45 protein-coding genes (2 of these 45 running past the window's edge) are annotated in these 57671 nt (G+C 46.3%); 15 read left to right on the forward strand and 30 right to left on the reverse strand.

Annotated elements, in window-relative coordinates:
* Positions 1 to 109, forward strand: partial view of a helix-turn-helix domain-containing protein gene (locus SK066_RS12410; protein ID WP_320541729.1) — the final stretch only. It extends 803 nt beyond the left edge of the window; only the last 109 of its 912 coding nucleotides appear in the window; its start codon lies beyond the left edge, outside the window; it ends in the stop codon at positions 107 to 109.
* Positions 110 to 419: 310 nt separating this feature from the next.
* On the opposite strand, the gene SK066_RS12415 is transcribed toward SK066_RS12410, so the two are convergent.
* The 7 genes from SK066_RS12415 to SK066_RS12445 form a co-directional block, all read right to left on the reverse strand.
* Entirely contained in the window at positions 420 to 1496 is a 1077-nt protein-coding gene (locus tag SK066_RS12415) for an SDR family oxidoreductase (RefSeq protein WP_320541730.1), read from the reverse strand.
* A 102-nt stretch (positions 1497 to 1598) separates the two neighbouring features.
* The gene (locus SK066_RS12420) at positions 1599 to 2339 is read right to left on the reverse strand and encodes a DL-endopeptidase inhibitor IseA family protein (protein WP_320541731.1); all 741 of its coding nucleotides are present in this window, start codon (positions 2337 to 2339) and stop codon (positions 1599 to 1601) included.
* Between the two features lie 241 nt (positions 2340 to 2580).
* Entirely contained in the window at positions 2581 to 4548 is a 1968-nt protein-coding gene (locus SK066_RS12425; protein ID WP_320541732.1) for an ATP-dependent DNA helicase, read from the reverse strand.
* A gap of 148 nt (positions 4549 to 4696) precedes the next feature.
* Positions 4697 to 6214 carry an ABC transporter permease/substrate-binding protein gene (locus SK066_RS12430; RefSeq protein ID WP_320544871.1) on the reverse strand — a complete coding sequence of 506 codons (1518 nt, stop codon included), beginning with the start codon at positions 6212 to 6214 and terminating at the stop codon, positions 4697 to 4699.
* Positions 6215 to 6216: 2 nt separating this feature from the next.
* Positions 6217 to 7089: an ABC transporter ATP-binding protein gene (locus tag SK066_RS12435; RefSeq protein WP_320541733.1), complete on the reverse strand. Its 873-nt coding sequence runs from the start codon at positions 7087 to 7089 to the stop codon at positions 6217 to 6219.
* A gap of 422 nt (positions 7090 to 7511) precedes the next feature.
* Positions 7512 to 8498: a YflT domain-containing protein gene (locus SK066_RS23150; protein WP_407673667.1), complete on the reverse strand. Its 987-nt coding sequence runs from the start codon at positions 8496 to 8498 to the stop codon at positions 7512 to 7514.
* Between the two features lie 258 nt (positions 8499 to 8756).
* Positions 8757 to 9299, reverse strand: coding sequence for a general stress protein (locus SK066_RS12445; protein ID WP_320541734.1), 543 nt, complete (start codon positions 9297 to 9299; stop codon positions 8757 to 8759).
* A gap of 652 nt (positions 9300 to 9951) precedes the next feature.
* On the opposite strand from SK066_RS12445, the gene SK066_RS12450 reads away from it, so the two are divergent.
* From SK066_RS12450 to SK066_RS12465, 4 genes are all read left to right on the forward strand, one after another.
* On the forward strand, positions 9952 to 10911 hold the full coding sequence (locus SK066_RS12450; protein WP_320544872.1) for an ABC transporter permease: 960 nt from the start codon (positions 9952 to 9954) through the stop codon (positions 10909 to 10911).
* A 254-nt stretch (positions 10912 to 11165) separates the two neighbouring features.
* A complete protein-coding gene (locus SK066_RS12455; protein ID WP_250343138.1) occupies positions 11166 to 12077 on the forward strand; it encodes a carbohydrate ABC transporter permease in 912 nt (303 codons plus the stop codon).
* A 33-nt stretch (positions 12078 to 12110) separates the two neighbouring features.
* Positions 12111 to 13772 (forward strand): type 2 periplasmic-binding domain-containing protein, encoded by a 1662-nt coding sequence (locus SK066_RS12460; RefSeq protein WP_188774793.1) that lies wholly within the window; start codon positions 12111 to 12113, stop codon positions 13770 to 13772.
* 402 nt (positions 13773 to 14174) lie between these two features.
* A complete protein-coding gene (locus tag SK066_RS12465) occupies positions 14175 to 17978 on the forward strand; it encodes an S-layer homology domain-containing protein (RefSeq protein WP_320541735.1) in 3804 nt (1267 codons plus the stop codon).
* Between the two features lie 116 nt (positions 17979 to 18094).
* Here SK066_RS12465 and SK066_RS12470 read toward each other — a convergent pair whose 3' ends face one another.
* A complete protein-coding gene (locus SK066_RS12470; protein WP_320541736.1) occupies positions 18095 to 20464 on the reverse strand; it encodes an AraC family transcriptional regulator in 2370 nt (789 codons plus the stop codon).
* 777 nt (positions 20465 to 21241) lie between these two features.
* On the opposite strand from SK066_RS12470, the gene rsgA reads away from it, so the two are divergent.
* The 3 genes from rsgA (at position 21242) to SK066_RS12485 (ending at position 24805) form a co-directional block, all read left to right on the forward strand.
* On the forward strand, positions 21242 to 22312 hold the full coding sequence (gene rsgA / locus SK066_RS12475) for a ribosome small subunit-dependent GTPase A (RefSeq protein ID WP_320541737.1): 1071 nt from the start codon (positions 21242 to 21244) through the stop codon (positions 22310 to 22312).
* 394 nt (positions 22313 to 22706) lie between these two features.
* Entirely contained in the window at positions 22707 to 23180 is a 474-nt protein-coding gene (locus SK066_RS12480; RefSeq protein ID WP_250343143.1) for a MarR family transcriptional regulator, read from the forward strand.
* A 389-nt stretch (positions 23181 to 23569) separates the two neighbouring features.
* Positions 23570 to 24805, forward strand: a complete 1236-nt coding sequence (locus SK066_RS12485; protein WP_320541738.1) for an MFS transporter — start codon at positions 23570 to 23572, stop codon at positions 24803 to 24805.
* Between the two features lie 548 nt (positions 24806 to 25353).
* Here SK066_RS12485 and SK066_RS12490 read toward each other — a convergent pair.
* On the reverse strand, positions 25354 to 26376 hold the full coding sequence (locus SK066_RS12490) for a UDP-N-acetylmuramate dehydrogenase (protein WP_320541739.1): 1023 nt from the start codon (positions 26374 to 26376) through the stop codon (positions 25354 to 25356).
* 37 nt (positions 26377 to 26413) lie between these two features.
* Between SK066_RS12490 and SK066_RS23155 the strand changes: the two genes are divergently transcribed.
* The 4 genes from SK066_RS23155 to SK066_RS12505 all read left to right on the forward strand — a co-directional run bounded on the left by SK066_RS23155 (position 26414) and on the right by SK066_RS12505 (position 31557).
* Positions 26414 to 26653 carry a hypothetical protein gene (locus tag SK066_RS23155; RefSeq protein ID WP_407673823.1) on the forward strand — a complete coding sequence of 80 codons (240 nt, stop codon included), beginning with the start codon at positions 26414 to 26416 and terminating at the stop codon, positions 26651 to 26653.
* A gap of 263 nt (positions 26654 to 26916) precedes the next feature.
* Positions 26917 to 27801, forward strand: coding sequence for an oxygen-dependent tRNA uridine(34) hydroxylase TrhO (gene trhO / locus SK066_RS12495; protein ID WP_188774799.1), 885 nt, complete (start codon positions 26917 to 26919; stop codon positions 27799 to 27801).
* Positions 27802 to 28312: 511 nt separating this feature from the next.
* On the forward strand, positions 28313 to 29116 hold the full coding sequence (locus SK066_RS12500; RefSeq protein WP_320541740.1) for an AraC family transcriptional regulator: 804 nt from the start codon (positions 28313 to 28315) through the stop codon (positions 29114 to 29116).
* Between the two features lie 317 nt (positions 29117 to 29433).
* Complete coding sequence (locus tag SK066_RS12505; RefSeq protein WP_320541741.1) at positions 29434 to 31557, forward strand: glycoside hydrolase family 36 protein; 2124 nt, start codon at positions 29434 to 29436, stop codon at positions 31555 to 31557.
* A gap of 135 nt (positions 31558 to 31692) precedes the next feature.
* Here the strand turns inward: SK066_RS12505 and arsC are convergent, their stop codons facing one another.
* The gene (gene arsC / locus SK066_RS12510; RefSeq protein ID WP_188774802.1) at positions 31693 to 32112 is read right to left on the reverse strand and encodes an arsenate reductase (thioredoxin); all 420 of its coding nucleotides are present in this window, start codon (positions 32110 to 32112) and stop codon (positions 31693 to 31695) included.
* Positions 32113 to 32385: 273 nt separating this feature from the next.
* Here arsC and SK066_RS12515 point away from each other — a divergent pair, with 273 nt between their 5' ends.
* From SK066_RS12515 to SK066_RS12525, 3 genes are all read left to right on the forward strand, one after another.
* On the forward strand, positions 32386 to 32838 hold the full coding sequence (locus tag SK066_RS12515) for a MarR family winged helix-turn-helix transcriptional regulator (RefSeq protein WP_320541742.1): 453 nt from the start codon (positions 32386 to 32388) through the stop codon (positions 32836 to 32838).
* Positions 32839 to 32909: 71 nt separating this feature from the next.
* Positions 32910 to 33710 (forward strand): arsenite methyltransferase, encoded by an 801-nt coding sequence (locus tag SK066_RS12520; RefSeq protein ID WP_320541743.1) that lies wholly within the window; start codon positions 32910 to 32912, stop codon positions 33708 to 33710.
* A 19-nt stretch (positions 33711 to 33729) separates the two neighbouring features.
* Positions 33730 to 34242: an arsinothricin resistance N-acetyltransferase ArsN1 family A gene (locus SK066_RS12525; RefSeq protein ID WP_188774805.1), complete on the forward strand. Its 513-nt coding sequence runs from the start codon at positions 33730 to 33732 to the stop codon at positions 34240 to 34242.
* Positions 34243 to 34319: 77 nt separating this feature from the next.
* Here SK066_RS12525 and SK066_RS12530 read toward each other — a convergent pair whose 3' ends face one another.
* From SK066_RS12530 to SK066_RS12625, 20 genes are all read right to left on the reverse strand, one after another.
* Positions 34320 to 35159 carry a carbohydrate ABC transporter permease gene (locus SK066_RS12530; RefSeq protein ID WP_320541744.1) on the reverse strand — a complete coding sequence of 280 codons (840 nt, stop codon included), beginning with the start codon at positions 35157 to 35159 and terminating at the stop codon, positions 34320 to 34322.
* A 26-nt stretch (positions 35160 to 35185) separates the two neighbouring features.
* The gene (locus SK066_RS12535; RefSeq protein WP_320541745.1) at positions 35186 to 36073 is read right to left on the reverse strand and encodes a carbohydrate ABC transporter permease; all 888 of its coding nucleotides are present in this window, start codon (positions 36071 to 36073) and stop codon (positions 35186 to 35188) included.
* A 267-nt stretch (positions 36074 to 36340) separates the two neighbouring features.
* The gene (locus SK066_RS12540; RefSeq protein ID WP_320541746.1) at positions 36341 to 37642 is read right to left on the reverse strand and encodes an ABC transporter substrate-binding protein; all 1302 of its coding nucleotides are present in this window, start codon (positions 37640 to 37642) and stop codon (positions 36341 to 36343) included.
* 114 nt (positions 37643 to 37756) lie between these two features.
* Positions 37757 to 39406: a response regulator transcription factor gene (locus SK066_RS12545; RefSeq protein WP_320541747.1), complete on the reverse strand. Its 1650-nt coding sequence runs from the start codon at positions 39404 to 39406 to the stop codon at positions 37757 to 37759.
* Positions 39403 to 41103, reverse strand: a complete 1701-nt coding sequence (locus SK066_RS12550; protein ID WP_188774809.1) for a sensor histidine kinase — start codon at positions 41101 to 41103, stop codon at positions 39403 to 39405. The genes SK066_RS12545 and SK066_RS12550 overlap by 4 nt, the downstream gene beginning before the upstream one ends.
* A 142-nt stretch (positions 41104 to 41245) precedes the next feature.
* Complete coding sequence (locus tag SK066_RS12555; RefSeq protein ID WP_320541748.1) at positions 41246 to 43450, reverse strand: CBM35 domain-containing protein; 2205 nt, start codon at positions 43448 to 43450, stop codon at positions 41246 to 41248.
* A 294-nt stretch (positions 43451 to 43744) separates the two neighbouring features.
* Positions 43745 to 44995: an aminotransferase-like domain-containing protein gene (locus SK066_RS12560; RefSeq protein WP_320541749.1), complete on the reverse strand. Its 1251-nt coding sequence runs from the start codon at positions 44993 to 44995 to the stop codon at positions 43745 to 43747.
* Between the two features lie 168 nt (positions 44996 to 45163).
* Positions 45164 to 46339, reverse strand: a complete 1176-nt coding sequence (locus tag SK066_RS12565) for an amidohydrolase (protein ID WP_320541750.1) — start codon at positions 46337 to 46339, stop codon at positions 45164 to 45166.
* A gap of 57 nt (positions 46340 to 46396) precedes the next feature.
* Positions 46397 to 47461 (reverse strand): LLM class flavin-dependent oxidoreductase, encoded by a 1065-nt coding sequence (locus tag SK066_RS12570; protein ID WP_320541751.1) that lies wholly within the window; start codon positions 47459 to 47461, stop codon positions 46397 to 46399.
* A gap of 83 nt (positions 47462 to 47544) precedes the next feature.
* Positions 47545 to 48297, reverse strand: coding sequence for an amino acid ABC transporter ATP-binding protein (locus SK066_RS12575; protein ID WP_320541752.1), 753 nt, complete (start codon positions 48295 to 48297; stop codon positions 47545 to 47547).
* Entirely contained in the window at positions 48294 to 49004 is a 711-nt protein-coding gene (locus SK066_RS12580; RefSeq protein ID WP_320541753.1) for an amino acid ABC transporter permease, read from the reverse strand. Before SK066_RS12580 ends, SK066_RS12575 begins: the two co-directional genes overlap by 4 nt.
* Positions 49001 to 49774, reverse strand: a complete 774-nt coding sequence (locus tag SK066_RS12585; protein ID WP_188774816.1) for an amino acid ABC transporter permease — start codon at positions 49772 to 49774, stop codon at positions 49001 to 49003. The genes SK066_RS12580 and SK066_RS12585 overlap by 4 nt, the downstream gene beginning before the upstream one ends.
* A 20-nt stretch (positions 49775 to 49794) precedes the next feature.
* Entirely contained in the window at positions 49795 to 50655 is an 861-nt protein-coding gene (locus tag SK066_RS12590; RefSeq protein WP_320544873.1) for a transporter substrate-binding domain-containing protein, read from the reverse strand.
* A gap of 280 nt (positions 50656 to 50935) precedes the next feature.
* Positions 50936 to 51871, reverse strand: a complete 936-nt coding sequence (locus SK066_RS12595) for a LysR family transcriptional regulator (RefSeq protein WP_320541754.1) — start codon at positions 51869 to 51871, stop codon at positions 50936 to 50938.
* Positions 51872 to 52177: 306 nt separating this feature from the next.
* Positions 52178 to 53503 (reverse strand): LLM class flavin-dependent oxidoreductase, encoded by a 1326-nt coding sequence (locus SK066_RS12600; RefSeq protein WP_407673668.1) that lies wholly within the window; start codon positions 53501 to 53503, stop codon positions 52178 to 52180.
* A gap of 110 nt (positions 53504 to 53613) precedes the next feature.
* The gene (locus SK066_RS12605; protein WP_250343160.1) at positions 53614 to 53925 is read right to left on the reverse strand and encodes a glutaredoxin family protein; all 312 of its coding nucleotides are present in this window, start codon (positions 53923 to 53925) and stop codon (positions 53614 to 53616) included.
* A gap of 340 nt (positions 53926 to 54265) precedes the next feature.
* The gene (locus tag SK066_RS12610) at positions 54266 to 55117 is read right to left on the reverse strand and encodes an ATP-binding cassette domain-containing protein (protein ID WP_320541755.1); all 852 of its coding nucleotides are present in this window, start codon (positions 55115 to 55117) and stop codon (positions 54266 to 54268) included.
* A gap of 42 nt (positions 55118 to 55159) precedes the next feature.
* Positions 55160 to 56050, reverse strand: a complete 891-nt coding sequence (gene ssuC / locus SK066_RS12615; protein WP_320541756.1) for an aliphatic sulfonate ABC transporter permease SsuC — start codon at positions 56048 to 56050, stop codon at positions 55160 to 55162.
* 31 nt (positions 56051 to 56081) lie between these two features.
* Entirely contained in the window at positions 56082 to 57122 is a 1041-nt protein-coding gene (locus tag SK066_RS12620; protein ID WP_320541757.1) for an ABC transporter substrate-binding protein, read from the reverse strand.
* 74 nt (positions 57123 to 57196) lie between these two features.
* Positions 57197 to 57671, reverse strand: the end of a protein-coding gene (locus SK066_RS12625; protein WP_320541758.1) for an iron-containing alcohol dehydrogenase family protein. The gene runs 665 nt beyond the window's last position; 475 of the gene's 1140 nt are visible here — the last part of the coding sequence; its start codon lies beyond the right edge, outside the window; its stop codon occupies positions 57197 to 57199.

Here is a 57671-nt window from a genome sequence, read left to right on the forward strand (position 1 = left end):
GGTGGGGGTACATGATATGAAATACTTTTACCGTATATTCAAGGAACGCTGTCATGTGACACCGTCTCGCTTTCGTGTACAGCATCGGCAAAATGTAGATCAGGACTGATGAATGGTAATTATACGAGAATACGTATAACTTATGATTCGTAATACAAAATGAATTGTGGTTTAACGACAAATAGACCCGACCTCTGCTTGATCGCAGAAGTCGAGTCTATTCAAAGTGTAAGGTCCATTTAAATGTTATACCGCTGATCCAGTTGCTCTAAAGCATCCGCTCATGCGGTATATCGATCAGCCAGCTATCCGCAATCGCGATACTGTAATCTACTAACATCTATATTATCGCTATTGCAGGATGACTCGCTCATGCGGATGCAGACAATAGAATAAGTATCCCCTACACCCTGATTGATTTATTGCGGTGCATCGTGATCAATCGTTTCCAGTGGCAAACGTACTGTCGTTTCGGTATGATGATCACATTTATTTTTGGCAACCGCGAAAGCGAGTGTCGCCAGTCCTGCCAGTGCAAGTGTCGTAATAATCGGATGACGACTTGCCTCTACGTACAGGCTTCCTTTGCGAATATGCCCTTCCTGACTACCACGCTCATGGAGGCCATAGCCCGGATTATAGAGTGCGCTCTTTTCCTGTGGAATAGATGGACGATCCTTGGACTGCTGACCGCGGAACATGAGTGATTCGAACAATACATCAGTCAGGCGAGGTGCCGCATTGCCGAACATGGCACCCAGACGTGCCTGCGAGCCAACAAACATATCACGCTTCGGATGCTCTGCTGCATATAGAATGGCACGAGCTACCGATTCTGGTGGATAGATCATGCCGCGATGAGCTGGCTGCTTATCCAGATAGCTGTGAGCATGCTCATTATATGGTGTATCGATGCGGCCTGGATGCACAAGTGTAACCGACACAGGCGCTTTATCCTTCTCCAGCTCCATCCGCAGATTCTCTGTCCAACCATGCACTGCATATTTGGCAGAGGAGTACGTAGATTGAAGTACAACGCCACGATCTCCGAATACGCTACCTACATTAATCAGTGAACCCGGCACACCACGCTCGGTAAAATGCTGTACCGCTACGCGGGAGCCGTAGACGACGCCCCAGTATACGGTATCAAACATCCGTTTCATATCATCAATGCTGACTTCGGTAGATTTGCCGAAAATCGATACACCGGCATTGTTTACCCATGTATCAAAGCGACCAAATGTACGAATCGCTGTCTCAGCTACTCGCTTCACATCCTCTTCCTTGCCCACATCGGCAGTTACCCATGTTGCAGGGTAGCCTTTGCCACGAAGCTCGGCAGCCAGTTGAATAATAGCTTCTTCATTGCGCGCAGCCAGTACGACCTTTGCACCTTTGGCTGCTGCCATTCTTGCTGTCACCAGACCGATACCGCTTGATGCACCGGTAATTACGATAACCTGGTCCTTAAGTTTTTTGAGTGTTATTGCCATGTTGGTGACCCTCCTCGAAATAGTCTCTACCACAATTTACCCTCATCGCATTCATGCCAATCCATCGAACGACCAGATGCCACTCGAAAAGACTGTTAATTGTTAAAAGATCAGATGCGGAGCGGTATTAATTTTCCATAGTCCATCGACCAGACTGAACTTCACGACGATCCGTTCTACAGGATGTGCATTGTTCGCATACGGTACAGTTAGACGATAGACGCGCGCTGTATCGGTCATGCTCAGCATCTTCGCTGTGGAACGCGTCCAGTCTAGCATACTTCCACCGTCTGACTCTAATTGTGCCATACGTCCATTATATTGGATAAAATATTTTCCAATCAGCGCATCACTTGCCTGACGCGTGAAGGTCTGCTGTAAATAGCTGCTCAACTTAACACTGGTGCCGATATCCTGTGACAGATAGCGATAAGTCTGTCCATTCAGCTGAAATGTTCCTGCATTGGCTCCTACTTCTCCACCTGCCAGCACATACGCATAGCGCTTCTGCGCTTCGACCATTAATGGAATCGCATTGGTGCTATTGAGCTTGGTCACACCGCCCCATTCCTCAGTAATCGTCACCGATGGAGTCGTGGAAGGCGTTGCTGCCGATGGTGCTGTTGATGGCGCATTCGTAGATGGTGCAGCCTGAGATGGTGTTGCAGCATTGCTCGCACCCTGAGACGGCGCAGGTGTCGAGGCCTGGGAAGCTGGCTTCCCTGCCGGAAGCAGTACGGGAGTGATCGCTTGCGCAGATGCAGCGCCCGTATGTCCGTATAAAGTAATGGTAAACATAGCACCAAGCAGGCAAGCATTTGTTAAAATTTTAGTTAAACGCATAGGTTTATTCGTTCCCTTCAATTATGCATGGATTGGAATAATGCACAGCTATAGAATAGCTGAAAATAAGCGATGACGCTATGATTCCACTATACTACAATCCATGAAGATAGACCAAGTTCGGATGAATGCTGAATAGCCTGTAGGGCAATACGTGGATCAGCTACGATTGGATTCAAATAAAAATTCCGGCTCCTCAACGTAAGGAAGCCGGAATAGATTAGAATGACACAGTATTATATTAAGGGAGCAAATGCGTAACCGCTTCGCGTACTTCCTCGCGAGCTAGCTCATGTCCGAAGATCGATACATGCCCAGCATCCTCGCGCGAACGAATCAAGCGACCGATGCCCTGACGTAAGCGTAGCAGCATATACGGCATATCCACATCATGGAACGCATCCTCGGATTCGGCACGACGAGAGGCAAAGACAGGATCATTCGGTGGAAATGGTAACGACCAGACAATCACTCGGGACAGCGATGGGCCTGGTATATCCAGTCCTTCCCACAACGTTACCGCACAGAGCACACTCGTCTCCTCCTGCTGGAAGGCAGAGATTAGATGGCTAATCTCCGCTGTTCCTTCATATAGCATCCGATACGGCAATGGATCAGCATCAGCCAGCAGCGATTCTGCTGTCTGGCGAAATGCTGTCAGCTCCTGCATGGAAGAGAATAAAAGGAGTGAACGTCCTCCACTTTGCCCGATGAGCGACAGCACCTGCTCGGTCTGAACAAGCTGGTATGCTGGAGTTCCTACCGTTGCTGTAGTAGCTGTTCTAGTCGCTGTGAGCGGTACCTGGAATAGCTCTGCCTTCATCTGCTGCTCATAATCATAAGGTGAAGCAACGGAGAAGGACAGATACTTTTCAATACCAAGACTATCTGCAATATAAGCAAATGATCCGTCCACTGATAACGTAGCTGAGGAGAAAATAACGGGCATCTGCTTATCAAATACCATTTCGCCCAGTACTTCTTTTACCTTTTTCGGCATAATGACAAGCGTTAGATCATCACCTTCGCCTTCTACCCACGAGATCAGCTGATCCTGCTGACGGCATAGACCAAGAGCGAGCTGAATCATCTCCAGATGCTCCTCGACGATTTTGAGCTGATAATCATCAAGCGTGAACAGACCGCTCTCAAATACAAGCTCCTCCTCGATCAGATCGATATGTTGCTTCACATCTGCAATCTGCTTCAGCAGTTCATCGCTCCATTCGATATCACGACGATCCGAGCCTGGCACCGGACGGCTATACTGACCAAGCATATGGAACAGCCGATCACTTTGCACAATAACTTCCTCTACAGCCAGCGCCAGCGTTTCGCGCACTTCTCCATCCAGTAGACGGGTCACGATGCTTTCGAATAACGCTTGCTTTAGCTTGTAGGTCAGTGCATTTTGCGCTGCTGTTTCCAGTAGATGACCTTCGTCAAATACGACCGAGCTATGCTCAGGTAGCAATGGAAGCTGACCTTCGCGCTTACGTCCTTCATATGTCCACACATGCTCCATATAAAAGTCATGGGAACAGATAATCAGATCGGTCGCCTTGCGATAATAATCTCGCGATAAGGTCTGTCCACAACGATGTCGCTGTGAGCAAACGAGACAATCCTGAAAGACGTCCCAGCCAATTTTATTCCATTGCTCATCATTTAATTCTGGATAATCCTTACGATTACCGTATGGGTAGAAACGTTGAAGGGTATCCGAGTAATGCACGAACTCTGGCAGATCGCTATAAATCTCTCGATACAGATTATCCTCCAGCGGCTCCGCACGGACAGCATCCAGCTTATTCAGACAGATGTATTGATCCGGTGATTTTCCGAGTCTAGCATCGACCTGCAAATCCAGATACTGTGCTAGCTTGCTAATATCGCCTTCTGGCTTCACCAGCTGCTCGATCAGCGACTCGTCTGCACAGGCGATAATCGCTGGCTTGCGTGTATACCGTGCATAGGCGATTGCATATAACAAATAAACGAGTGTCTTTCCCGTTCCGACACCTGCTTCGGCAAAAATCGTCTTCTTCTCGGCATAAGCCTTTTCAAGCTGGAATGCCATATAAATCTGTTCATCCCGTAGCTCCAAGCCCGCCTCAGGTAAAATGTCATAAAACACATCAGCAATCCATTCGCCAGCCTGCTGAACAAATGGACGCGATGGATCAAATGTAAATGGATATGTGCTCAAGCCTGTAATTCCCCCACCCGCTAAATAATATCGTCATCCAAGCTATACACACGGACCTGCTTTTCGTACGATTGGCATCATTATATTATAACGGATAGAGGACAGGTAAGGAAATAGATTTTAAAAGAAATGATTTATCATAACTAGCTTATTTCAGCAAGCCCTTTTGCTGTAGGAAGCTACGTGCGACCTCGGCTGCCGATTCACCGCCCACATTGACGCGATAATTCATTTGTCGCATCTCATCATCCGTAATTTGACCGGTGAGCTTATCCAGTGCCTGTACGACCTCGGGATGCTTTTGATACGTTTCTTCCCGCATGAGAGGTGCTCCCTGATAAGGTGGGAATAGACCGCGATCATCCTCCAGCACACGCAGCTTATACTGTGCCAGCTCACTATCGGTAGAATAGGCATCGATCAGTTGAATATCACCTGCTTCGATTGCACTGTAGCGTAGCTTGGGCTCCATTGTAGTCAGATTAGGCAGCTGCAAGCCGTATAACTTTTGCATACCTATATAGCCGTCATTACGATCCGCAAATTCACGTGTAAAGCCAACCTTAATCGTAGAGGCGACCTTTTGCAGATCAGAGATCGTTTTTAGCCCATTTTGCTCGGCATAGGCTTCTGGTACAGCGAGTGCATACGTATTGTTGTATTTCATCGGTGGCAATAGCTCCATCTGGAACTTCTGCTTCATACCGTCTCGTGCTTGTTCATACACCTTGCCGCTATTGGTACTACTCGCATCTTCGCGCAGAAATTCAGCAATCGCCGTGCCTGTAAATTCAGGATAGATGTCGATGCTGTTATTTTGCAGGGCATTGAATAGGAACGAGGTTTTACCCAGTCCCGGCTTGAGCGAGACATGCAGATTCGTATCCTGCTCGATCAGCTCTTTATACATATTAATGAGAATTTCAGGTTCTGCACCCAGCTTACCTGCGATGACCAGATCCTTTTGCGATTGATTAATTAGTGGTAGCACGGTTGCCGACACCACCACAACAGCGGCAAGCGCCAGCATCCATAGGGCACGCTTGAAGCTAGCGCGCTCAATCACACGCAGTAGCAAGTCGAATACAATCGCCAGCAGGGCCGCAGGAATTGCACCCAATAGAATCAAAGCACTATCGTTACGGTCAATCCCGAGCAAAATAATATCTCCGAGCCCGCCTGCACCGATAAGTGCTGCCAGCGTTGTCGTTCCGATAATAAGCACCATTGCAGTCCGAATACCTGCCATAATTACAGGTAATGCAAGTGGCAGCTCTACCTTGAACAAGCGCTGTCCGCGCGTCATTCCCATCGCATCTGCTGCCTCCAGCAGGGATGGATCAACACGGCGAATCCCGGTATACGTATTTCGTAAAATAGGCAGCAGTGCGTAAATTACAATGGCTACGATAGCCGGTATAATCCCAATACCAAGCAAGGGAATCAGTAAGCCCAGTAGTGCCAGTGACGGAATCGTCTGGAGCACTGCTGCAACGCCGAGCACACCCTCTGATATTTTCAGATGTCGGGAAATATAAATGCCGAGTGGAATCGCAATAATGAGCGCACAGATGAGCGCGATAAAGGAGATTAAAATGTGCTGTGTGAGCGCCTCGACCCATTGATCCTGACGCTGTACCCATACATTGACCAGATTGTTCCACATATTCACTCGCCCCGTCTCCCTTCACGATCCGACTGCGGATGGACAGAAGGAGACTTGTCTAATGAGTCAACTGATTGATCGGATACAACGGGATTGTGTGGAGATGGATCATCGCTATTCATATTCGAGTGAACAGCTGAATGAACTACAGGTGCAGCCGCTTGAAAAAATTCACGCACAAAATCATTGGCTGGACGATTCATCAGCATATCCGGTGTATCCACCTGAAGCATACGTCCTTCCTGCATTAATCCGATGCGATCCCCAAGCTTGATCGCCTCCTGAATATCATGCGTAACAAAAACGATCGTCTTGCGAATCGTCGCCTGCAATTCGAGCAGATCATTTTGCAATCGCTCACGGGCGATCGGGTCCAATGCGCTAAATGGCTCATCCATTAAAATAACAGGCGGATCGGCTGCGAGCGCGCGTAGCACACCGATACGCTGCTGCTGTCCGCCAGATAGTTCGGATGGCTTGCGTGTACGGAATACCGCAGGATCAAGCCCTACCATATGCAGCAGCTCATCAATACGCTTATCAATGCGCGCCCGCTCCCATCCACTTAATTCAGGTGTGATCGCAATGTTTTGCTCTACCGTCATATGAGGAAACAGGGCGATCTGTTGCAGCACATAGCCAATACCACGCCGTAGCTCATGAGGCTGCATATCCTGAACGATATTGTCGTTCACTTCAATCGTTCCACTGCTCGGCTCAATCAGGCGATTAATCATTTTGAGTGTGGTCGTTTTGCCACATCCACTTGGTCCAACGAGTACAAAAAATTCACCCTGTTCAATATGTAAATCCATCGGCTGTACAGCCATGGTGCCGTCTTCATATTGCTTTGACACACCTGTAAAAGTTATCATAGTTCGCCCCCCGGCTCATTGTTGACTGCTAATCTGCTATTACCCAACCTTTTATCCACTTACCCAGCAGATACGAAATATGGGGATGACCCGCTTTATTTCCCTTATATTCCCTCTAACTCCTCCATTCATCTATAATCGACATGTGCAGAGTAGACAAACGACAACTCCAATTAAAAAGGCAAGCCATCTGCGGACGATTGGAACATTCCGCTTGTGGCTTGCCTTTATATCCTGCATGGACGATATATTATTCGATCAATATATGCTTGCAATGAACGACAAGCATATATCGAGTTGACTCCCGTTTTCTTACCTTATCTACACTGTAGTTAGCCAGAATAGTGATGATATATTAACGCTACCACCTATCATCAGCTCTAATTCATCCTGCTATCAACCGTGTACAAGTTGGAAGAAGTTTAGCGACGCATGCGCTCGATCTGCTCGCGTCCTTTATCGACTAAATCCTTGCCTTTATCCTTTAACGACTCATCGTGCGTATCGTCCGTACGTCTGCGATCACGATCCATTGGATCCATCGAACCGGTATTTGCCATATTATTGCCCATAGCGCCAGTCGTTCCCATGCTCGCACGCTGTATCGAATCGTCCCCCATCGTTGGCTGACCCGTGCGATCCAGACGTTGCTCATCATTGGTAACGCCAAGCTCTTGCTCTGTGCGTACATCGCGCTCTGGCAAGGTTGCATCCGTACGAGTTGTACCGAGTGCACCAGCATCCTCATCAGCGACCATACGTTCTTCACGATTCACCATACGCTGCTGAGATTCCTCTGTTGTGATCACACCATTTACACGCTCCGTGCCCTGTTGTGGAATGTCATTATTCACCGTCGTATTCAGTGGTGCATCGTAGTAACGGCTATTCGTTGCCCCATTAGCGCGGAATACATCATAGATGCGCTGGCGATTACCAGCGGCACTATCCACCATGACAAGAATATGGCCTTCATTCACATTAGCTTCATATTCCTTGGCTTCTTCCTCTGGAATGCCCATACCGATCAGACCGCCGACTAAGCCGCCTGCACCAGCACCTGCTGCGGCACCAGCCAGCGTTACTGCGATTGGACCCGCTGCCATAATGGGACCAAAGACAGGAATCGCTGCAATCCCCAGCCCTGCGAGTAATCCAGCTACACCGCCGATAACGCCGCCCGTGGTTGCGCCTGTCGCTACACCTTCGGGTGCTTTGGTGCCTGTCTCATCGCCGAGATGACGCATTTCCGCTTTGTTATTTCCTACAATGGAGATGTCGTCTGAAGCAAAGCCTGCATCTTTCAGATCGCGTATTGCCTTACTCGCTTCCTGCTCAGTTGTGAATACCCCTACGATTTTACGTGTCTCATTATCCAGTTCATTACGATTGTGCCCGTTGTTCAACATGATGTTTCCTCCTTCGCATAATCTAATAATGTTCTGCACTTTCTTGTTACATTATTAACCTCAGCTGTAAAATCCAAACATCATACATTATTATTTTGCTATATAAGTCACTCAAAAAAGTATTTTTCAAGATGCTCATTCCTACAAATGGATATGCCTATTGAAGTGTGGGATAAGTGTTTAATATAAGAGCATTTTAAAGCTTTATCCATTACGCATAAAAGATTTCGATGTTCACAATCTAATATCCACATCCTACTAATTCCGCTCTGCGCCCTCGCTCCACGGATTATTCACATTAACCGCCTCATTGCGACGAAGAATATCGTAAATTTCTTCCGTGCGTCCGCTCGCCTCTGACACAAGAATCAGGATGTTACCTTTGCCAAGCTGCTCCTCATAATGTCCGGCTTCTTCTTCAGACAAACCATATCCGATTAAAGCACCGATCAGACCACCTGCACCGGCTCCGACTAAGGCTCCTGTAAACATACTGGCGATTGAGCCAATCGCTAGCATAGGGCCTACACCTGGAATAGCAAATGTCGCAACCCCGGCTAACATTCCTGCCAATCCACCGAATACGGTCGTTTCTGACATGCCTGCCTGACGCTGTGCCTGAATGTCTACTCCTGTCTCTCGTTCAATCGCTTCTGCATCGCCTGGATTTTGCGCCAGTACCGAGATATCTCGATCTTCAAAACCTGCCTGTCGCAAATCACGAACGGCTTGCAATGCCTGCTCTTCGTTCACAAACACACCAATAATCTTTTCCATCACTTTATTATATGGATCGTTCATAGGATATACTCACCTTTTCTGTCATGTCATCGTTGTACCTGCTTTTACTCGTTGCATGTGTAACATGGATATATAGACTATACTTAGACGTAATGCCTACTTGCTTAAACGGAAGCGTAAATATTTTTAAAATCAGCTATAGACAATCACTAAACCTCACATATGTAAACGCATACAACTTACACGGATATAAATATGCCAATTATGATAGCGTTATCATTTCATTATTACCTATCATCTACCTACATAAGCTGTTCATAATAAGCCAATTATGACCTCATATTTGACATATTCCAGTTGAAATAAGGCAAAAGCTGACGATTTCTATGCCTGTAAGCTCACATCTACCACGATTTAGACGGAGTAGCTATATAGCTGTTATTTTTCTACTCACATTCATGAAGCACATTCGACATATTTACGCGCAGGTCATCCCTTTTTACAATACAGACATCGCGATAAGACGATCTCTTGCAGCGAAGAGTCCATCGCTTCTTCTTTTTCACTCCTTATCCATTGATCTTAGATGATCATCACTGCAAGCAAGCGTACAGGTATAACGAATGAATCCCCATCCTTATCTAAGCGACTCTTCATGAAGGGGAGTGGATGATAAGAGGAACACTGAAGGAGGAATAGGATGCAAAAGAATATGTCCGATACCGTGCAAGTGAAAGGGCGATCACAAGCATCAGCCCAGGATAAACGACATACGTTTTGGAAACGAATCTCACGTAACTGGGAACTGTATCTGCTGATCGCTCCCGCATTCCTGTACTTCTTAATCTTCCATTATGGACCTATGTATGGCATTCAAATCGCGTTTAAAAACTTCCTACCCGCTCGTGGTATCACCGACAGCCCCTGGGTCGGCTTCGATCACTTTATTCGATTTTTTAATTCTTATTATTTCTGGGATCTCATACGTAATACACTGACAATCTCTCTCTATCAGCTTATCGTCGGCTTTCCATTACCGATTCTGCTAGCACTTGCTTTTAATGAAATTCGCAATGGCTGGTTTAAGCGCACCGTACAGACGGTTACGTATGCACCTCATTTTATCTCGGTTGTCGTTATGGCAGGGATTATCGTGACCTTCCTGTCACCCTCTACTGGTATTATCGTTAAAATGATTGAATGGATGGGCTTTAGCTCGCCTGCCTTTTTGACTGACCCGGCATGGTTCAAAACGATGTATGTACTATCCGGCGTCTGGCAGAGCACAGGCTGGGGAACAATCATCTATCTTGCCGCCTTATCGGCTGTCGATCCGCAGCTACATGAAGCGGCGATTGTAGACGGTGCCAGTCGCTGGCGGCGCATCTGGAGCATCAATATCCCGACGATCATTCCGACGATTACGATTCTGCTTATTTTGAATGTGGGCAGCATTCTAGGCGTTGGCTTTGAAAAGATATTACTGCTGCAAAATCCGCTCAATATGAGCTCTTCGGATGTTATTGATACCTTTGTCTATCGAACAGGTCTACTCAATGTACAGTACAGCTTCTCCACTGCTGTTGGTCTATTTAACTCGGTTGTGAATGCTTTGCTGCTCATTGCGGTCAATCAGATCGCACGTAAAACGAGTGAGCATAGTCTATGGTAGAGCGTCGAATACGTTTGCCGAAGATAAAGGGATAAAGACTCCGTTTATTAAGTTATAACGAACACAATAACACCATTAGATTTGCATTACTGGCATGGATATCAGATGGATAGGTCTATGCCTCCAGCATTATGGATCTCAGACTCGATCGGATTGCCCATGATCTCAATCTGATTCCTGGATCGTCATAATCTGGATCATCATAATATTGTATGTATTTTCGTCATAATACATGTTAGGAAGGAGATGGATGTATGGCTGCTGTGATTAAGGAAAGTCGATCGGATCGCATCTTTTTACTACTAAATTATGTGTATCTGGCCATTGCGCTTATCTGTGTACTCTATCCGCTTGTCTATATCGTAAGTGCCTCGATCAGTTCACCAACGTATGTGAACTCCGGTGAAATGTGGCTTTTCCCCAAGGGCATTACTTTTGAAGGCTATCAGCGTGTATTTGAAAATCAGTCCATATGGCAGGGGTATGCCAATACGATCCTGTATACGGTTGTCGGTACGCTTGTGAATCTGCTCGTGACGATTCCAGCGGCCTATGCGCTAAGTCGATCGGACTTTGTAGGACGTGGATTTTTCATGGCGATGTTTTTGGTCACGATGTTCTTCAGTGGTGGCTTGATTCCAACATATTTACTTGTGAAAAACCTCGGCCTGGTCAATACGATGTGGGCATTAATTTTACCAGGTGCGGCTTCGGTCTGGAACATTATCGTAGCACGTACCTTCTTCCAATCCACAATTCCAAAAGAACTACAGGAAGCCGCTCATATTGATGGCTGTACGAATCTGCGTCTGTTCTGGAAAATCGTCATTCCGCTGTCGGCTCCGATCATTGCCGTGATGGCACTCTTTTACGGTGTCGGACACTGGAACAGCTATTTTAACGCATTAGTCTACTTAAATGATGAATCCAAATATCCACTACAAATGGTATTACGTCAGATTCTCGTCTTGCAGGAGATGACGGGTAGCGGTATTGGCGCCGCCACCAGCGGCGAAGCAGCGATGGCGATGAATGCACGTGCTGATTCGGCGGCACTGCTGAAATACGCGGTTATTATCGTATCGACGCTGCCAATTATTGCGGTCTATCCATTTTTACAGCGCTATTTTGTACAGGGTGTCATGATTGGCTCGGTAAAAGGTTAATTTCCTATTTCCCTAATTTGAAGGAGGCATACTATGAAAGGTTCATTTCGTACCCATTCTGGCTCGTCCACTTCATTTTTCCAGCGCTTTAAGGCGCCGCGTACAGCAACGCTCGTCCTATCTATTGTACTGGGTACCTCGCTGTTAGCAGGCTGTTCCTCCGGCTCCAGTGAGCCACAGGTAGGCAGTGCGGAGTCAGCTGCCAATGTGAATAAGGAAGGCTTCCCGATCGTCAAGGAAAAGATCACACTCAGTATGATGGGCCCTGATGTGGGGATGCAAAACTGGAAGGACATGCCTGCTTTTCAGGAAATGGAAAAGCTAAGCAATATCTCATTCAAATTCGAGAATCCACCACTGGATAGCTTTGAAACGAAAAAGAATCTAGTGTTCGCAAGCGGCGAATATCCCGACATCTTCTACGCCTCCTCTTTAACACAGGCAGATGAGGTCAATTACGGCAGTCAGGGCATTCTACTGCCGCTGGAGGATCTGATCGATAACGGCTATGCTCCTAATCTGAAAAAGGTGCTTGATGAAAATCCAGCCATTCGCAAATCAATCACCACACCGGATGGACATATCTATTCACTGCCTGTTATTAATCAGCAAAGCATCTGGTATCGCAGTCCAATGTGGTATAACGGCGACTTCCTTGAAGCGTTGAATGTCAAAGAAGCCGATCTACCAAAGACGACAGAGGAGCTGTATGATCTGCTCGTGCGCTTCCGTGACGAAGATCCAAATGGCAACGGGAAAAAGGATGAAATTCCACTCGCCTCCGTCAAGTTGGACGACGTTCGCTCCTGGCTGCTCGGTGCGTGGGGCATCTATGGCGAGGATATCTATAATGATGCTAACGGCAAAGTCCATTTCGCTCGTACCGAGGATGGCTATCGTGAATTCCTGACCTATATGAATCGCCTGTGGAGCGAGAAGCTATTAGATCATGAAACCTTCTCCCAAACCCCGGATCAGAAAAAGGCAAAAGGCGCGAGCAATCAGCTTGGTCTATTCCAGGATTGGCATGCTTACTTTACCCATGGCGGCAAGCCGACAACCAAAGACCCGATGTTCATTCCTGTTAAAAGCGATGCTGTCGACAAGCCTGCTGTAGCGATTCACCCGGGTCTATCTACCGGTGCCTTCGCCATTACAGAGAGCAATCCAGCACCGGAAGCCTCCCTGCGCTGGGTCGATTATATGTACAGCTATGATGGTGCAATGCTATTCGACAAAGGGCCGGAGGGTCTGATCTATGAGACGGTTAACAAAGAGGATCATACGAAGAAATGGAAGCCGCTACCAAGCGAATACAATAGCCGTGAGGACTACCGCGGTACATTGACACCGAACTATGGTACGCCTGCCCCTACTCTGCTCAGCCCTGATCTACAAAAAGGGCTAAAGGAAGACTTCGATCTATGGGTGGACAAGCAGAATGAAGAAAAGATTCTTGCCTATGATCCACAGCCTCCATTCCCGATCCTCTATCTGACACCAGAGGAGCAGTCGGAGATTTCCAGTCTGCGTGCGGATATGGATACGTACATTCAACAGATGGAAGCCAAATTCGTTACCGGACAGGAGCCACTAAGCGGCTGGGATAATTATCTCGCTACCGTTAAGCAAATGGGCAGTGATCGGATTATCGAAATTTATCAGGCAGCGTATGATCGTTGGAAAAACAGCTGATTTATCGTAATCGAACATTTTATACATTTGAATAAAAATACAAGTTCACTTTATGAATGATCAACGATATTTTTTATAGTATTTCGTGAAGCTATCTGTAGCATTCTCCGTGCATAGCGAGCAAAAGGCAGTCCTTAAAGGGCTGCCTTTTGTATTATTGATTACTTGTTACTAACTACTTATTACTATTGATTGATCATTAAACTATCGCTGTAATTACATCAGCAAAATAACAGCAAAATAACAGCAAAATAACAGCAAAATAACAGATTTACACCCTTATCAGCGAAATGAAACACCTATTTTGCAAAAAACAGTTTATTTGGTTAATTAAAAGCCGGCTAGCTACCGATAATAATATTGCGGAAAGAAGATTAAATATACAATAAAAGGGGACATCACATGAAAAAATGGATGATCTGGTGCTTGGCGATTATGATTGCTTTGCCAAGCGCAGCGGCTACACCTGTCTATGCCGATGATAATACGGCAAGTACGACAAGCAGCAATACAAGCAATACTGAACCATCCAACAGTAATAGTACAGTTTCATCTGATACGTACTCTACGGGCAATTCTTCAACATCCAATACGACCAATACCTCTACTTCTACTTCAGGAGGCGGCGGTACTGCCACTATCACCTCTACAACTAGCAAACCAGTCATTAACCTTATTGGTGATAGCAGTGTTCGTATGAAAATTGGTACACCCTTTGCTGATCCAGGCACAACGGTACAGGACGATGTATACAATGACCTTTCCGCAACGGTGACGTATACACTGAATGACCAGCCAGTTAATTCGATTAACACCAATGCAACTGGCACTTACGTTATTCATTACAATGTGACCACATCAGACAACCGTGTCGCCGATGAAGCTACACGTACCGTAACTATTGTCAATGTTGGCGACTATGTTAACCTGTCCGGTATCCATGTAGACAATGCCTATGGAATGGCGTATCACGGAGATTATGTGTATGTTGCACAACGTGACAAAGGACTAGCACGTGTTAATCTCTATAGCGGCAAGGTCGAACAGATCGTCAGCTCCAACCAATCCTTTATGGCAGTCGCGCTTGATTCTGCTGGTAATCTTTTCTTCACGATAGACAGCGATTCGACGATCTACAAGTTGGATCATAACGAGCTGAACAATCTTCCAATGAGCCAAAGTAATTTCAACTCCAAAAAGAGTGTGTATTTCTCTTCTAACCAGTATAACTTCTTTTATGGTTTAGCGTTCGACAGTCAGGATAACATCTACTTCTCGGATTTCAGCTCCAAGGGTATTTTGAAACTGCCTGCCAATTCGCTCACGCCACAAGTTGTACTGAGTGGTTTCACGACTTACTTTAGCAGCTTCACCATTGATCCGCTAGGAAATTTATATACGAGCGGCAGAGATGGGAATGTGTACCGAATTGATTCTAGTTCACTTCAATCCCTCCCTCTAAGTACAAATAGTCTCGTAAATATTAGCAACGGTCAATTCAGTGGCGGTTATGGCATGTTCTTTACGCCAGATGGTACATCGTATATGGGTTCCTCTTTTGGAAAGAATCAACAATCGACGTTGACTCCAGTCATTACGCTGAATGGAGTTTCACCAATTACGATAACTCAATATGATTCCTTCTATGATCCAGGTGTAATCGTTACGCCGAGTAAATACGACGGTCTTCAACAGACGACCACGTATACATTGAATGGGGCTTCTGTTCCAAGTATCGACACAAGTGTAGTTGGTACGTATACCATTCATTATAATGCTTCGATCACATCACAATATGTAGCCAAAGAAGTGACTCGTAGCGTTATCGTTAAGCCTGGCCCAACACAAGTGAGCGATGTGCAATTGAATCGTCCATTCGGACTGGCTTATTATAATGGCGACGTCTATTATGCTGATTATAGTTACGGTCTTTCTAGAATTTCGACGAAAACATTTAAAATCACACGTATTATTAAAAGCTATGATACGAATATAGTCGCAGTTGCGCTTAATAAAAATGGCGATCTATTCTACGTGATTAGCGGTCAAAGCAAAATTTACAAGCTGGATCATTCCTATTTGAACGATCCCGAAAACTTCCCGTATTATGACGAAGACCTTGCAGATTACAGCAAATTGTATTATCAGGCACCGTTAGACACGTCCAATAATTCGTATGACATGGCCATTGCGGGCTTAGCTTTTGATGGAAATGATCGTCTATATTTCACTTTGCAAATGGATAATGAAATGCAGGCTATCTCCAACATCATGCGTTTCCCTGCTGACTCTGCAACGACTCCTGATGTAGTAGCTACGTATCCAACACGAGCATACGGTCTGACGATTAGTCCTCTGGGCAACCTGTATGTGAATGTAGGATTGAATGGTCTGTATAAAGCGGATGCGTCTTTACTGAATAATGTTCCGATCGCGTACACTCAATTCAAATTAATGAGCAATGTTAGCATGGGATATGGTGTCGTATTCCTGCCCGATCGTACAGGCTATACCAGCTCTGTACAATCTACAACCAATACACTGAACAAGCTTAGCTTCCTCGACTCCCTTGCGGCAACGAGTGTTAAGCTGGACAAATCAACACTGACACTCACTGAAGGCGATGCTCCTGCTCTGCTCACCGCCAGCATTTTGCCAGATAATGCTACAGATACACAGCTGGTTTGGAAAAGCAGCAATGAGCAGGTTGCTACGGTTCAAAATGGTGTCGTAACTCCAGTTGGCAAAGGAACGGCATCAATCACCGTCTATGTAGCTAACCAGCAGGATGCATCCGATACCGCGACGATTACTGTGAATGCTAAACCTGTTATCGTGGACCCTGTTATTGTAAAAGACGACAAAAAGAAAACCGATAGCTCTCTAACACTGGGTGTAGATGGTGGCGCAGGTAAAACGTACGTGCCTTCTACAGCTAGCGAATCCCGCTCCACTCAATTCGATGGCAGTGTACTGCGCACCATTACGTTTGATCCAAGCAAAATGTCAGGTGCCATCAATTTGCTTAAGAGCATGAAAGAATCTACGGTTCGCTTAAACGTTCCGGCAATCGACAATGTAACTTCGAATACTGATATTAACCTGCCGCTGAGTGTATCTAATTCCATCAGCAGCAATGACATGAACTTGAACATCAATACCAGCAAGATTCAGCTTGCCATCCCAAACAGTTCAATGCTTAATGTCAATCAAGATATCAATTTCAAAATCAATGTACTCGATAAGTATCAGGACATGTTAAAAGAGAAAGTACGCGCCTCCAACATGTCGATTGTAAAACAAATTGTTGGTAATGCTGATCTTTCTGTTGTTAGCAATCCGATCGACATCATTACAAATTTCCAGAACAAGCCTGTTGATGTGTTAATCCCACTGGATACGGTTAAAATACCGAGCCTTTCCGTCGTGAAAGATCTGTATGTATATGTGAATCATAGTGACGGTAGCGAGGAATTTATCAAGCCTACTTTGATTACAGACGATTCCGGCAATCAAGTTTTGCAAATCAACACAAGCAAATTCAGTACGTTTACCGTTATGCAAGTGAGTGGTACTACAACCAATGCAGGTACAACACCTGTAACGGGTACGAACCCTGCTAACACAGGTGGTATCGTCAAACCTGCTTATATCGAAGGCTATCCAGATGGAACCTTCCGTCCAAACAACAGCCTGACTCGTGCTGAGCTCGCTTCCCTGCTCTATCGTCTGCAAGCAACAAGCAGCAATGCAGGCACAGTAAAAAGCTTCAAGGATGTATCTTCTAGCTTCTGGGCGAATCAAGCGATTCAATCGATGCAGTCTGCTGGACTGATGAGTGGTTTGCCAAACGGTACCTTCGCTCCATCCAAGCCGATCACGCGCGCTGAAATGGCGATCATTTTGAGCCGCTGGCAAGGTCTTAGCGGTCAGGGTGGTACAACATTCGCAACGGATATCAACGGTCACTGGGCAGAGCGTGAAATCAAGCTTGTGCTGACAGCAGGTCTGATGCAGGGCATTAGCCCATCCAGCTTCCAGCCGAATGCACCACTGACTCGTGCTCAAGCCGTAACGATCCTCAACAAGATTTTGGAGAAAACAGCTGTCCTGTCTGCTCGTCCAACACCGTGGAAGGATGTACCATCCAGCCACTGGGCGTATGCCGACATTATGGAAGCTTCGAACTCCTACTCACTGAAATAAAGTAACATCGTATAAGCGAAAAGCACGCTAACAAAAACCACCTTCGAGACACTCCAGCATATTCGCTGCTGACGTTGATCTCTTGAAGGTGGTTTTTGTATTTATTCTGTTCATTGTTATGAGATCGAATCTCGAATCTCCAGTGCTGACTGCTCCTCTTCCCCATGATGAAGCTTGCGATACTGCCCTGGTGTACAGCCCATTTCCTTTTTAAACTTGCGAATAAAATTAGCTGTATCCAGATAACCGACTCGCACAATAATATCCTTGAGTGGATGATCGGTTTCTGTAATCTGCCGAATCACCTCGTCTCGCCGTAGCTGCCAGATATACTGGGAGAAGGTTACGCCTGTTTTCTCCTTAAATGTACGACTCAAATACGAGCTGGAAATGGAAAATTGCTGTGCCATTCCTTCCAGACTGAGTGCATAATCAGCATACTGCTCCTCTACATACGCAACAATCTGATCCATTAGTGATACTTGCTCGGTCTCCTGCTTATGCTCCGCACATTCGCAAATCCGAATAGCCAGCATTTGCAGCTGTCCTTCCAGCTCTTCTGCCGTCTCGAAAGCAGATACCTGTGGCATATCGCGTAGACTGCCCAGCAAGCCTGCATCAGACGCTGCACGGAGTACCGTATTCAGCAGATCGAACAAAATACATCGCATCAGTGGTAAAGGCAGGGACTGTGCATGCACGCCTGCGGTAATCGTATGAATCATATGGCTTGCAACCTGAATATTGCCCTGCTTGAGACTCTGAGACAGCTTCAGCAGCGATTCATTGCTAATCCAGAACTGACTGCTGCCTGAGCGCTCCTCTTCCTGATGAAGCTGATTAAAGTACGTTACACTGGATGTCTCTCCGATCACACGATATTCCATCGCCGTAGCGGCTTCAATAAATGATTGGTTGATCATCTCCAGCTGAGTATAGCTTGTGCCTACACCAACAGTAGGTACAGTGCCATAATGCTGGCGTACCAGCTCTCGTACTGCCTCTACAATGCTACACATGCTCGTCTCCTGCTCCCGATCCTTTTGAGGTTGCCAGCATACTGCAAGTGCGAGTCGGTTACTTGAGGAATATTCCACCCCATATAGATGCGCACCAAGCTCTGGCAATGCCACCTCGCTTAATACATCCGGTAAGCTAAGATAGGGGCTTACGGTCTCATCTAATAGCTCTACATTGCTGGCAGCTGTCGTATTCGCAGCACGAGTCGCCAAGGCATCGCCAGATACGATCATGACAAAATATTGTAGCCCTTCACCTCGAAGTCCAAGTCCATCGATCAGACGAACGGTTTCTGGATCATCTGGCTGTCCATGCTTCATGAGCATCAATAAACATTGATGCCGTACATAGGGCTGCTGCAAGCCCACCTGATCCCGATAATGCAGCAACGTTTCTCGAATCCATGCCCATTCATTGTGCATAGACGAATCGGCTACAGGGTGACGTACAGGCGACGAGCCTGCTCCTGTACTACGAGATTGTGCAAATTCGACCAGATCACGCAATGGCCCATATTGACGACGCGCCAGCATTAGCGCCACCGGAATACCTGCCAGTGCAACGAGTGCAAAGATTAACACAATAAGCGTCTGCACATGGAAGATACGACTGAAAAATTGATCGCTTGGCATCGTCGTCACATATGTCCAGCCATTTTCCTGCGATTCGACCGCCACAACCGATTGCTGCTTGCCACCAAGCTCCATATTGTGAATGCCTGATTTGAGCTCTGCCAGCGTACTCAGCTCCAGCGGTGTAGGCGGTGCATCATGACTATTGGCTGTTAACACATGACCATTATTATCGAAAATATAACTATTGCCTGTAAAGTCACTCAGTACCGAATCCATCATTCCTGTTAGTCTGGATTCATTAATCAAATAAACGACGGTTGCATAGGGATACGCATCAGTCGGCTTGATCGGCACCATATGTACCAGCATCGACGACTGACGCGAGTTCACGGTCACCCCATCCGCCGGTCTTGTAAGCGGATACTTAATTTCATTCAGGTCACGCTTAATTTGCTGTTGATCCCAGCTATTAAATTTGTACGTTTTACCGAACACAACATTCAGACCACTTAATCCTTCCGACGAATAAATGACCGAATCATTATGAAAATATAATAGCAGATCGTCGATAATCGCACTATTCGCCCGATATTGATCCAAACGGCGGATCGCTTCGCTGCTGTAATACGGATGCTTCACCATATAGCGAGTCAGGCTATTGTCATAGCTCATACGAATCGCAATATCACGTAACTCCGTCATACGTCCATCGATCGTCATACGCACCTGATTGAGCTGGTTTACATTGGATTGCTCAATCTCAGTACGCAGACTTTTTACCGCACTCTGATAAATAAAGATCGTAATCACGATCAGCGGAATAAGGAAAATTAACAAATAGGACACCATATAGCTTCGCTGTAATCTTGAGCCCCTACGCTTGAATATCATCCGTTTCCTCCTCACGCATAACGATAATCGCCAGCCAGGTCGTACCTAAAGTCAGATGCCTGTGTCAGATCGCTCATGCCTTTTCAAAAGGACAGCTGAGTGCTAGCAGAACACCTGTATAGAGAGGGTCAGAAGCGGAATAAGCAACTTTGCTTATTATAAAGCGCTACATTCTGCACCACTGTGTACGACAGCCTTTTCTATCGCTGCTTATGAATTATGGAACACGTAACAACGTAATTATAAAGCCGTGCTAATCTTCTTTAACGTCGTTCAATGAATATTAATTTTGCGAAAGCAACAGAGATTCATGCTATTTCACCGAGGAAGAAATAAGATAGATTAACAGTGAAATCGATTTTATTAAAATGGATCACATGACAAGCGATCATGAGGATGTTGATCAAAAATGGTAGTCATCCTGCTGTTATTTTATCCATCATACAGCAGATGATTTTACAAAATGAGAACATGATCACATCAATTGTAGCTTATTTTCGCTATCTGAGAAGGGTTAAGTTTGCAGATTCGTTAAATTTGGTACTTTTTGATCACATTTGGCTAACATAGCGTTTACGTTGTTAGGTCAGAGAAATTATTCATGACTTTTTTTCCTGCTTCTGGTATGCTGTACATGAAATCCCGACAAGAAAGGATGATGAATATGAGAATCTATACGTTTTTTCGCAGCCGTCTGACACTCGTGACCATTTCAAAATCGGGAGCAATGAACGGATAAAGATTCATAAGCTCCCGTCATAAAAGGAGCTAACCGAATTGGAACTTAATAAATACGGATATAATGATCATTTTGCAGGGCGCTTCGCTGAACTGGAGCTGCCCTCGCATCTTATTCCTGCACGCGTAACTGCTGTATTCAAGCATGTGTTACGTGTTGTCTCAGCCGATGGAGAAGGACTGGCACGTCCAAAAACGTCCTCCTTCCGTGATGTAGATCGTATGGAGCGACCAGCAATTGGCGACTTTGTCGCACTGGAAAGTCATCCGGGTGATACTTCGCTTATTCATGCGGTACTAGAGCGCACCAGCCTGTTTGTACGCGATGATCCAGACCCAAATGCAGGTCAGCAGGTCGTTGCAGCTAACTTTGACTATTGCTTTCTCGTTAGCTCGGCCAACGATGACTTTAATATTAATCGGATCGAACGGTATCTGACCGTCGCCTGGAATAGCGGCGCAATGCCTGTCATTGTGCTGACCAAGGCAGACCTGACCGATCAGCTAGAAGCCTATCGCAGTGAGCTGGAAGCAGCCGGCTTTGGCGTTCCCTTCTTCGCAGTCGATAGCATTAGCGGTAACGGTCTGGCAGAGCTACGAGAGTTGATTCAGCCGGGGCAGACAATTGTATTGCTCGGCTCATCCGGTGTAGGTAAATCATCCCTGGTGAACGCACTTGCTGGTGAAGAGCGTATGCGTACGGGTGGAATCCGTGAGGATGACGCGCGCGGTCGTCATACGACTACGCATCGCGAGCTACATCTGCTGCCTAATGGTGTGATCGTGATCGACACACCTGGTATGCGTGGGCTTGGAGTAGGTACTGCCTCCGATGGATTGGATGAGACGTTCAGCGATATCGATGAGATTGGCGAGCAATGTCGATTCGCAGATTGTACGCATGAGGATGAACCGGGCTGTGCCGTTCAGGAAGCACTGGAAAATGGTTCATTATCACGTAAGCACTACATCAACTGGCAAAAGCTCAAACGCGAAATCGCTTTTAACGAGCGCAAGCAAAATAGCCAGCTTCAGCGCCAGGAGAGGCAAAAGTGGAAAACGATTAGTAAAATGAGCAAGCAAAACAGTAAGCACAAGCATCGGGCTTAGGTCAAAACGGGAAGCTATATCTTCTAGTAGTAAGTTGATTGTTCGATAGCAGGTTGATTGTTCAAGTGGAACTTTCAGTGTATCGCTAGCGATTAGAGCAGATTACCACTATAGAACAGCTACCTTTAGCTTTGGCTTCATATGTTTTTGACCGCTCTTTTGTGAAGATAGTTTGGTCTATTACTTATTACACTTTATTGTAATTTCATCTGTACATTTTATGCTCCATCTGTTCAGTAGACGATCATTCCGTCTATATGGACAGATGGAGCATTTTTGTATGTCATCATAAGTTCACGCTGGCTACCCCTAGCCACGAACACGATTGTTGAAACGGAAACAAAAGAGTTTTATACTGAAAGCAATCGAACCTGTACGGTAAAGGAGAATGATGATGAACAAACAGGAGCAAGTGATGCTGGAGTTCAGACAATTATTTACGAAAATGGCGTGGCTGAATCGTATCAAAATGGAGGATCAGCTTCGTGATCATAAGCCATCTGAGGTGCATTGCATCGAATATATTGGTAAACACCCGGATTGTAATGTAACCCGGCTGGCTGAGAACTTTTATATGACCCGTAGTGCGATCAGCAAAATGACTAAAAAGCTGATGGAAAAAGGCTTGATCGAAAGCTACCAGAAGCCGGATAACAAGAAGGAAATTTATTTTAAGCTTACGGAAAAAGGGAAGGAAATCGAGCATATTCATGAACGGCTCCATCGGGAATTTCAGGAGCGTGATGCGGCTGTATTTGAGCACATTACGGATGAGCAGTATGATAGCATGCTTGCCTTTATTCATAATTATAGTCAGCATCTGGATCAGTATATCCAGCCTGTAAATCGGGATGAAGCACATGGATAAAGTCGTGCGTTTTTATTCAAATGGTGTATGAATGGAATCGTAGTCTAATAGCCTATTGTATTAAATTTTGATCGAATTGCTTATGAATTTTGCTTTTGTGTTGCTTTTATTTTACTTTAGCTGTGCTCTGACGCTGCTTCCATATGTACGAGTTCTAATTATATGTGGTTCTAAAATATACATCTCTAGTAACATATACGACTCCGGTAAAATATACCGCTCCAGTAAAATAAACAGTTCCTGTTAAAATCTGCTCTAATCCGAGATCGTTTCGGTAGAGCAGATTTTTTATTTTTGTTGACAAGGAAACAAAAAAATCTTATATTATTGTCAACTAGGAAACAAAAAACTTTATCCAACTCTACCCCATTCTGAAAGGAGAACTACCCTTGACTGTTCATTCTTCCTCCCCGTCTCCATCTCATCTCGGTATTAATCGTAAGGCATTGGTGTTTGGCTTTATCTCTGTGTTTTTATGCGCGATTGGCTTTGGTATCGTCATACCGGTGGTACCTTTTCTTGTGCAGCCCTATGTACAGGATGCTTCGCAACAGGCAGTGATCGTTGCGTGGTTAACTTCGGTATATGCAATCTGTGTCTTTATCGCTTCCCCTGCACTTGGTGCGCTCAGTGATCGATATGGACGACGTCCGGTGCTACTGCTTTGCTTACTTGGCTCGGTCGCTGGCTATTTGTTATTCGGTATTGGTGGTGCATTGTGGATTTTATTTGTTGGACGGATCATTGAAGGTATTACGGGCGGCACGATCGCCACGCTGTTTGCTTATTTTGCTGATATTACATCTGCGGAGCAGCGTACACGTTACTTTGGCTGGATTGGTGCGGCTGCTGGTGCAGGTACGATCATTGGCCCATCGCTCGGCGGAATACTTGCTGGCATCAGCTATACCGCTCCCCTGTATTTTGGCGCTGCGATTACCTTACTTAATGTGCTCTATGGCTGGCGCTACATGCCGGAAAGTCTAGCGCCTCAGCTTCGTGTCGAGCATATTCCGCTAAGCCGACTGAATCCGTTTCTTCAATTAGCCAACATTTTATCAGTCAAATCATTACAACGATTATTATTCGCTGCCTTTCTGCTATGGTTACCTAATGGCGCGATGCAGGCGGTGCTTGCACAATTTACACTCGATATGTTCCACTGGCAGCCCGTATGGATCGGTCTTGTCTTCTCGATTATCGGTATTCAGGATATTTTGTCCCAGAGCCTTATTATGCCGCGTCTGCTAACAAGGATGAGCAGCGTGTCGATCGCTATTCTAGGTATGGTCGCTGAGCTGTGTGGCTATGGATTGATCGCTTCATCAGTGGCATTTTCTTCCTATGGCTTATTTCTTGCAGGGATGTTTGTATTCGGCTTTGGTGACTCGATCTTTGGCCCCTCCTTTAACGGATTGCTGTCAACATCTGCCGATGCAAGTCAACAGGGACGCGTACAGGGTGGTAGCCAGTCGATCCAATCTCTTGCACGTGTACTTGGGCCCCTGATCGGAGGACATCTATATGTCTCGCTCGGGCACGCTGCTCCAGCATGGATGGGCGTGATTCTGATCGGTATTGCTGCTATCGTGCTGTATCGCAAAGTATATCGAGCTGCTTCGTGATCGAACGTACGAAGCTGAGTATTTTGGGGATGATTTCTAATATATTTTACGGATAATTTCTAGATGATCTGTAGAGATGTGATCCTGTAATGTGATGAATCTATAACCTATAAGATCGCAAAGCTGTAGCCCATAATACGATGAAGCTATAACCTGTGAGATCACAAAGCTGTAGCTCATCATACGATGAAGCTATAAAAGACTATACTCCTATACTATTTTATCCAGAGAAAACCTTCTCCTACGCAAAATGTAAATGAAGATCGTGTAATAGAATCTATTCTAAATACCGAAAACTATATCGAACACTGTATCTGAAGATTAAGCTTTATCTAAAATCATACTCCATACCAAGTCGTACGATATTTGCTCGTACAAAACAGACAGCATAACAAAAACAGGCCCGAATACTCGGACCTGTTTGGCATATCCTGATCCTGTTAACGACCTGAACGCACGCATATACCAGCCTCTGAAAAGTTTAACAAGTACCCTGGCATAGCACCTATCCATAATTGCGATCACATTGACCAGATTCAAGGATTAAATTACAAAATAACAACCTCTGGCTCTGGCACAAAGCCGAAGCGTGTGTGTACACCATCCTGCACAAGACGAATCAGATACAGCACATCCTCTGCCGTTGCACCACCGACATTTTGAATAAAGTTGCCGTGATATGGTGAGATACGTGCATTGCCACGCTGTGTTCCGCGTAGCCCCAACTCATCCACAAGCTTACCTGTCGGTTGACCAAATTCATAATTGTTTTTAAATACCGAGCCACAGCAGGCATGGTCAAAATGGTGCTTACCGCCGCGATCCGCGATCACATCATGAAACTCCTGCGGCACGTCATAGCCTTCGGCAGATAGACGACCGATCCAATCCTGGTAATAGCGGAAATATTCAGGCAGACTCGACGAAGCTGCACTGGATACCTTCATCTCTTGCATCAGAGCTGCCCAACGCTCTGCCTCAGGTAAGGTATATTCCCCTATATGCAGGTCTGCTCCTACGATCACCCACGGATTTTGCTGGAAAATGGATTGCTTATACGCATACTGACATTCAGCCACACCAATATGCTGCATGCCCTGCTCCGGGCGCGTGACATCGATATAATACACACGATCCAGCAAGCCGCTAATATCATAATTGAAATATTTTGCATTCATATAAATACCTGCCCCCATCGTGCCAGGCAGCAAATACGTAAATTCCATCCCTTTCATCCCGGTCATTACGCCAATCAGCGCCAGCCAGGTCATCGGTACACCTGCCGATACGAACAGACGATCTTCGCTAAAGGTCAGCTCCACATGACGCTTGAGCGACAGAAACAGTGTATCGTCCTGCGGCTGATCTGGAAACAGGATGTTCGAGCCCATGCCGAACCATTTTACATCTAACCCCTTATGCTTACTTCCCTCAAGCAGCACAGCAAGCTCTGCTGTTGTTGCTGGAAGACCGAGATGACGTGCTGTACCACCAATCTCATAGGTCGAGTAAGGCGCCAGACTCGCATTCAACTGGCATAATTCATCAAACTGTAGCGTATTCAAATTCATCGTAACCCCTCTGCTCTACCTTGTATTCTCTCATTTTATAAGTGTAAGTTGTTCCCGTACAAGACGGTCATCGCATGCTTGTATGCTTATTGTCGGTGTGCTTGATTGTATGCTCATTCAATTCATCATGTACCCTGATATCATCCTGATGATTCACAATCCGGTTCATGTACACCTCTCACGGACAATAGCCTACACATCTATACATGCATCGCTATATCTGCATCTTTTCCATTATATGATATGCTCCCGTGAAAACCCAAGCATAAAAATATAATATTCTTTTCATATTTCAAAACAGGGCGATAATTTAAAGTGGATATGCGAGCAATTTGCATCATTTGTCAGTCATCAGCGATCATATATCGAGCATAATAGCGAAATATCCGCAAATAAATTGCATTTTCATGACTTTTTCAGCATATCCGTTGACTAAGCTTGTGAACAGGCGTAAAATTTGAAATTGCGTTCATTGTTTGATGAAATACGGAATTTGATAAATACAGGCTTTTCTACATTATATGATTAAAGGTGATATTAATGTCCACACATCCATACCGGATTTTATTGTTTTATAAATTCGTCGCACTTGAAGATTCAGAGACGCTAACTGCCGAGCATTTGCAATATTGCAAAGACCTGGGCGTTAAAGGTCGCATTCTGATCTCGCCAGAAGGCATCAACGGCACATTGTCAGGCACATGGGAGCAAACCGAGCAGTACATGAATGATCTGCGCGCCGATGCTCGCTTTGCTGATGTCGTGTTCAAGATTGACGAATCGGAAGGTCATGCGTTCAAAAAAATATTCGTTCGTCATAAGCAAGAGCTGGTTACATTCCGCTTAGAGCAGGATGTCGATCCGAATGTGACAACAGGTAAACACCTGTCTCCAAAGGAATTTTATGAGCAATTACAGCAAGAAGATGTGATCGTGATCGACGGTCGCAATGATTATGAATATGATATTGGTCATTTCCGTGGTGCGATTCGTCCAGGCGTGGAATCTTCCCGTGAGTTCCCAGAATGGATTCGTGAGAATCTGAGTCAGTATAAGGATAAAAAGATTCTAACGTACTGCACAGGCGGCGTACGCTGTGAAAAGCTGTCCGGCTTCCTGATGAACGAGGGCTTCAACGATGTGGCTCAGCTGGATGGCGGTATTGTGACGTACAGCAAAGACCCTGAGGTGCAAGGTCGTCTGTTTGATGGTAAATGTTATGTATTCGATGAGCGCATTTCGGTGAAAATCAACCATACCGATGAAGATGTGGTGGTCGGTAAATGCTTCCACTGTGAAGACACAACAGATCATTATGTCAATTGCCCGGTTTGCAACTTGCAGCATATCGTTTGTGATAGCTGCGAAGATGAGCATGAGCATTATTGCTCGGATGCTTGCCGTGAGCAAGCACTGGTTGGTTGATTGGAACGGCATCGCCTTTCATTCTAGTGCTATGAATCGACGTCATATGATGTCGATGATATGTACAATATTGCAATGTGAGTTTTATGAAGACTCTAGCTTATTGCTGACGATGCTTCAAAGGGAATCGGCGAGTTGAAGCTAGATGGAATGTTGAAGAACGAACCTTGATGTAGAAGGTTCGTTCTTTTTTTGTGCTATTTTTATCGAAGACATACATTCTACTTCTAGCTACTCCTTGATCCCCCTCCAGCCAGCTTCAATGCTTCAACATTTTTGTACAATCTGTTACATTGAACGTACAGGATAGACGATATAGCATAGGTTGGTTCTCGCACGGCTTGTGATGAGCTACCGCTTACGATTTTACATATTACGAAATGAATAGATTCGTCTAATTCTTCATCGTCTTCCTCCTCCCCATTCGATCGGCATATTAGATAAAGCGAGGGTATTTGCCATGTTTATAGAAAGTGATGAACGGAAGGAAATCTTTTTTACGGAGCCGCTTTTGAATGAATTATATGTGATGAATGTAGGATATGAGAAATGCTTGCCTCGTCACAGTTTTGGGCCTCAAATTCGAGAGTATTATGTGTTGCATTATATTTTGAGTGGTAAGGGCACATTTCGATCACGAGCTACAACGTATCATTTAAAAGCAGGGAATTTCTTTCTAATCGAACCGAATGATGTGTACGCGGTATATGAAGCAGATGAGCAGGAACCGTGGGAATATGTGTGGATCGGCTTTCAGGGGGAACGCACGGCAGAAATATTACAGCAGCTTGGTTTTCATGCTCATGCGCAGGTAGGCGAGCTACATAATCGTTCTGAAGCAGAGCGTTATATTCACTCACTTATTACAGATCATCTGGAGCAGCGGCATCCGATGTTAAGGGTTCAAGGAGACTTTTTTCGGATATTGTCTTATTTCCATGTGGATCAAAATATGCACCAGATGAATTCGAATCCTCGTAGTCCGAAGCACTATGTCGATCTGTTCATTGCTCATGTACGTACTTCCTATGGAAATCCAGAGTTAACGGTGAATAGTATTGCCCGACAAATCGGCATCCACCCTACTTATTTAACACAGCTGACAGGCGCTGAGCTACAGCAAACGTCGCTGCAATATTTAACCAGCTATCGTATGCTACGCGGCAAGTTTTTGCTAGAAAATACAGATTACACTGTGGAAAAGGTAGCTCATGCAGTAGGTTATACCAACCCACTATCCTTTGCACGAGCATTTAAACGTTTATTTGGCGTGGCTCCAGGCTTTTATAGTAAGCGGCATCGTCGTTTGGATTAGGTATACGTTCCAATTTCGAATACTGCTGTCTATTCTTGTTGCTATAGATCAGAATCGGATAAGCAATAAGCACACTGATGATGTGCAGCATATCATTTGTGTTTCGGGTAGCATCCTCTACTTTGATCCGAGGGTGCTATTTGTGTTATGTGCTGGTAGCTTAACATATGGGAAATGGTATAGTTTTCATTTGGTATAGCTATAGGAAAGCGATAGCAAAGGAATACAATGAGGGTAGCGCTAGCTGCTTGCTTATACGAAATAAAGAGATAGCCAGTGCGCCTTGATTAGATCCAAACAAAGGAGGAAGAAACAAAATGACTCGCTTGTATGAATATCAAATATATGGTGTTAATACTTTATTCGAGCTAGACGATCAGCAACGCATCCGATTGCTACACTTATCCAGCGCTCCTCTGCCTGATGCTGAGGATATTCCTGAACAGCGCAAGCATGCAAGTGTACTGGTTGAGCTTCAGCTTACCGGATTCAATCAACCAGGTCATAAAGGAACACGATTATCCAACACGATGCCAGGTGCAGCATTGACATTCCAGCATATCGAGCAGCAGGAGGATCGATTGTCGATCACACAGGCCTATGAGCAAGCCTGCTCGCTTATAGTTACGACACATATACAGTTTTTTCCCGGCATACGTATCGTTAACGTATGGAATGAGATTACGAATACAGGTACAGAACCATTTGGGATTGAGTATATCTCTTCCCTCCATATTGTAGGGGTAAATAGCACAGGCTCCTCACTTCCTTACACAGCGAATCATCTATATCTTCCCCACAATTCATGGACAGGAGAAAATCAATGGCAGAAATACAGTCTACCAGAATTGGGTCTGCTCTATGCATTGGACGGTGAGAAATTGCAGGATTCTACCAAGGTCATCTCGGTCTCTAACAATTCCTCCTGGTCTTGCTCACAATTCGCTCCGATCGGTATTCTGGAAAATGACTACACCGGCATGACTACCTTCTGGCAATTGGAAAGCAATGGCGCATGGCATTGGGAGCTTAGCGATGCCGCTCTTGGCAAAGAGCTCGCGCTACGGCTCAGCGGGCCTACCGAGCTACACAATCACTGGTGGAAAAACCTGCAAGCTGGCGCATCCTTCAGCACTATTCCGGTAGCGTTCGGTGCTATACCTGGTGGCTGGCAGGAAGCGGTCTGGGAGCTGACCCGCTATCGCCGCGCCATTCGTCGTCCGAATGAAGATAACCGATATTTGCCAATCATTTTTAATGATTATATGAATTGTCTGTCTGGTGATCCGACCACGGAGAAGGAGTTTCCTCTTATCGATGCAGCTGCTACTGCGGGCTGTGAATATTTTGTAATTGATTGCGGCTGGTATTCCGATGGCTACTGGTGGGACAATGTAGGCGAATGGCAGCCCTCCGAACAGCGTTTTCCAGGCGGATTGATTGAGGTGATCCAGTACATCAAATCCAAAGGCATGATCGCTGGTCTGTGGCTGGAAATTGAAGTGATGGGTATTAACAGCAAACTGGCAGCGAGCTTACCGGATGATTGGTTTTTTATGCGTCATGGTAAACGCATAATCGATCATAGTCGCTATCATCTTGATTTCCGCAATTCGCAGGTGCGTGACTATGCAACATCTGTTATTCATCGCCTTGTGCAGGATTATGGCATCGGTTATATCAAAATGGACTATAATATCACCACTGGCATCGGCACGGATCAGCATAGTGACAGCATGGGCGATGGCTTACTAGAGCATAATCGAGCTTATCTACAATGGCTGGATGATATTTTTGCAGCTTATCCTGAACTCGTTATCGAAAATTGCGGTAGCGGCGGTATGCGCCATGATTACCAGATGCTTGCAAGACATAGCATTCAGTCCATTACAGATCAAACCGAATATGTACGCAATGGCGCTATTGCCGCCGCTTGCGCCGCCAATGTCACACCAGAGCAAGCGGCTATCTGGTCGTATCCACTACGTGAAGGTGATCGTGAGGAAGTGATTTTCAATATGGTGAATACGATGCTGCTGCGCATCCACCAGAGCGGACATCTGAGCGAGCTGACGGAAGACCGTCTGATACTCGTCAAACAGGCGATTGACGTGTACAAGGATATTCGTTCCTATATTCCAATGGGACGCCCTGTATGGCTAACCGGTATTCCACTTATCGATGACGAATGGTTCAGCTTCGGCATCGAAACAGCTGACCGTCTGTATCTTGCTGTCTGGCGTACACATAGCTTAAATGACCATTTTAGCGCAACCTATTCTACCCAATCGATCCAAAGCGTTACCCAACTCTATCCGAATCCAGCAGCAGATGAGAATACATCCTATTACGTACACGGCAATACGATCCATTTCAACTTTAAGCAAAATAAAATAGCTCGCTTGTATGAGATACGTACAGATCATAATGAAGCAAGATGAATACATGCTTCATAACTATATTATGAAGAAAACACATGTTAGTACCTTTACAACCAACTTTAATCTCGTTTACATCGTCTATATTATATTTCTAACTAAAAGAAAATGGAGCAGAAGGTATCTGCTCCATTTTCTTTATTTTCCCGTTTCGGCAAAATACTTAATTCGCTCTTCAATCTCATCACGTACACGCTGGAAAAAAGCCCATTTTTCTTCTTCTGTACCTTGTGCTTTGGCTGGATCTTCAAACCCCCAGTGTTCACGACGGACATGAGGTGGTGTCATTGGACATTTGTCTGCGGCATCTCCACATAATGTAACGACAAAATCTGCATTGTTCAAAATCTGAGGATCAATAATATCAGAAGTTTGCTTCGAAATGTCGATTCCGACTTCCTTCATAGCTTTTACAGCATTGGGATTTAATCCGTGTGCTTCAATTCCTGCACTATATACATTCCATTCTTCACCCAAGTATTTCTTTCCCCAGCCTTCAGCTATCTGGCTTCGACAGGAATTGCCCGTACATAGAAAATAGAGCGTTTTTTTAGACATTTATATTCTCTCCTTTGAGGATCAGCATTTAAGCGTATCGTTATGTAAAATGCAATGATCCTTTAATAGTACTAACATTGTTAGATGAGTCTTATTCCCTAATAATTTAAGATAGTGAGCTACTTCATAAAGTTGATCCATAATAAACTTCGTCTCTATATAACTGTACGCTTATATGCTAGCGAATATTTGTGCAATAATCAAGTAATTTATCCATAAAAAAACTTGCAATATGCAAATTAATCATTTATAAAAGAGTAGAGGTGATCGGTAATGCAAAACAAAAGAGAATTATTCCAAGTCATGACACGGCGTTTTGGTTTATTAAATAAAAATTGTTGTAGTATCGGTGGTCATGATATATCTGTGGCACAAAGTCATATCTTATACGAGATTGATCAGCGTGATCATCCTTCCATGCAACAAATTGCAGATATATTAGGAACTGATATTACGACATTCAGTCGACAAGCACAAAATTTGATTAAAATGGGGCTTTTAACGAAGCAAGCTGATCCAAATGATCGTCGAGTTTCTCTGCTTATTTTGACATCTGATGGACAATATATAGCAAACACGATCAATCAACAAATGAATAGCTATCTAGACGAGGTCTTTTCTTATTTAACACCGTTTGAGCAGCAAACGATTATTCATTCTATCCAGTTACTTAATGAAGCTATGGCAAAATCTGATCGTTGCTGTTCACCTATCCAAGAAGAATGAACTAATTTACTTGCAAATAACAAATATTATAAAAGCATATTTATATTATCTATTTCAAGGAGTGGAGAACATTGAATACACCAACCTATGATCAAATTCGTCGAAATGTTCGAGAACATTATGAAGGAGTTGTTACTCAGAGTCAGTTAACTAGCTCTTGCTGTCAAACCAAAGTATCCTATGACCCAGTTAAGGATGTGGCTCACGTTTCAGCGCAACTTGGATATTCTAAAGATGAACTTCAATCTGTACCTTTAGGAGCGAATCTAGGACTTGGATGTGGCAATCCCCAAGCTATTGCTAGCTTACAGCCTGGTGAAAATGTACTTGATTTAGGGAGCGGTGCTGGTTTTGATTGCTTTCTTGCTGCACGACAAGTTGGCGAAAATGGAAGAGTTATTGGTGTAGATATGACACCGGCTATGGTAAGTGCAGCTCGTACACATGCCGAAAATTCTGGAAATACAATCGTTGATTTTCGGTTAGGTGAGATCGAACATTTGCCTGTTGCTGATGGAACCATTGATGTAATTATTTCGAATTGCGTGATTAACCTTTCTCCAGACAAAAAGCAAGTCTTTCAGGAAGCATATCGTGTATTACGTTCTGGTGGACGATTAGCCATTTCTGATATTGTAACGACAGCTGAATTGCCGTTTGCTATCAAAAATGATACTCAAGATTTGTACAGTGGATGTATTTCAGGGGCGTCATCTATAGAAGAACTTACAACTATGATGAAACAGAGTGGGTTTACGAATATCCTTATTCAACCAAAAGAAGACTCAAAGGAATTTTTAAAAGAATGGCTTCCTAACACACCAATAGAAGATTATATCGTATCTGCTGTAATACAGGCTGTTAAGGCATAATGAAGGGTGGTTTATCAAGATGACACATATTGATCACACGATAAATTTAGATATTCGAGCCGTACAAAGAGAAGACCTTCCTGCGATATTGACTATTTATAACCAAGGAATAGAAGATCGTATTGCTACGCTAGAATCGGAAACGAAAGATCAATCTTATATAGAAGCATGGTTTGAAGAGCACCAGGATAGATATACTGCATTAATCGCACAGCGTCATGGAACGACAGTAGGCTGGGCTGCTATAAATCGATATTCGCACCGATGCGCTTATGATGCAGTAGCGGATTTATCTATTTATGTTACACGTGATGCTAGAGGAACAGGAGTTGGTAGTCAACTCCTTGCCTCATTAGAACAAGTAGCTCAAGAAAATAAATTTCGCAAAATTATATTATTCACCTTTCCTTTTAATTATGCCGGGCAAGGCTTATATCGAAAGCAAGGATATCGTGTAGTAGGTACCTTTGAGAAGCAAGGCGTTTTAGATGGGAAATTAATTGATGTAATGATCATGGAAAAAGTTCTCTGAACTAAAATTTATTTTATATATGTATCAGAGATGAGCACATCCCCCAGTTTGTGCTCATCTTTCTGTTGTACTTTCTCCTATCCCTTGACCGATCCCGCCGTCATTCCTTCTACAAGGAATCGTTGCATAAATACAAACATCAGCACGACTGGCAATACACTAAGCACCGATGACGCCATCAGGCTACCCCAGTCCGTCTGAAACAATCCTTTGAACAGATAGATTCCCGGCGTTAATGTCCGATGCTCATCATCATTAATAAATACAAATCCAAACATAAATTCATTCCACGAATTCAAAAAGGCAAACATTCCTGCTGCAATCATACTCGGTAGCGACACAGGCAACAGGATGCGAAAGATCAACGATACGCGTGAGCATCCATCGATCTCTGCCGCCTCCTCCATATCCATCGGTATCGAATCGAAAAAGCCTTTCATCATAAATGTACATAGCGGCACTGTGAATGTCGTGTACGCCAATATAAGCGAAGTGTACGTATTAATAAGTCCAAGATCCTTCATCGTTAAGTACAGTGGAATCAGTAATAATACGCCCGGAATCATCTGTGATAGTAGCATCGCTACACTGAATAATTTCACTCCGCGGAAGCGAATGAAGCGACTGAGCGCATAACCAGCAAAAATCGAGATCATTAACGATAATGCGGTCACAACGACCGAGACGAATATACTATTACGAAAATAGGTCAAAAACTTCGACTGCGTAATCACATTGATAAAATGTTCCATCGTCGGATGTGCCACGATAAAGCTAGGCGTGATCGTGCGAATCTGATCGGTTGGCTTCAGCGCGGTAACTACCATCCACAGAAAAGGGAACAAACAATAGAATGAAAAGCCAAGTAAAACAACATAGGTTAAGATTTGAAAAAACAGCTGTTTTTGCTTGCTCATCAGCATGGCGCGCTCTCCTCTCTCTATTAGCGATTCGTTTTACGAACAGACATAAAGTAATACAGCAAGAACGCTGTCATCATAAACCCGAGCATCATCGATGCTAACGCAGACGCATAGCCAAAGTTATACGTTTGCATCGCATACCGGAAAATTTGAATCGGTAGTGTTTCCGTAGCATATAATGGGCCGCCCTCGGTCATCACCCATATAAAGTCAAAGTTGATCGCTGTCCAGATCAGGTGAATGAAGATGATCGTCAGCGATATGCTTTTCAATTGCGGCAATACGACCTGGAAGAAGCGCACGCGTACACCCGCTCCATCAATTGCAGCCGCTTCCAGTATATCCTTGGATACCGACTGTAAGCCTGCCAGTAAGCTGATCGTATAGAACGGGAAGCTGCGCCAGATGTTTACGAAAATGACAGTATACAATGCGGTATTCATCTCGCCTAGCCAGTTGTACGGCTGTGCGATGATGCCCATTTTCACAAGCCAGTAGTTAATAATGCCATAGTTCGGGTCAAGCATCCATGTCCATGTCATACCTGCAATGACGATCGGTACGACCCACGGAATAATAATAATGCCGCGGAACAATGCCCGACAGCGAATATTCTGATTAAGGGCTAACGCTGTGATTAATCCAAATACATATTCACCAGCAACAGATAGGAGCGTCCATACAAATGTATGTCGCAGCGCCGCCTGAAAGTTCTCATTTTGTAGGACGGCTACATAGTTGGATAATCCTGCAAAGCCAGATAATGCTTTATTCAGCATATTGATGAGCTGAAAGCTGTCCCACACCACGGTAATGAGTGGGTACGCATTAAGCAATATAAAAAACAATAGCGCTGGAATAACAAAATAATAAGCGACCATTCGAATTCGTTTCTCACGTAGAGTCACACCACTCACCACTTTTTCTGAGTAATGAAAGCAAGCGAAGCCAAATGTCCTTTAGCCAAAACAAGTATACTCTGGCTCCGCCTGCTTTATTAGCTCTATTCTATTTCTGTTTGTTCGTTCTTCATAAAGCTACACTGCTTATCATTTGGCTTGTTCATGCTAGATTTTATTTCTTTGCACGGATGCTATTCATTATAATTTTGCTGATCAAGCTACCTGTTAAACCATCCTATTGGTACATTATTTAGCTACTTTTACAGCTATCGTTTAGCTACCGCTTAATTGCCCGCTTGCCTTCAAGCTATCGTTAATCGCCTGACCAAGCCATGCTGCTACTGCCTCTGGCGAATCATTTTGTAGCATTAGACGTGCCAGTGAATCCTGCATCGCCTGTGTTACGCCTCCAAGCGAGATCGGTGGGAAGTTCACGCCTTGAGAAGTCAGCTCCATGAACTGCTTGCCCCATGCGCCTGTAATGGCATCACTACGTGGGGCAGACGATGGATTAACCTTGGATTGATATTCCTTGCTCATCAGGAAGGAAGCGAATTCCCATGTTTTATCCAGATGGTCTGATTTGTACAGATACAGTGGCGCGATTTCCAGAAATGTGGCTGGCTTGCTGCCGTATGGCGGTGGCGCGATTTTGACATCCTTCATGCCTTCCGGATTCTCATTCGTACGGCCCTCAATCCATGAACCGTTCACAACCATTGCATACTGAGCGAGCACAAAGTTCTGATCCTCTTCTTCCCAGCCCCATGTCTTTCCATTCGGATCAATCGTGTTGCTGCTTAGCAGGTCTTTGTAAAATTGGAATACCTGCGTTGCTTTTTTCATTTGATCCGAGTCTTCCTGCCAGGTGTTTTTGTACTTACCTCCACCCTCATCCTTCACAAGCTGCACATCGTTTTGCGCCAGATACGTCATCAACTCCTGCGAGGAGCGTACACCGCTCGCTGAAATGCCGAAGGCGTATTTACCTGTTTTCTGCTTGATCACAGGGCCCATTTTTAATAGTTCATCCCATGTTTTGGGTGGTGCATTATAGCCAGCTTGCTTGAGCAGATTGTCATGGTAGAGTAGTGCACGGATACCGATGTAATTCGGAAGCGCTTTCACTTTTTCGTCAATAGTAAGGCCTTCCATGATGTTCGGGTACAGCTTATCTTTATCTGCCCATTTGTCTACATAAGGGGTCAAGTCTGCCAGTGCATCCATCTGATTCAGCTCACCGAACCATTCGCCCAGTCCCCATGTCATATCCGGTGCATCGCCTGCCGTTACAGCGGCAATCAGCTTCTGATGCATGACATCATAGGAGATAACCTGCATATTCACCTGTACGTCTTTATGTTCATTGTTGAACTGTGTAATCTGCTGCTGGATTTCTTTGCCCTGATCCGTGCTTGGATCAAGTGCCGCCCAGAAGTTCAGTGTTGTTACTGCACTCTCATTGCTATTGCTGCTTGCTCCGTTCGATGAACTGCTTCCGCTACTACAGCCCGCTAGCAGGCTGAGTACGACTCCAGCAACAATGGTTAGCTTCCACGCTTTGGTTAATTTCATTGTCTTCGTCCTTTCTCTGATTGCCGTCATCATGATCGGGCTTGTTAGCCTAGTTCTATTGTATGCAGGACAGGCCTTAATGCCGATAAGGTGAAATTCAGATTATAGTTGAAATTATTCAACACTTCTGAAATTATTCAACACTTCGCCATTCTTGCCCCCAAGCTGCTCCTGTTTGAATTGACTTGGCTGTATGCCGGTTGCCCTTTTGAACACCTGACTAAAATAGCGTGCATCCGCATATCCAACCCGGGCGGCCACCTCGTATGTTTTCAGATCGGTATTGAGCAGTAGCTTTTTCGCCTGCTCCATCCGAATACGTGTTAAAAATTCTAAAAAGCTTTCCTCGTTTTCCTCCTTGAACAGGGTACAGAAATAATTTTTATTAATGAAAAAGCGACGTGAAATCTCCTCCAGTGTCACTGTGCAATAATGCTCGCTGGCATATCGCTTAATCTGTGAAATTAACTGACGCGCCGTTTTCGATTTAGTTTGCTCGGACGATTGGTTCATATGATACGTGATCAGCTCATACAGACGATGCTTCATCTGCTCCAAATCAAGCTCCTGCATACTGGAACGAATCTGTGCGAGTAGCATGAGTGTGTGTTCGTCCTTTTGCTCGGATTCCAGGCGCTGGAGTAATCGCGTAATATTCGTCTGTAGTTCATTGATCGTCATCTGCTCCAGCTGGCTATTTTCTAATAGCTGTTCCAGCTTATCGATTAATGACATCTGGCTATCCAGCGCTCCGGTAGTGAGCATCATATGCAGCCATTCGTGTATTTCTTCCCATGCCGCCGCATGAGGATATACGGCTGCTGGTCCTGCCAGCTCATCATAAAAGGCAATCGTATCCCGATCCCCAAGACGTAGCTGTTTCACTGCATGTCTTGCCTCCTGATACGCACTTTCCATCGCAATAATACGCTTTTTCCGCGCGCTGATCCCCAGTTTCACGCTTACGCGCAAATACGAGGATAACGCCACCTGTATCTTTTTCAGCATATGCTGTAGGGTCAGGCGATCCTTCTCTACAGGCTGGAAAAATAGAAATTCATGATACCCATTCAGATTGCGAAAAATATCCGTCTGCTCATCATAGACAGCCATACTTTCTCTCACAATATTGCGCACGGCAAAATAAAACGAGCCCTTATCACTTTGATAGCGACTGACAATGCTAGAATTCACATCTAGCAGCTTGATCATTACGATATGGTAGGCTTCCTCGGGCACGGTGATTTTCAGTTGCTCCGCTTCAACGATAATCTCATTTTCATTACGTGTGTGCGTATTCAGTAGATGGCTGATCCATTCATCCTGCATCAGCTGTAAGCCCTGATATAAGGCCACCTGTTGCTCGCGATGCTGATATCGGGATTGCGATTCCTGTAGCAGTTCTACTTCCAGCCGACTGAGCAGATGCAGCAGCTCTGCCTCATTGACTGGCTTGAGTAAATAATCAGTCACCTGTAGTAAAAAGGCAGCCCGCGAGTATTCATAATCGCCATAGCCACTCAGCACCACCACCTTCGCATGACTCGGCGATTGCTTGAGCCACGTCAAAAACTGCAATCCGTCCATATGTGGCATCCGAATATCGGTTAAGATCACATCCGGCTGCTGCTGTTCTACGATCTGACAGGCTTCCTCGCCATTATAGGCATGACCGACAATCTCCCATCCATATTGCGCCCAATCGAGACATTGCTCCAGCTGTCTGTGTATGGTCACTTCATCATCGACAATTAATACTTTCATGCCTGATCAACCTCCTTCAATGGTAGTCTGAATGTGAGTAGGGTACCTGTATTCGGCTTGCTGCTAATCTCAATTCCATAGCTAGTCCCACAGATTAGCTTGATTCTCGTCTGAATATTAAGCAGCCCGATCGAAGCACCTGTAGCCTGTGAGAAAATCTCATCGTGATTGAGCGAATGCCGTAGCTTCTGTAGCGCATCCTCATCAATACCTACGCCATTATCAAGCACATGGAAAGTGAGGGTGCGCTGCTCCCAATCGGCTGAGGCGCTAATTCGCATCAGTTTTTTCCCGTGTAGTAATGGTAGTAGTCCATGCTCGACTGCGTTCTCAACGACAGGTTGCAGGATGAGCTTGGGAATCCACAGATTACGAATCGACGGCTCCAGATGAATCGAGATTTTGATACCATCTGGCAGACGCTTGTTGATGATCAGCATATAATTACGCACATGGGAGATTTCATCCTTGACCTGCACCCATTCGCGATTAATATCGATATTGTAACGATACATATTGCTTAACGACTGGCATATAAAACGCATTTCCGGCACCTGATTCACCATCGCAATATTCGAGATCAATTGTAAGGTATTGAATAGAAAATGAGGTGAGATCTGCGATTGTAGCGCCTTGATCTGAGACTCTTGATTTTTGAGCTGTAGCTTTAATTCATGATCGACATGCTGCTCAATACGGTGAGCCATTTCGTTAAATTGCTTTCCGAGAAAAGCGATCTCGTCCGTTGTGGACAGACGTACCCGCACATTATATTTGCCACGCCGAATATCATTCATTTTGCTGCATAGCTCGATAATCGGTCGGGTAAGATTATGACTTAACCAGGTCGCTAAAATAATGCTCAACAGCACGGAGAAGGCGATAATCCCAATCGCAAAGCTACGGAAAAACAGCAAATGCGGGGCAATATTGAATTCATAGCGTAGCTGATTGCCACCTGTTGGCAGATCAATCTGAATCGTTTCGGAATAGTCAGCGGAGGGCTTGGTTTGTGCCGTACGATAGATCAGCTCATGCTGAGGGCTCCAGATTGTAATTTGCCCATTTTCAAAAATATTGTAACGCTCCACTAGCTCAGCAAATGGCTTTTCATCCATATCAATGACGAGTACCGCGAATGGACGACCGATCATTTTAATCGGATATAAATAACGTAAAATCGGCTGTCCATAGATGCTGTCCTGATGAATCGTAAAGGTGGGCTTTTGATAAGGTGCCTGTAAGGGAGCGATTGTCTCCTTGTTATATTGCTGATTCAACCGTAAGTAATAGTAAGGGAAAAAGTCAGCATACACATGACCATCAAAATCGAGAATGTACATGCCCTTGATGTCCTTTTCCTCCAGACGACTATACGTATTCAAATAAAACTCCTTCAACTGAAAGGTTACATCATAATTCGGCGTCTCACCGGGATGCTCCTGTACGCTCTTATACAGCTTATGCACCATCGTATAATTGGTATAGATCTGATACGACGTTTCCTGCATTTCATTCATATATTGCTGGATTTGTAGCTGTAAATCCTCCGAGATTCGGGTTTGTGCAAACAGACGATTTTGTTCGATATTTTGAGATACCTGCCATAAAATGACGATCGATGTGAGTAATAACGGACAGATCGTCGTAAGTAGCATAGCCAGTGCAATTTTAGTACGTATCCTTCTCGTCTTCATTTCGCTTCACCCGCTCGTTCGAATTGTACAACTAGACTATATCTCTACGGGAAATGGATGCACCCGTATACGCTGTGCATCCATCCCTGTACTATTCAATTTGCTCGCTTTATAGCTTTATCGGTACAAAGTAATCTATATTTTATTGATTTTCAGATTGATACGTATCACCAGTCACACTGCTAGCGACTGGTACAGGTGTTACAAATGGGGCAGCGATCTGAATCAGATCGATATTAGGCACATAGTTGTCTGCACCAGCATTGCCAAACTTGATCGTATTCGCGCCAGCTTTTAGCTGTACATCAAATGTCGTTGTCTGGAAGCTGCTCCAGCTGCGTGTATTATGGAAATAACGTGACTGCGTTTGATCACCATTGACCGTAATATTGGCAAGACGATCCACTACATTCGTATTGTACTGGTGATTACCTTCCACCTCAGCATTCGCAAAGGTTACCACCATACGATACGTGCCTGCTGTTGGTACATTGATATTATTGAATTGCAGCGTATTATTGGCGCCGCTACCAATCCAGCCTACATATTGTCCGCCCGATGCACTGGATGAGCTTTCCACTTTTGCCGTACCGGATAAGGTATTATTATTCGCTTCAGCTTGATAAGAGCTCACATCGCCTGTGCCCTGGGACACATTTAGATAATCCAGCACGGTGGAGCCTGAATTGCCACTTGCATGGCTATAGCCAATACGGTTAATTCCTGCCTGTAAGTACACGGTCAGACTTTCCGTATTCCATGTCGCTGTAGGTAGTAGCGATACGGTTGTTAAGTCTTCTCCATTTACCGTAATATCTGCCTGATTATTACCTGTTGCAGCATAACGAAGATCCAGGTTGTAATAGCCATTGTCAGGCACCTGAACTACATATTGCGTCGAAGCTTGCTGCGAGCCCGGCAGTGTTACATAGCCTGTACCGGAATAACCTGTGCGATTACCGTAATCTACGGTTGCTGCACCATCTACTTTAGCATATTCCGCTTCGTAGCGACCCGCATTGTTCACGGTTGACTGGCTTGTATCCGGTGTAACGATAAGCTGATAAGCAGACTTTGCCTTCAAGTTACTCAGCGGTACATTGATCTGTCCATTAGAGATAATATAATCGCCTTCCTGCACGACATAAGGCCCACTCGAAGGTGAGGTTCCTGTGCTGTCCACACCCCATACCGTTGCGTGTACACGTTGACCGTACGTATTGGCGGATAGACCCTTTACAGCAATATTGGTGCTGTACGTATCGTCAGGATAGGAGCCACCGAACAGCACGCGTACTTGCTTTTTCGCGTCATCGACTGTAGCCAGACCCTGGAACGAGCCTGTTGTTGCTGTTGGTGTGGTCGCTACGGTATGTCCGGTCATTTCGCCGTACCATTTGTACAGCCACCAGCCGCCGGTCGGCTTGTTATTTTGCGTGACCAGATCATTCAATGTGCCTGCGGCTGACCAGTACGCGAGCATACCGTTGACCTTGCTATTTTCCAGACGGGTTACCCACTGAACAAGCTCACCTGGTATTCCCAGATCAGATGGGCGTGCATATTCATTGATCGCAATCGGAAGCTTGCTAATACCCAGCTTCTGCTCTACGCCTCTATAATGATTGTAGTGATTGTACCAGTCAGTGAAGAAGTCATTGTTCAGCTCATGCCAGATGATCTCGTCTGGTACTACATTGTTCTGCTGGGCAAAGTTCATGAAGTCTTCCATAAACTTAGCGTTATAGACAGACGTTGTCGGGCCACCAATGCGAGCATTAGGATCAAGAGATCTGATGCGCTGGTAAGCTGTTTTCCAGTCAGCGAAAAATTTCTTTTGTGCATCACTTCCTGTTTGGAATAAACCCTGGTACCAGATGCCGTCAGGCTCATTGAAAGGAACATATACAAATTTGGAATGGTTCGGATCAGCAACTACTTTAGGTACCATCGTATCAATTTTGGATAAGTAATCGTCCATTCCCAGATTTTCATAAGGCCAGTTTTTATAAATATCCTGCATATAGATCTGAATTTCCTTACCGCCAGCTTCAACAAATTCTGGAGCAACTTTTAACGCGTCTCCATTGGGATGCTGTAAACCATCGGGAGCCTTTTGCGCGATCGCCTGCGGGCTTAGCGGTGCCAGCATATTGAGATTGGGCACGCCAGGGCTACCGATTCCGTACAGAAAACCAGAAGCGCCGTGCTTAATATCTCCCGTGTTTTGCGAAACGTCGACTGTAAGCTGCTCCGCTGCTGCCTGAGCTGGTGTGATCGGTAAGAGTATAGAGGCAACCAGACCAACCGTAAGTAAACCGATACCCCATGTTTTTCTTTTTCCCATGTGTAAGCTCCTTTAACATAGAATGGTGAAACGGGACGGTATCTCTAATATCCCGAAACAGAAAGCGATTACAATCTGCTTCACAGCTAATTTATCAACTGTAGAATCAAATGGGTAGGGGAGAAAATTTGGGACGATGTTGTATATATTCAGAATTTGAACAATCGTGTCGATGTATCAGTGAACGATCACAGGATGTGAATGTCTAACCTAGTTCATGACAAAAAGACAATGAAGTGCGCCCACTGCACACGTCATTGTCCATCATTTTCGTATTCTACTCACTACCTCTGGCTACACTCGATTATGATATTCCAGCGTATTCAGCTGTACCGCCTCCTGCTCGGCTACATAATCTGCATAAGCTCGCGCTAACCGCGCAATGCCCTTCTCGATCTGCTCCGCATTACAATAGCTAAAACACAGACGTAGCTGATGTCCCACATCACGCTGCGGATAGAAGCTACGCCCATCCACAATACTCACGCCATACGCGAATGCGCGTTGTTGTAGCTCAGTCGTATCGATCGCTTCGCCAAAGCTAATCCAGAGGAAAAAGCCTCCCTCTGGCAGTACATAACTAACCGCATCGCCCAAATGACGATCAATCGCTGCTGCCATCACATCCCGTTGCTGACGATAATGCGTGCGCAGCCGCTCCAGATGTTCATTTATATCGATATTTTGAAGAAGAGCCGCGACAATCTCCTGTGTAAACACACCTGTACTGCCGCCCAGCATGAGAATACGTAGCCGCTGGATAAGCTCTGGATGGGCAATCATCCAGCCAAGACGTAGACCGGGCGCAATAATTTTCGAAAAGGTATTCAAATAAATGACGCGCTCCGGCGCTAAGGAATACAGCGTTGGCCACGGCTGACCTGTAAAATTCAGCTCTCCATATGCATCATCCTCTAGCACGTAAAAGTGATATTCACGTGCCAGCTCTACTAATCGATGACGCTTAGCAACCGATAACGTGACTCCACCCGGATTATGATAGGTAGGCATCGTGTACAGCAGCTTCGGCAGTGGACGCCCTGTGGCGCGCGCCTCTTGTAGCGCCTGCTCCAGTAGCTCCACATTCAGACCATCTGCTTCCAGTGGAAAGGCTCGAATCACCGCACCAGACAATCGAAAAGCCTGTAATGCACTGAAAAAAGTGGGCGCTTCCGTCCATACCTCATCCTCTGGCTCTAACAATAGCTGGGCGGCCAGTGACAATCCCTGTGTAGCGCCATAAGTAACGAGCACATGAGCCGAATCTACATCCAATCCATTACGATGTGCACGCTGCTCGATCCATTTCACAATATCATCCGGGCCGGGTGCGCCTGAATATTGCAATGCTTCTCTGCCATGCGTACGAATCGCTTCACCAGCAGCCTGATCCAGCGCTGCCAGCGGAAATAACTCTGGCGCTGCAAAGCCAAATGATAAATGCACATGATCCTCATCTGTTACCGTTGTACTGCCAATCGAGGGCGTACGCGGAATATGACGTGATAATCGCGTGAGATCAGGTGAATGAGAGGCTTGTTTCATCGTTACACACCACCTTTCGTCTCGTTAAAGAATCGCATGGTCTGACTTGCAGGCAACAGCAATAGACACACCGTAAAATGAAAAACGATGCACAAAATATAAAGTGCCTCTTACGATCCCTCGAATCTACCCTTTCTACCTAAAAGATCCTGCTCGCCAGATTCACCCTTATCTGCTCGTCTGCTCAGCAGCCACCCTTGCACCAGCCAGATGCTTTAGCGCATGATGGGCAATACTTGCCAGCACAGTCGCCGTTGGCGCGAGTGCGCGTTCATCGATATCAAAGGCCGGATGATGCCACTCCTGCGGCCCGGACGTCCCTACGAATATAAACACACCCGGACGATGCTGCTGGTAAAAGGCAAAGTCCTCACTTGCTGGCGATACGTTTGGAATGACCGCCTGTAAGCCAGCCGCAGCAACAGCCTCCTGTACTACAGGAATCCACTCTGCCGTATTATCTACCGGAGGTGGCCCATCGATCCATTGAATCGCTACCTCAACACCAAAAGCCGCGCCTACACCATAGATCACCTTCTCAAACTGTTGTCGCACCTTCTGACGTACACCATCCTGAAATGTACGAATCGTCCCTTGAAAATGTGCCAGCTCCGGAATGACATTCCATGTATGCCCACTATTCAAACGCGTCACGCTAATGACTGCGCTATCCTGCGCACTCACATTGCGACTCACAATCGACTGCAATGCTGTAATCATATGAGACGCTGCTACAATCGGATCGATGCCTGCATCCGGTACTGCTGCATGGCTACCGCGTCCTCGCACCTCTACACGAAAGCCATCTGCCGCTGCCATTAGCGGGCCTTCTCGCACTCCAATTTCATCGACAGCCAGATCAGGCTTGTTATGCAATCCGAACACTGCCTCCACACCATCCAGTACACCTGCTTGAATCAATTGCTGGGCACCGGTCGCCTTTTCCTCTGAAGGCTGGAAAATCAATCGGACACGCCCTTGCAGGGTTGTCTCCTCACGCTTGAGTAGATAGGCAGCTCCTAGCAGCGATGCTGCATGAAAATCATGCCCGCATGCATGCATTCGCCCCTGCACACTGGAAGCGAACGGTAGTCCCGTTTCTTCCTGTACAGGCAGAGCATCGATATCGCCACGCAGGGCAACAAGCGGGCCTTCGCCGCTACCAATCTCAGCAACTACACCTGTTGTTACACCGGGTAGCTCCAATAGACGAATCTCTGCCGCCAGTAGCTGACTGCGCAGATACGAGGTTGTTTCCACCTCATCACCAGATAACTCTGGATATCGATGCAGGTGACGTCTGACCTCGATAAGACGCTCCTGCAATGCTTCGCTTCCAATCATAAGCAGCCTCCTTTCGCAATCAAAGCTATACCGCCATCTACCGTAATTCTTTCGCTATCAGCTGACTGATCCCGAAGATACCGCGGGCACGCTTGCCCATGCTTCTTCGTTGTGCTCATTCTCGACAAATGCCTGCTGTAACAGCTCAAATGAGCGCACGCGCTGCTCAAAGCTTCGAATTACCGTATGCACAACTAGCTCCTTCACACCAAAACGCTGGCGAATATCGGATAGCTGCGCGTACACCGAAGCTGGCGAACCTTTGACCACCTTCGCCTCCTTCACTTCAATGCGAAATGGCTCGTTCGACTGGCGTCCGAATTCCTCTGCCTGCTCAACGGTTGCAACAGTTAGTACACGTCCACTGTTCAGATGAATTTTGACGGATAGATTCTCACCAGCAAGCTCATTCGCCTGTTCATCCGTGTCCGCTACGATAACAGATAACGCCAGAATCGCATGCGGTTGTGCTAGTTCAGGTGACGGTACGAATGATTGACGATACGTCTCGATCGCTTCCAAGGCAATATTCTCATCCCCATTAATGAATAGGGAAAATACATACGGCAAGCCCTGCTGTGCTGCTAGCTCGGCACTATCACGACTGGCACCAAGCAAAAATAATGGTGCAGGCTGTGCAGGCTGCGGACTCACATGAATGCCTGCTAGCGGATGATCTTCCGACACTTCATTGCGCAGGAAGCGACGCGTTTCCTCCAGCTTGTCGGTGAGTGAGCGTGCATCTCCCTGCTCGCCCTGTAATGCACGAGTTGAACGAGGCAGACCACCAGGGGCACGACCAATACCAAGCTCTACTCGGCCAGGTGCTAGTGAAGCGAGTACATTGAAGTTCTCTGCAACTTTATACGGGCTATAATGCTGTAGCATCACGCCACCGGAGCCGATGGTCAGCTTGCTTGTATGGGCTAGCAGATGCGAAATTAATACTTCCGGTGATGACCCCGATACATGAGCCGAATCATGATGCTCGGATACCCAAAAGCGCTGATAACCGAGACGCTCTGCGAGCTGAGCTAGTTGCAAGGTACGCTGAAATGATTGCTCTGCTGTCTCTCCTTCATAAATCGGAGTTTGATCCAATATGCCAACAGGTATAGTCATACCTAAGCCTCCATTCATTTTGGTTAGGATAAATCGCTACTATAGTAAGTGATCGCTTGCTATCAGATCACAACATTCCTAGATCAGATCGAATAATTCGCTTCCGGTGTAATTCGGCGTAGAAATTGACGGGTACGCTCTTCACGCGGACGCTGAAAAATATCATCCGGTGCGCCCTGCTCGATGATCGCGCCCCCATCCATGAATACAACGCGACTTGCCACATCACGAGCGAAGCCCATTTCATGGGTGACGATAATCATCGTAATGCCTTCTTCTGCAATACGGCGAATAACCTCCAGCACCTCACCAACCAGCTCTGGATCAAGCGCAGAGGTCGGTTCATCGAACAGGATCACCTCGGGATTAAGCGCCAGCGCACGCGCAATACCGACACGCTGCTGCTGACCGCCAGATAGCTGGCTCGGATAATAATGCAGACGATCACCCAGACCGACCTTTTCCAGCATCTCTATACCGATCTCCGCTGCCGTATCACGGGGCACACCGCGTACAATGGTAAGTCCCTCCATCACATTTTCCAGTGCTGTTTTATGCTTGAACAGATTATATTGCTGGAACACCATCGCTGTACGCTGGCGCAGTCGATGAATCTCACTTCTGCCCGGGTGCTTTCCCTCCAGCTTTTGATTGCCAATTTGAATGACACCTTGATCCGGGCGTTCTAAATAATTGATGCAGCGTAGCAATGTCGTTTTGCCCGAGCCGCTTGGGCCGAGAATAACGACCACCTCACCCTTTTGCACGGTCAGATTGATACCACCGAGCACCTGCTGCTTGCCAAATGACTTACGGATACCTTCCAGTTGAATCATGCCGCACCTCCGCGTTGAAAACGATTCAGACGATATTCCAGCCAGCCACTCATCCGTTCAATGAGTACCGTCAAGCCCCAGAATAATAACGCCGCTGCCAGATAAGCCTCAAAGTATTTCCAATTGTCCGCCGCGACGATCTGTGCCTGTGCATTAATTTCGATGACAGAGATCGTATAGGCGAGCGTCGAGCCATGCAGCATACCGATCACCGAATTCGATAGGTTAGGCAGACTGACCGCCAGTGCCTGTGGAAATACAATGCGCCGTAGCGCCTGTGGTGTCGTCATGCCCACTGCATGTGCTGCTTCAATCTGTCCTTTATCCACCGCCAGAATCCCTGCTCGTACAACCTCTGACATGTACGCACCCGCAGTAATCGAGAAGGCAATGCATGCGAAGGCTAACAGCGGAATCGAGGCAGATGTGAACGAGCTGCCCACTAAGCCGGCGATCCCATCGATAATGATCGGTAAGCCAAAATAAATGAGTAGCAGATGCATCAGCATCGGCGTGCCACGTACAAATGTCACATACGCCGAAGCAAGCTGGGATAGTACCGGAATGCGATACAGCCGCGCCAGCGCAACGATCGTACCGATGACCAGACCTGCTGTCACCGAGATGATCGTAATGAATAATGTGGTTGGCAATGCATTGAATAGACTGAGAAACGCTGTCCACATAAATGAAGGATCAAAGCTCATCCCTGTTTCCCTCCTCGATCACTGATTGGAATGAGTCGCGCCTGCCAGCGTTTGGCCATACGTTGCTGACGGCTCGTCTGCTCCTTGCCTGCATATTGATTCAGATAACGCTCCAGCCAGACGAATGCACGCTCCAGCAATACACTAATGACAAAATAGATCAGTGACAGTGCAATATACGTTTCGATAAAATGCTGTGTGGCTGTACCGAGCGTCTGCGAGCGTCCGGTCATCTCCATCACGCCAAGTGTGAACGCAAGCGAGGTATCTTTTAGATTCCCGATTACCAGATTGCCGAATAGCGGCACCGAGATGCCCAGCGCTTGCGGCAAAATAATCCGTCGAAAGGTCTGATAGCCACTCATGCCAATGGACTGCGCCGCCTCTACCTGCCCTTTATCAACGGCTTCGACCGCCGCGCGAATCATTTCCGAAATAAATGCCCCACTATTCAGCGCATACGTCAAAATAACAAAGTACAGCACCGCAATGCGTGACACATCGATATGTAGCCAGCCAAGTATCTCAGGCAAGCCATAATACACAAGAAACAATTGAATCAGAATCGGTGTACCACGGAAAAAGGATACATAGATGCGTGATAATCGCTGCAAGCCAGGCACGTTATACAGCCGTGGTAGAGCGACCAGCAATCCGATCAATAACCCGAGTGCAATGGAGCTGCCCACAATGAGCAGCGTAATATTCAGATAGGCTAGCAATTTGGGAATGAAGTCCAGTACATAATGAATGTCAAAACGTCTGCTCATTCTGAGCCTCCTTTATCGAATTACTGCGTAACCTTCGCTTCGGCCAGCGTTTTGGTAAAGTCATCGCCAAGCCATTTTTCACTGAGCTGCTTCAATGTTCCATCCTTCTTAATCTCTTCAATCGCTTTATCGATCTCATCCGCCAGCGGCTGCTCATCCTTACGGAAGACAAAGTATACATTGGACTCATTCAGCGGCTCTCCGACCGTTTTCAGTGCGACATTGCCATCCGCATCCGTGTTAAAACGATTGGCAAAATCAGTAGTGATCGTCGCATCCACACGTCCGCTCACAATCTGCTGCACCGTGTCATTGGCTGCACCGCTTGTGTACACCACATCAATCGCATTGTTATGTGTTTTGTTGTACTGATTTAGCAGATACGCTGCATTGCTCGTTGCGCCAGTCAGTACCTTTTTGCCAGCTAGATCATCCAGCCCTTTGATCGTATTATTGTCTTTCGCAACCGCCACCCGATTCAGGAAAATGCTATACGGCACCTTGTTGAACAAATATTTCTGCTCACGCTCCGGGTTCGTCTCCATCTGATGGGCGACAAAATCAATCTTATTCGTTTCCAGACTGAGTAGCAGATTGGAGAACTCCATCGTTTTAAACTCAAACTCTACGTCTGGCAGTCGCTTGTCGATCTCACGAACCAGCTCCACATCATATCCAGTCAGCTTGCCATTTTCATCGATAAAGCATACATTCGGGAATTGAGTTCCTGTACCGACGATAATTTTGCGTACATTACCACTCGCACTTGCCGTCTCGTTGCCACCTGATGTAGCCGTACTACCTCCTGCCGATCCACCACTCGATTCACTTACCGAGGCGCAGCCTGATAGCAGCAGTGCGAAGGCGAATAGCAATAGCATGGAGACTTGCAGGAGTGGATGCTTGCGGAAGACGTAACGGATACGCGGTTGACCTCCTGTATCTATAGTGTGTTGATTCGTATTGATAGATTTTTCAGAAGATATGGATTTGAACATACATGAACCACCCTATTCTCATCTATTTAGTCGGATTTATAAATGCACAAGTATCTTTTTTAATAATTTGTAGTGCTTGTTTAGCACTTATTTAGCAAGTGTTTAGCAATCGATGCTCTTTCGTACACTTTAAGATGACTCGTCTCTCTAATCCACATCCGCATTAACCTGTAATCGCTGCGGGCTGCGCCATGGAAGGATTGCCTTGACGCTGACTGCGGAAGTAATCCAGATCGCGTAGCAGCTCTGCCATCGCTGCGGTCATATGAGCTGGTTGTTCTTTTAAAGTGACGAGACTCGTCTGCAAGGAGATGCTTTCAATCTCTGGCAGATGGATTCGCACGAGTAGACCCGCCTTCACTTCCTCATGCACACTCAGCCCGGGCAGAAAGGCAATTCCAGCCTGTTGCAAAACAAGCTTTTTCGCTGTCTCTGCCTGATCGACCTGAAAGGCAATTTCTGGCGGTGATTCCATTGTCTCAAATACACGGTGGATGCGTAGCCAATCGAGTGAGCCGCATTCGAAGAATACGAGCTTTTGCTGCTCCAGCGCCGCGATTGAGGTGGGCTGCTCTGTTGCAAAAGGATGATCTCGATACACATACAGCGAGATCGGATCCTCATAGGACGATACGGTACGAATCGATGGATGCAGCATTTTACGAACAAACGCAATATCCAGCTCCTTACCTAGCAGACGGCTGACAAGCTGATCTGTCGTTGCCGTGACAAGCTTTACATTGGTGTGCGGATATTGTTGCTTCAGCCTCGGTAGCAGCTCGGGAATGACGTAATTGGATACGGATAGTGTACATCCGATCGTCAGCTCCTCTGGTGTGGTGCGAACGGTCTGGATACGCTGCTTGCCCTTTTGCAATACCTGTAGCATCTGCTGGGCATATGGAAGAAAACGACGACCTTCCTCGGTCAAAATGATTTGCCGACCTAGCCGTTCGAACAGCTTACAGCCAAGCTCCCTCTCCAGCGATTGAATTCGCGCGGTGACGGACGGCTGGGACAGGAATAGAATCTCTGCCGCCTTATTGAAGCTGCCATAATGATGGATGTACACAAAGGCTTCCATATTCTCAATGTTCACGGTGCATTCCCCTTTCTGCATAATAAAACTTATTTTCCCAATCATTTAACTTGGTTTTATGTATCATAGAACCAGAGTTAGGCGGTGTCAACGGATTAACTGCCTATCTTCACAGCTGTTTCATAGCGTTAAAGGCAGCCAATCCAGACAGGGCGCGGCTTCCCACCGCTTGTTGCCAGAATGGGAAAATGAATCAGCGTACGGGAGTGAATAGCTACAGATACAGAGTCGATTCCCATCCTCATCGTGTTAGCATGGAAATCTCTGCGTAGCATCCTTATAGCCTGATGCAGCTCCTGTGCTTCCTTACTGATTCACAGGGGTAGCTGTATAGCGATTTTGCGGGATCGGCACGCCTAGATTCTCACGCAGCGTCTCATATTCATAATCCTCACGATAAATACCGCGCGCCTGCAAAATAGGCACCACCTGCTCCACAAAATCATGCAGTCCAGACGGTAGCTCCGAATGAATAATAAAGCCATCCGCACCGCGCTGCTCAAACCATTCCTGCACACGATCCGCTACCTGCTCTGCGGTACCGATAAAGTTACTGCGTGGTGTCGCTGCTTGCAGAGCAACCTGTCGCAGCGTTAAGCCGCGCTCCTTCGCATCGCGCTTGATCTTGTCCGTGCCACTACGGAAGCTGTTGCTGCCGATATCCTGTAACTCAGGGAATGGATCGTCAAGCGGATATTGCGAGAAGTCATGATGATCGAAGAAGCGACCGAGATATTGCAGCGCCTTATCGATCGTTACAAGACTGGCGATTTGCTCGTATTTGCGCTCGGCTTCCTCTGCTGTCGCGCCGATAATCGGACTAATTCCCGGTAAAATTTTCACCTCATCCTCACTGCGTCCATACGACACAACACGCTTTTTCACATCCTGGTAGAAAGTCTGAGCGTCCTCCAGCGTCTCCTGTCCTGTGAAAATTGCATCGGCCGAGCGAGCAGCCAGATTTTTACCATCCTCCGATGAGCCTGCCTGGAAAATAACCGGCTGTCCCTGTGGCGTGCGTCCGATATTGAGTGGTCCCTGTACGGAGAAATATTCACCTTTATGATGCAGGGTGTGGAGCTTATCTGGATCGAAGAATACACCCGTCTCCTTATCCCGTGTGAACGCATCCTCTTCCCACGAATCCCATAGGCCTTTCGCAACATCCAGGTATTCAGAAGCGATTCGGTAACGCTCTGGATGAGAAGGATGCTCTTCGCGACTATAGTTGAGCGCTGAGCCTTCCAGTGGAGAAGTGACCACATTCCAGCCCGCACGACCACCGCTAATATGATCCAGCGAAGCAAGCTGACGCGAAACGGTAAATGGCTCACTGTAGCTAGTCGAGATTGTTCCCACCAATCCGATACGCGAGGTGACGCCTGCCAGAGCGGACAGAATCGTCACTGGCTCAAAACGATTCAAAAAGTGCGGTAGCGACTTCTCATTGATGAACAATCCATCCGCAATGAACACCAGATCGAACTTACCCTCCTCCGCCTTCTGTGCCTGACGCTTGTAAAAGTCAAAGCTCACACTCGCATCTGCCTGCACCTCAGGATGTCTCCATGTGGACATGCTGCCTCCGATTCCGTGAATGATTGCACCAAATTTCAACTGACGTTTAGTCATGATCTTCATCCTCTCTGACTCGTTATAGGTTCGATGGTATAAAGATGGTATAAATCTGTAATTTTACCGCTGATGATATGCCTGACTATTCAAGCGAAATTCTATCCTATTTACACCGATTGCTGAATGGGCTGTCCTGCTAGCAGATGACGCAACTTCTCCAGATCAGGCTCCAGCAGAGCCGTGTACGTCGCTCCCTGCCCAACCTCCACGACAGGCACATGCCGAATGCCATATTTCGCTTCCAAAATATCACGTAGCTCATCATGCCCTGCTACCTCCAGATTCGTATACGCATAGCCGTTCGTTTCCAGGTACGTCTTAATCTCCTGGCAAAAGTGACATCCCGTCTTGCTCCAGACGATCACATGAGGATTGGAAGCAGTAGTGAAGCCTTCTGTACTATTAAATGCTTGAGTCATAGGTTATTCCTCCTTAGTATGGGTGGATATGCTATCGAATTCATGATTCGGAATACTGTGCTAGCGATGTACACAAGTGAGTTCGTTGCTATCCACAACAATGAAGCCTGATGATCGATGTGTTGTTCCTGGTTACTAGCATGGACTTAACTTGATCTGTTTAGCTTGCTAGTGTTGCTTGAGTGGTAGAGTAACCTCTGCACATTGCTCCATATATTGCCTCCTTGGAATATCTACTATCAGCTAAATGGGGATCCCGTGATGGCAAGCTTGTACGAGCTGGCTGGGACGAAGCGCTTGACCTGATCATCGTTATCCAACCTTTATCGTAAACTCATCGTCAAATCGAGAAATTCGGCTGACGCTGCTCCTCCAGCGGATGGGGCTGCACGGTCGGCTGTAATAAGCGATGCAGGATCACATTTTCAAAATGAGCAAACCCACTATCTCGTTCACGCGGACGATCCAGTGTGATACGTAGATCCAGCGCCACATGTCCCTCCTCGATCAACAACACCCGATCTGCAAGTGCCACCGCCTCGCTCACATCATGCGTTACGAGCACCACCGTCAAGCCCTGTTCGATCCAGAGTCGCTCGATCAGCTTCTGCATCTCAATTCGGGTGAGTGCATCCAGTGCACCGAGCGGCTCATCGAGTAATAGTAGATCGGGATGACTTGCCAGTGCTCGTGCTAGCGCCACACGCTGACGTTGACCGCCAGATAATATAGAGGGCCATTCCTTTTCCCGATCTGCCAGCCCGACGAGTCGCAGCGCCTCACCTGCATGCTCACGACTTTTATCCGGGATGCCCAGTCTGACATTGTCCAGCACCGTCTTCCATGGTAATAATCGGGCTTCCTGAAAAAGAAAGCGTGTATTCGGTCGCGCCGTCTGCGGCTGGCGTGCAAGCTTACTCCGCTTACGTGTAGACTGGCGAAGTGTAGCAAATGGTGTCGTTGCTACCGGATCGGTGGAGCGCTGCGCCAGCTCGATCTGTCCACCGGATGGCTGTTCCAGTCCAGCGATCATACGCAGTAGCGTGCTTTTCCCACAGCCGCTCCGTCCGACAATTGCGACAAACTCTCCACGCTGTACCTCTACATCAATTTGTTCCAAAATGACACGTGTGCCAAACTGCTTCTGCACACCTTGAATCTGTAAAAATGGCTTCTGCTCCGCTACAGCCATGCACACCCCTCCTGTGAAATCATGATTGCTCGTCTTACCTATTCATTTGCGAGATAACGATGGATTCCAGCGCAGCCAGCGCTTTTCCAGCAGCTTGGCGATGCTATCCGACAGCTTGCCAAGTAACGCATACAGCACAATACTCAGCACGATCACATCCATTTGCATAAATTCACGCGCATTCATCGCCATATAACCAATACCGGAATCTGCCGCTACCGTCTCGGCAACGATCAATGTCAGCCACATAATACCCAGCGCATAACGAATACCAACAAGAATCGATGGCAGGGCACCCGGCAAAATCACATGCACATATAGCGCAATGCGGCTTAATCCATACACACGCCCCATCTCGATCAATCCCGGGTCTACCGAGCGAATACCATGGAAGGTATTCAGGTACATCGGAAAGAACACACCGAGCGCCACCAGAAACAGCTTCGCCTCCTCCCCAATACCAAACCAGACAATAACGAGTGGAATGAGCGCCAGATGCGGAATATTGCGAATCATCTGGATGGAGGAATCCGATATTTTTTCAGATAGACGAGAAATGCCGTTAATCGCTCCAAGCAGAAAGCCCAGCCCTCCCCCGATCGCAAATCCACTCAGCGCACGCTGCGCGCTAATCGCGATATTGCTGATCAGCTCGCCCGTTCCTAATAAGCGGAAGAAGGCTTCAAGTACCTGTGCAGGTGACGGTAATATCTGACTGGCAAGCCAGCCCGTCGTCGATAAGAGCTGCCAAACTGCAATCAGCAGCACAGGTAGAGCAAAAGGTAATAATCCATGTACAAGTCGTCGCCAGCGCCTATTCTCATCTGTCCTGACCGTAGCTGGAATCGACACCCGCGAACTTGATCCCCTCTGTGCTGTCGGTGTATCCACACTATGAGCAGGCAACGAGCCGGGTAATGATTTGGAAGACATCGGTGCATCCCCTCCTTACTTCTGGATTAGATTACTTTGACTTCGTGTTGTCTGATGCTGGAAGCTGCTTGCCCAATGTATCGCTCCAGAACTTGTTAACGTCTACTTTGGACGACAGCACCCCTGCATCGGTAAATGTATCTGCCACATCTTGCTCGGACGCTATTGCTGCATCCGATATAGCAACGACCTTACTTGGACGCTGTGCCTCACCTTCCTTGAGAGTGGTTAAGGCCTGCTCCTCTGGCTGGTGTGTCGCAGCTGCGGTAATCTTAGCCCATTCCTCTGGATGACTGCGTGTCCAATCATAAAATTGATTGATACGAGCCAGATAATCGGCAATCGCTTTTTCCTTAGCGCTATCAGCAAGTGCCGGATCGGATACGGCAACAAGGAAATGTCCGGATAAAATATCCTTCGCACTCGCCAGCGTCGTCGCTCCATTTTGATGAGCAGAGATAATCGCATTTCCATAGCTTGCCAGCGCATCCACCTTGCCGCTAATTAGCGCACTCAGTCCATCGGCAGTCGACAGCTCGACTGGCTGGATATCCTGCCAGGTTAGCCCGGCATTTTGCAATATTTTCAGCAGGAAGTAATGAGCCGTTGTATTTTTGACAAAAGCGACCTTTTTACCCTTTAGATCAGCAGCCGTATGGATCGGTGAGTCCTTAGGGACAACGACCTCCTGATTAAGCGTATTGCCCTCCTGCACCGCCACCACTTTAAAATTGCCACCATTGGCTGCCTGTGAAGCAAAGATTGGCGGAATTTCACTCGTCACGCCAAAGTCGACCTGGTTCGCTGCCATCGCCTCTAAAATCAGATTGCCACCCTGAAATACACTGTAGTCGATCTTGTAGGGCGTATTGTCCAGCCCAGCCGCCTTTAAGCCCTGTTCGAGATTGCCCCATCCCGTCTGACCCACCTTGATCACAACTGTGCCTTCGCCACCCTGAGCCGCCGCTGCGTCTGCGGATGCACCTGTACCCTGCTGTGAGCAGCCTGCCATAACGATAAGCAGCGCACCCAGTATAGTCGCGAGTATTGGCTTGTAAATACGTTGTTTCATGAATATCACCCTTTTATCCATAATTGAATATTGAATTTATTTTCTATTTATATGATAGGAGAACGCTAGTTTATTTAAGCATTAGCAATCGTCTGTACAAGTGTTGGTCGTAATGAACGCTGGCGTAGTGTCTGTCCCAGCTCATTAGCCTGAATGATCGCTGCCTGTACTGCTTCTGTCGTTACAGCGAAGTTAAGCTGTGCTGCTGCTCCTTCACGAAGCACCAGTCCCTCCGCGATCGACGCTGCGCTTGGCTGCACATCGGCCGTGATCCCAAGCTGGTCGAGGGTAATCGGCAGATCCAGCTCATGCAGCCATGAAGCGAGTCGCTCCAGCTCTACACCTGACTTCCCTTCCAGCACCCACTGTGTGAGCAAGCCAAAGGCGACCTTTTCCCCATGTAGACGATCATGCGTTTCTTCAATACGGGTGAGGCTATCATGCAAGCCATGAGCAATCGCTGCATGCACCGAGCCATCCTGAATGGAGCCGACTAATCCAGCTAACCAGATAATAGCATCGGTCACTTCGGTAAAAGCAGCATCTGGC

It is taken from the genome of Paenibacillus hunanensis (assembly GCF_034055775.1).
In the GTDB taxonomy this organism is placed as follows: Bacteria; Bacillota; Bacilli; order Paenibacillales; family Paenibacillaceae; genus Saccharibacillus; species Saccharibacillus hunanensis.

Coding starts and splice junctions, on each gene's coding strand:
- SK066_RS12415 (WP_320541730.1), bottom strand. CDS start 1,496: ATGGCAATAACACTCAAAAAACTTAAGGACCAGGTTATCGTAATTACC.
- SK066_RS12420 (WP_320541731.1), bottom strand. CDS start 2,339: ATGCGTTTAACTAAAATTTTAACAAATGCTTGCCTGCTTGGTGCTATG.
- SK066_RS12430 (WP_320544871.1), bottom strand. CDS start 6,214: ATGTGGAACAATCTGGTCAATGTATGGGTACAGCGTCAGGATCAATGG.
- SK066_RS12435 (WP_320541733.1), bottom strand. CDS start 7,089: ATGATAACTTTTACAGGTGTGTCAAAGCAATATGAAGACGGCACCATG.
- SK066_RS23150 (WP_407673667.1), bottom strand. CDS start 8,498: ATGTTGAACAACGGGCACAATCGTAATGAACTGGATAATGAGACACGT.
- SK066_RS12445 (WP_320541734.1), bottom strand. CDS start 9,299: ATGAACGATCCATATAATAAAGTGATGGAAAAGATTATTGGTGTGTTT.
- SK066_RS12450 (WP_320544872.1), top strand. CDS start 9,952: ATGTCCGATACCGTGCAAGTGAAAGGGCGATCACAAGCATCAGCCCAG.
- SK066_RS12455 (WP_250343138.1), top strand. CDS start 11,166: ATGGCTGCTGTGATTAAGGAAAGTCGATCGGATCGCATCTTTTTACTA.
- SK066_RS12460 (WP_188774793.1), top strand. CDS start 12,111: ATGAAAGGTTCATTTCGTACCCATTCTGGCTCGTCCACTTCATTTTTC.
- SK066_RS12465 (WP_320541735.1), top strand. CDS start 14,175: ATGAAAAAATGGATGATCTGGTGCTTGGCGATTATGATTGCTTTGCCA.
- SK066_RS12470 (WP_320541736.1), bottom strand. CDS start 20,464: ATGATATTCAAGCGTAGGGGCTCAAGATTACAGCGAAGCTATATGGTG.
- SK066_RS12480 (WP_250343143.1), top strand. CDS start 22,707: ATGAACAAACAGGAGCAAGTGATGCTGGAGTTCAGACAATTATTTACG.
- SK066_RS12490 (WP_320541739.1), bottom strand. CDS start 26,376: ATGAATTTGAATACGCTACAGTTTGATGAATTATGCCAGTTGAATGCG.
- trhO (WP_188774799.1), top strand. CDS start 26,917: ATGTCCACACATCCATACCGGATTTTATTGTTTTATAAATTCGTCGCA.
- SK066_RS12505 (WP_320541741.1), top strand. CDS start 29,434: ATGACTCGCTTGTATGAATATCAAATATATGGTGTTAATACTTTATTC.
- arsC (WP_188774802.1), bottom strand. CDS start 32,112: ATGTCTAAAAAAACGCTCTATTTTCTATGTACGGGCAATTCCTGTCGA.
- SK066_RS12515 (WP_320541742.1), top strand. CDS start 32,386: ATGCAAAACAAAAGAGAATTATTCCAAGTCATGACACGGCGTTTTGGT.
- SK066_RS12525 (WP_188774805.1), top strand. CDS start 33,730: ATGACACATATTGATCACACGATAAATTTAGATATTCGAGCCGTACAA.
- SK066_RS12530 (WP_320541744.1), bottom strand. CDS start 35,159: ATGAGCAAGCAAAAACAGCTGTTTTTTCAAATCTTAACCTATGTTGTT.
- SK066_RS12540 (WP_320541746.1), bottom strand. CDS start 37,642: ATGAAATTAACCAAAGCGTGGAAGCTAACCATTGTTGCTGGAGTCGTA.
- SK066_RS12545 (WP_320541747.1), bottom strand. CDS start 39,406: ATGAAAGTATTAATTGTCGATGATGAAGTGACCATACACAGACAGCTG.
- SK066_RS12550 (WP_188774809.1), bottom strand. CDS start 41,103: ATGAAGACGAGAAGGATACGTACTAAAATTGCACTGGCTATGCTACTT.
- SK066_RS12555 (WP_320541748.1), bottom strand. CDS start 43,450: ATGGGAAAAAGAAAAACATGGGGTATCGGTTTACTTACGGTTGGTCTG.
- SK066_RS12560 (WP_320541749.1), bottom strand. CDS start 44,995: ATGAAACAAGCCTCTCATTCACCTGATCTCACGCGATTATCACGTCAT.
- SK066_RS12565 (WP_320541750.1), bottom strand. CDS start 46,339: ATGATTGGAAGCGAAGCATTGCAGGAGCGTCTTATCGAGGTCAGACGT.
- SK066_RS12570 (WP_320541751.1), bottom strand. CDS start 47,461: ATGACTATACCTGTTGGCATATTGGATCAAACTCCGATTTATGAAGGA.
- SK066_RS12575 (WP_320541752.1), bottom strand. CDS start 48,297: ATGATTCAACTGGAAGGTATCCGTAAGTCATTTGGCAAGCAGCAGGTG.
- SK066_RS12580 (WP_320541753.1), bottom strand. CDS start 49,004: ATGAGCTTTGATCCTTCATTTATGTGGACAGCGTTTCTCAGTCTATTC.
- SK066_RS12585 (WP_188774816.1), bottom strand. CDS start 49,774: ATGAGCAGACGTTTTGACATTCATTATGTACTGGACTTCATTCCCAAA.
- SK066_RS12590 (WP_320544873.1), bottom strand. CDS start 50,655: ATGCTATTGCTATTCGCCTTCGCACTGCTGCTATCAGGCTGCGCCTCG.
- SK066_RS12600 (WP_407673668.1), bottom strand. CDS start 53,503: ATGACTAAACGTCAGTTGAAATTTGGTGCAATCATTCACGGAATCGGA.
- SK066_RS12605 (WP_250343160.1), bottom strand. CDS start 53,925: ATGACTCAAGCATTTAATAGTACAGAAGGCTTCACTACTGCTTCCAAT.
- SK066_RS12610 (WP_320541755.1), bottom strand. CDS start 55,117: ATGGCTGTAGCGGAGCAGAAGCCATTTTTACAGATTCAAGGTGTGCAG.
- ssuC (WP_320541756.1), bottom strand. CDS start 56,050: ATGTCTTCCAAATCATTACCCGGCTCGTTGCCTGCTCATAGTGTGGAT.
- SK066_RS12620 (WP_320541757.1), bottom strand. CDS start 57,122: ATGAAACAACGTATTTACAAGCCAATACTCGCGACTATACTGGGTGCG.